The following is a 57,671-nucleotide window of genomic DNA, read 5'->3' as shown; positions in this document are numbered from 1 at the left end:
ATGGGTGGTCGTGCTGCAGAAGAAATTGTGTTTAACACCATAACTTCTGGGGCATCTAATGATATTGAGCAAGCAACAAAAATTGCCAGAGCTATGGTAACTAGATTTGGTATGAGTGAAAAATTTGGTATGATGGCTTTAGAAACTGTAAATAATCAATACTTAGGCGGAGATGCTTCCTTAATAGTGTCTGCTGAAACTGCATCTAAAATTGATGAAGAAGTTCTTCATATTATTAAAGCTTGCCATGAAAGAGCTACTAGCATATTGGAGGAAAATAAAGAAAAACTCCATGATTTAGCAAAATATCTTCTTGAAAAGGAGACTATTACGGGCGAAGAGTTTATGACTATATTAGCTTAATAAGTCAAAGAGAACTGTAGGAAAGCTTCTTAGGTTAGAATATAAAGTTATTAATATAGGGAACTAAAGTGAAGATTCAACTTATATAGTAAATCTATGCTAATTCCCGTTAAGGCTTTTGAGGATGAGTTTTACTCATGATTATTTATATATATTGAATAAAATAAGTTTGTATTATGAAGCCAGTAAAAAATAAACTCCTAGGGTATTAATAGAATATCCTAGGAGTTTTATGCTTTATATTAAAAAGTTCAAGAAACTTTTAGCGAGTCCAAGAAAAAGAAAGAATCCACACACATCTGTAGCTGTGGTTAAAAATATAGAAGAAGCTAATGCAGGATCTATACCTAGAACTTTTAAAACAAGAGGGATTAAAAAGCCAAAAAATCCTGCTATAACCAAATTTCCAATCATAGCAATGAAAATAATAAGAGCAAGGTATGGGTTGCCATATTTTAAATATAAGATAAATCCAGTTACTAACCCAGTAGCTGCTCCATTTATCATACCAAGAAAAACTTCTTTAAAGATGAGTCTCCAGTTGTTTTTTAAATCAACTTCACCTAGAGCAATGCTTCTAATAACTACGGATAAGGATTGAGTGCCAGCATTTCCTCCCATTCCTGCAACAATAGGCATAGCAGCAGCTAGTGCTACCACCTGAGCTATAACATCTTCAAATAAGCCTACTGTAAAAGAAGCTAAAAAGGCAGTAATCAAGTTTATAAATAACCAAGGAAGCCTTTTTCTTACGGAAGTTAAAAGAGAACTATCTACTCTTTCTTCTTTACTAACACCACTTAAATGTAGCATATCCTCTGTTTGTTCCTCAACAATAACATCAATGATATCATCTACTGTAATAATTCCTAAAAGGCTTTTTCTGTGATTTACAACAGGAATAGCCTTTAAATCATACTTTGAAACAAGCAAAGCAACGTGTTCTTGATCTAAATCAGGATATACATAAATAATATTTTCTCTCATTATATCTTGAAGTAGTTTATCTTCAGGGGAAATCAAAATATCTCTTAAATCAACAGTTCCAACTAATTCTTTTTTATCATTTATTATAAAGATTGTTTCAATTATTTCTGTTTTGGGACCTATATTTTTAATTTTACTTAAAGCTTCTGAGGTGGTTAAATCTCTTCGAAGTGCTATATATTCTGTTGTCATAATACCACCAGCACTATCTTCAGCATAACCTAGTAGTTCCTCTAGCTTTATAGTATCACTTTTTTTCATTAGCTTAAGTAGATCTTTTCTCATTTTTATTGGAACACCGCCAAGAATATCGGCTACATCGTCCTTTGACATAAATGAAAAAATATTTACTATTGCTTGAAAATCAATAAGTTTAATTAATCTTACTTGAAGTTCTATAGTTGATTGCTCTAAAAACTTAGCCATATCTTGACTAGTTACTAAAGAATTAAACCTTACTAAGTTCTCATCCTCTAATTCATCTAATAAAATAGCAACATCTATAGGATGAGCATCATAGAGAAATTTTGTAAGGAGCTCCTTATTATCCTCTGATAAAACATGGATTAAAGTTTCTACTTTATTCATTTTTAATCACCGCCTCTTAAATATACATTTAGATAACCTAAATATAAGAATTCTGTACTGTAATAAATTCTCTAGGCCCTTCACCTTCTGGCTTTGGGAAAAAGGAGAATTTAAGAGTTAAAATAAAAACCTCATTGCAATGTAAGTTTTTATTTTACGGCCAGTATAAGGTTAATCTCATAGTTAAGAACAAATGTGGACAGTAATATATGATTATAGAAACAATTTAGCTAATAGGCTTCCAGAGCAAAAAAGAACAGAGGCTGCCACTGGTTGAAAAGTAACATTTAACCATATAAAATTGTCCCGTTCTATCCAAACTACTACCGGCTGAGTCCATTCTTTTTCACCCCCAAAAATTCAAAATAAAAAACCTCCGTTAAACTTGAACATAACGAAGGTATTGGTTCCAATACTTTCTCGTTCAAGTTTTAGCTCTGCAAGGCAATGTAATTGCATTAGATTAAGCCTTCTTTGTTCGGCAAAACCTGCTAACCAGTTCAGAATGTTTCCATCCTTTTACGGCAGCAATCCGTATCCTTGTAGTAACCTCACCTACCGAGATTTATTTAATTACATATTGTATGATAAGCTTAACAATAGGATATGTCAATACTTAAAGTATGGTGTATATTATTTTGAAAATTAAATTACAATATTATTGCAGATGAACTTAACGATAAGGCTGTAGTAGAAGGGAATCAAATTATGATTTGTTCAATATAGTACATTTTCTTCTGGCAAACCCTTTTAGGCAATATACTTAATCTTTTCATAAATATTTAATTTAAGATAAGAAGTTATTGATAGAGAAGTAAAACTCCTAGGTTAATGAAATACCTAGGAGTTTTATTATTATACATTTAATCATGGAATTTAACTAAAAATCCTAGGAAATTTTCAAATGTAGAATAAATTCAGCAAAATAGGGGTGGTAATGAGTGTCAGTATTCATAGGAATGTAATATCAGTTGATAATAAGTATTAAGGGTTAAGTGTTGATACAACTAAGTTATGCGATATAATATATTTATATTTTGTTATTAATTGAGAACGTATTTTCCAAAGTTGCATATAAATATTATAGATAGTTTAAAACAATATTTTATTAATCAAAAAGAGAGGTACTGGTTATGTCATCTAATAATTTAGAAAGAGTTAAAAAGGTTTTGCTGATTATACTGCTTGCAAATGTTTTTGTTGCAATACTAAAAATACTTATTGGTAGTATGATAAAAAGCACAAGTCTTTCCGCAGACGGCTTTCATTCACTTTCAGATGGGTCTTCCAATATAGTTGGGCTTATTGGTATATGGTATGCAGCAAAACCTATTGATGAGGACCATCCCTACGGTCATAGGAAATTTGAAACTTTAGCAGGTCTTTTCATTGGTGGAATGCTTACCTTTGTTGGATTTAGCGTTTTAGTTAGCTCAATTCAAAGATTTTTTACTCCAAGGACTCCAGAAGTAACTTTGGAAAGTATATTAGCTTTAATTTTAACCTTAGGAGTAAACACCTTTGTAAGTGTATTTGAATATAGAGAAGGAAAGAAGCTAAACAGCTCAATATTGATATCAGATTCCTTGCACACAAGATCTGATATATATGTGTCTGTTGGAGTGCTTATAACTCTTTTAAGCATACGACTTGGATTACCAGCAGTAATTGACCCAATTGCATCTATAATAGTTGCTATATTTATATTTCATGCTGCTTATGAAATATTTAAAGAAAATAGTGCAGTTTTAGTGGATAGTGCCGTTGTAGACATAGAAACAATTAAAAAAATAGTGCTTAAATTTCCAGAGGTGAAGGATATTCACCGAATTAGAAGCAGAGGAAGAAACGATGAAATTTTCATAGACCTTCATATTAAGGTTGACTCAAATAATACCGTTGAACAGTCTCATAGCCTTATGCACAATATTGAGGATGAGATGAGAAAAGAAGTTTGTGAAAATGCTCAAGTTATTGTCCATTTAGAACCCTACTATTCACTAGAAAATCTCAAGGAAAGCTTGTAATTAATCTAGCAAAAAGTTGTATCAATAACTTTTACTACATGTGGACAATAGAGGATAAAAAATAATATAAGTACTAAAAATCAGGTGGAATGTGTATCTACCTGATTTTTAATTATGCAGAAAAATGAAGCTATATACTAGAAGTAATGATATTGAAACATTTGGAGTAGTGAATTATAAATTGTATGTAGAAAATTATAAGTGCCACGGTTTAAAAAGGTGAATTTGATTATTTCATTCTTTTAAATATATCAGCGTTCAATCCAAATTATATTTTCTGTTTTGGCACGTTAATTGCTATAATAATTAATATAGATTGAAAGAAATAGCGTTAATAAACACTTTGGAGAGGATGATGGACATGGATTATCAGGAAATAATGCTGCAAATTATTGTTAATGGAGGAAATGCCAGAAGTTATTCAATGGAGGCAATTCAGCTTGCTAAGGTTAACAAATTTGAAGAGGCAAGAGAAGTATTGGGAAAAGCTAATGAGGAGTTGGCTAAGGCACATATATCACAGACGAAGCTTATTCAAAATGAGGCTTCAGGAAATGTAGTAGAGGTGAGTTTAATCATGGTTCACGCACAGGACCATTTAATGAATGCTATAACTGTGAAGGACTTAGCTCAGGAATTTATTGATATGTATGAAAGAATTTCAAAACAGTAAAACACTAATAAAAAAGAAACTGAAACACTAGCTTTAAAAATAAAACACTAAAAATGAAACAAAACACTAGATAAAAAGTAAAACACTAAAATGAATTTTAAGACTATTCAGTGAAATTCGCAAGGGTGCTGAGTAATAAAATAAAAGATATTTTATTTTAGTGTTTTGGCATAGTAATTGCTATTAAATATTTATAGGTAAAGGTATTCAAGTTGGAATTTAATTTTGTGAAGGATTAATACAATTAGAATGAACCTCATAAGATTAGTGTTGTAATTTGTTATCTGCAAAACTTAAAGGAAGGAGGGATTAGATGAAAAGGATTACTTTAGTATGTGGAGCGGGGATGTCCACAAGTCTTTTAGTGGTGAAAATGAATGAAGCAGCTAAGAAACTTAGTATAGAAGCTAAGATAATAGCTGTAGCGGAAGCAGAATTAAAACACCATATTGAAGATACGGATGTACTACTGCTTGGGCCACAGGTTAGATTTCTGCTAGGCAAGTACAAAAGCGCTTATGAACCAAAGGGGATAAAAGTTGATGTGATAAACAGCATGGATTATGGATTAATGAATGGGGAGAAAGTTTTACAACATGCCTTAACTCTTTTAAAAGGGGAATGATTTAGCTTTAGGCTAAAGATTTTATAAATTATTATAGGGGGAATTATAATGAAAAGAATCATGGAATTTCTGGAAAAGTATTTTGTACCTTTTGCAGGTAAAGTTGGTTCTCAAAGACACCTAGTGGCTATACGTGATGGGTTTGTTGCTATTATGCCTTTAATCTTAGTGGGTTCATTAGCAGTACTTTTTAACAATTTTCCAATACCAGGGTGGGCAGACTTCATGAAGGGTATCTTCGGAGAAAAGTGGAATTCTCTTGGAGGAACTTTATGGAATGGAACTTTTGCAATTATGTCTTTATTAGTAGTATTTACTATAAGTTACAATCTTGCTAAGTCTTATGATAAAGATGGACTTACAGCAGGCGTTGTATCTTTTGGTTCCCTATTAATGCTTTATGCTGGTTCTGCTAAGGATTGGGCTATTCCTTATGGATACCTTGGAGCACAGGGACTATTCGTTGCACTATTTGTTTCTCTTGTGGCAACTGAGCTTTTTGTTAAGTTAATGGGAAATAAGAGGTTAGTAATAAAAATGCCAGATGGAGTTCCACCAGCAGTTGGAAGATCCTTTGCAGCATTACTTCCTTCTTTAATTGTTTTAGCTATTTTTGGTATATTTAAAATAGTTCTTGACTTAATTGGAATCCCAGATGTACATCAATTTATATTTAAGTTGATTCAAGAGCCCCTAATGGGACTTGCTAGCAGCTTACCAGTAGCATTATTAGTAGTTTTCTTAGTTCATTTATTGTGGTTCTTTGGACTTCATGGAACAAATATACTTTTACCAATTACAACTGCTTTATTCTTACCATTAATGGAAACTAACGTTAAGGCTTTCCAAGCAGGCCAGGCAGCACAAAATATAGTAACTTCCTCTTTCTTTGATACTTTTGTATATATGGGTGGTGCAGGGAGTTCAATTTGTCTTTTAATAGCTATTCTTATAGTAGGAAAGAGAGAAGACAATAAAGCAAAGGCAAAGCTTGGAATAGCTCCTGCAGCCTTTAATATTAACGAACCAGTACTATTTGGTATGCCTTTAGTATTAAACCCAATTTATGTTATTCCATTTATTTTCTTACCTGTAGTGCTAACAATTGTAAGTTATGGTGCAATGTATATAGGTCTTGTTCCCAAAACTATAGCTATAGTTCACTGGACAATGCCACCAATTATAAGTGGATTCTTAGCAACTGGTTCAGTTTGGGGTATAGCACTTCAATTAGTAAACATTTGCATAGGTATTTTATTCTATATGCCATTTGTAATGGTGGCTGAAAAGCATGCTAAAGAACTAGAGTTTAAAAACAACTCAAATTCTCTTAATGCATAGAGTAGATAATGTTTGTGAAAGCTGTAAATCCAGTATATAACTAAGGCTTCATAAATCATGATAAAACAAAAACTCTAACGGGAAACTGTTAGAGTTTTTTACCAAAACAATAAAAAGAAAAAATATACTTAGAATAGATTTGAAGCACATACTCAGCTTGACTTAAAAATCTTTATTTATTAGAGCTTTGGGAGAGTATATTATGCTATTAAATTTTTAAAAAGGTGAACTAGGAAAAACTTAAACAATACTATTTATAATAAGGCAGGTGATTTCAATGAGTTATATTATAGGCATAGATGGTGGAGGCACAAAAACAGAAGCTATAGCTTATACCTTAGAGGGTCAGCAGCTATGCAGAGCATTAACTGGGTTTAGCAATGTTCTTATGGATAAAAACGAAGCAATTAAAAATATAATTACTGCCATTGATGAATGTAACTTAAAGATTGCTAACTCTCTAGAAAACAATAATTGTTTGGCAATATATTTAGGGATAGCTGGAGGAGAAAGCGAAGAAGTTAATAGTTTTGTTACAAGGGCTTTAAGTGATAAATATGGAGTAAAAGTTAAGGTAGTTAATGATGCAGTAATAGCAATTGCTGCTTTATTAAAAGGAGAAGATGGAATTCTCACCATTTCAGGAACAGGCTCTATAAGTTATGGAGTAAGTCAAGGAAAAATAAAAACTGCAGGAGGATGGGGGCATCTTCTTGGAGATGAAGGCAGTGGCTATTTTATTGCTATAGAAGCCTTAAAACTTATGGCTTTAGATGAGGATATGGATAAAAAAGTAAGTAATCTTTCAAAGGAATTGTTAAGAGCAATGAGGGTGGATAATAGAAAGGACATAATAAATTTTGTCTATAATCAAACGAAAAGAGAAATCGCAGCCTTGGTGCCAGTGGTAGTTAGCTTGGCACAACAGGGAGATAGTGAGGCTATTGAGATACTTAAAAGAGGCGGTAGAGAATTAGCTAAAACCACTTTAATTGTGTATGAAAGCCTTGATTTCAAAGGGCATGTAGCCATTGGAATTAAAGGGAGCATTTTAACAAAGGTTTCTATGGTAAGAGAGGAATTTGAAAATACTCTAAAAGAAAGAATAGGTGAGTTTACAATAGTTAATGAAGAGGTATCCCCAACCTTAGGTTCATATTATATGGCATTGAAGGAGTTAGTGAATTTGACAGTATAAATATACTACATTGTTGCTGTAAAAGCCTTAAGGGACCAAGGTAGAGTAAGGGGTTATTTAAAAGTTAATGTAGGTTCCACATAGTATTGGAGGTAGTTGCATGAGAAAGTTAGGAGTTTCCATATACCCTGAAAAATGTAGCTTAGAAGAAAATTTAGCTTACTTAAAACAAGCACATAAGTATGGGTTCACGAGGGTGTTTACCTGTTTGTTATCAGTACAGGGAAATAAAGAAAAGATTCTTAAAGATTTTAAGGAAATCATTAAGGAAGCCAATAAACTAGGTATGGAGGTTATTGCCGATGTTAACCCAGAGGTTTTTTCTCATCTAGGGGTAAGCTACAAGGATTTAAGCTTTTTCAAGGATCTTCATGTGTTTGGTATTAGACTAGACTTAGGTTTTAGTGGTATCGAAGAGTCCATAATGACTTTTAACCCTTATGATTTAAAAATAGAAATAAATATGAGCAATGGCACAAGGTACTTAGAAAACATAATGAGTTATAAACCAAACACAGAAAATCTTTTAGGGTGTCATAACTTTTATCCTCACAGATACTCAGGTCTTAGCTATGAACACTTTATAAAGTGTAGCAAACAATTTAAAGAATTTAATATTAGAACTGCAGCCTTTGTTTCTTCAAATAATGGAGATTTTGGACCGTGGCCAGTAAATGAAGGGCTATGTACCCTAGAACAGCATAGAGATCTTCCTATAACTGTTCAAGCTAAACATTTATTTGCCACAAACTTAATTGATGATGTGATAATAGCTAACTGTTTCCCAACAGAAGAGGAACTAAGGTCTTTAGGTAATTTAAATCCCAACTTGTTGACCTTTGAAGTAGACCTTGTGGATAACATTCCAGAAATTGAGAGGAAAATAGTGCTAGAAGAGTTTCATTTTAATAGAGGAGATGTATCTGAGTATATGATAAGGTCAACTCAAAGCAGAGTTAAATATAAGGGGCATGAATTCATTCCTTTTAACTGTCCACCTATAAAAAAAGGAGACATACTTATTGATACTAACTTATACGGCCATTATGCTGGAGAGCTTCAAATAGCATTAAAGGATATGGAAAACTCAGGCAAAACTAATGTGGTAGGAAGTATAATAAAAGAGGAGTTATTTCTTTTAGATTTTGTAGATCCCTGGGAAAAGTTTAGCTTTGCTCAAAGAGACTAATATTTTCAGTTAATAATATAACCATAATTTTGTAGTAAAACACATAAGCTATATAGAGTAATATGGTAAAATTAGTATAAGGAAACTTATAAAAATAGGTTTGTAAATTGGGGGAAATAAAAGCTTTTACTGTGAAAATATATTGAGGTTATCATGAAAAGGCTTTAGGAAAGAAAGTAGTATGAGCATAAGGTAATCTCTTGATTTGGGTTACTATAAATATTTTCCCTCATGATATTAAAGTAAAGGCTAAAGGTGATTTTATGAAAGCAATAATAAATGGAAAAATTATAACTGAAAAAGAAGTTCTTAAAAATATGGCTATAATTTTTGATAAAGAAATAGTAGCCATAATTGATGAAGATGAATTGATTAATTACTCTAACAGTAACAGCTCTAAAGGCATTAGCTCTTTAGCGGAAGGTGAGAGTTATAACCATAGACCATGCCAATATGAGGAGCTAGAGATTATAGATGCAAAGGGACAATATGTTGGACCAGGATTTATTGATATTCATATTCATGGTTCAGGTGGTAAAGACACCATGGATGGGGATTTAGAGGCTCTTAAAGTTATTAGTAAGACTATAGCTAAGAATGGGGTTACAGGATTTTTACCAACTACTATGACTATGGATAAGGAGCATATTTATAATGCTTTTAAGGTCATAAGAATAGCCATGGAATCCAAGTTAGAAGGAGCGGCAGTGCTAGGTTGTCATATGGAAGGCCCTTTTATAAATAAAAAGTATAAGGGAGCGCAAAATCCAGAGCACATTATAGCACCAGATTTTCAGTTTATAAAAGATTATGTAGATATTATAAAAATCATCACCATTGCCCCAGAAAAGGATGAAAATCATAACTTTCTTAGTAAAATGAAAAATCATAAAGAAATTGTGCTTTCCATGGGACATAGTAATGCTACCTTCGAAGAAGCAATGGAAAGCATTAAAATGGGAATAAGTCACTCCACCCATGTTTTTAATGCTATGACACCACTAAATCATAGAGAACCTGGAGTTGTTGGAGCAGTTTTTAAAAGCAATATAACCTGTGAACTTATTGCAGATACCGTTCATGTGCACCCAGGGATTTATGAAGTTTTAAATAAAGTTAAAGGAACTGATAAATTGGTACTTATTACTGATTCTATGAGAGCAGGATGCATGAAAGAAGGAATATATGACCTTGGCGGTCAGGAAGTTTTAGTTAAAGAAGGCTCTGCTAGACTTAATGATGGTACTTTAGCAGGTAGCATTCTCACCTTGAATGAAGCAGTTAAAAATTTTTATAAACACAGTAACATTGAAATATATGAAGCAGTTAATATGGCGGCTTTAAATCCTGCTAGAGTTATTGGACTAGATAAGTATAAAGGCAGTTTAGAAGTAGGAAAACATAGCGATATTATAATTTTTGATGAGGGTTTTCAAGTAAATAAAACAATAGTTGGAGGACAGGTACTTCAATTTGAAGAAGCCTAATTATATGGAACCATAGTTAATTTAACTTATGAATGAGTCCTAACTTGGTTCATCTAAGGGGTTGTGAAGATAATTAAGTTGAAATTCCATCATGGAACCCTATGTGGAAAATGTATACATTCATTTTCTTTATTCCATTAGGCATTTGAAAATAAATAACAAGTCAAAGATGTGAAGGATATTTTTAGTTCATAAGCAGGCTTATGTTCACAAGCAAGCTTGTGCGGCAAGGAAACAGGTTCCGCAGATAGTAGCGCTATCTAAGGGTTCTGTTGACGCAGTATAACTAAAAATAGACAAACATACTGACTTATTTATTTTTTGAAAATGCCTTATATAGGGACTTTTAGTGAAATATCAATGAAGAAGACAGGTGGTATGAAAAATGAGAATTATAGTAGCTGAAGATTATAAGGAAATGAGTAAAACTGCTGCAGATATGATGGCAAGCCAAATAATATTAAAGCCAGATAGTGTCCTAGGCCTTGCTACAGGTGGAACCCCCATGGGTTTTTATAAGGAGCTTGTGAACTTATATAAACAAGGAAAATTTAGCTTCAAGGAAGTAAAAACCTTCAACTTAGATGAATACTATGGTTTAGATAAAAGAAACCTTCAAAGTTATCATTATTATATGATGGAAAATTTATTTAAACATATTGATATAGATTTAGAAAATGTGAATATTCCAGATGGAACAGCCAAAGACATTGATGAAGAATGCAGAGCCTATGAAGATAAAATTCGAAAAGCTGGAGGAATTCATATGCAGCTGCTTGGCATAGGAATAAATGGTCATATTGGTTTTAATGAGCCAGATGTGAAATTTGAAGCAATAACTCACCTAGTGAACCTTGATGAGGAAACTATAGAAGCAAACTCAAGGTTTTTTAGCTCCATAGAAGAAGTTCCAAGAAGTGCTATTAGCATGGGGATAAAAACTATAATGCATTCAAAAAAAATTCTTCTTCTTGCAGCAGGAAGTGAGAAAGCTCAGGTTATTGAAAGAATGATAAATGGACCAATAACTCCAGAGCTACCAGCCTCAATTTTACAGCTTCATCCTGATGTGACTTTAATCGTGGATAAGGAAGCAGGTGATAAATTTGATTAAGGGCATTGGGGCATCTGGTGGAATAGCCATTGGAAAAGCCTTTATAGTAAGTGAGCATGCGCTTAAAGTTGAGAAGAAAAGGATTGAAGATAAAGCTTTTGAAATAGAAAGATTTAGACGGTGCGTAAAAAAGGCTGAGGAAGAAATTAAAAATATAATAGAAGTTGCAAGTAAAACCCTTGGAGCTGAGGAGACAGAAATATTTGAAGCTCATCTTTTAATTCTTCAAGATCCAGAGTTTCTTGGAACAGTTGAGATGAAGATTAATTCTGAAGGAGTTAATTCAGAGTTTGCATTGGAAGAAACCATTACTATGTTTGTTTCCGTATTTGAAGATATGGGTATTGAATATATGATGGAGAGAGCAGGGGATGTTAAGGATGTGGGAGGAAGGCTAATGAACCTTCTTTTAGGAGTTAAAACCTTAGCTGTAGGAGACATAAAAGATCAAAGCATAATTGTAAAAAAGGATTTAACTCCTTCAGATACAGCACAACTAAATAAGGAAAAGGTTTTAGGTTTTGTTACAGGGATTGGAGGAAGAACCTCTCACTCTGCAATTATGGCTAGAACTCTAGGTATTCCAGCAGTAGTTGGTTTAGGAACTTATATGGAGGAAATTAAACAAGGCGATTTGATTATACTCAATGGGGATGATGGGGAGATAATAATTAATCCACAGGAAGAAACTTTACTAAAGTTTAAAAACTTTCAACAAAGTCAACAAGAAGAAAAAAACCAGCTTATGGCTTTAGTTAATGAACCAGCTATAACTTTAGATGGTAAAGGGATAGAACTAGCTGGGAATATTGGAAGCCCTGAAGATGCAAGGCTTGCTTTAATGCAGGGGGCACAAGGCATAGGGCTTTTTAGAACAGAATTTCTTTATATGGATAAAGATAAACTACCAAGTGAAGAGGAACAGTTTAATTCCTATAAAGAGGTTTTGGAAAATATGAGGGGTAAAGGAGTTATTATAAGAACCTTGGATATTGGTGGGGACAAGAAACTTAATTATCTTCCTTTAACAGAGGAGTTAAATCCTTTTCTTGGATGCAGGGCTTTAAGGTTATGCCTTAAGGAAAAGCATATATTTAAAACTCAGTTAAGGGCACTTTTAAGAGCTTCTGTTTATGGTAATCTAAAAATAATGTTTCCTATGGTTTCAGGTGTTGAAGAGATAGTAGAAGTTAAAAAGCTTCTACGTGAAGTTAAACAGGAACTTAGTCAACAAGGGATAGGTTACAGGGAAAGTATTGAAATAGGAATAATGATTGAAATTCCTTCAGCAGCAATAATTTCCGATTTATTGGCTAAAGAAGTAGACTTTTTTAGCATTGGAACTAATGATTTGATTCAGTATACCATAGCTGTAGATAGAATGAATGAAGATGTGTCCTACCTTTATAATCCACTTCATCCAGCAATTTTAAGGCTTGTAAAATTAGTAATTAATAATGCTCATAAGGAAGGCAAGTGGGTTGGAATCTGTGGAGAAATGGCTTCAGACTTAAGGGCTGTACAAATATTAATAGGTATGGGTATAGATGAACTTAGTATGAGTGCTGGGTCCATACCCAAAGTTAAAGACTTAATCAGAAATTCAAATTATGAACATTGCAAAATTATAGTAGAGAAGGTTTTAAACTTGTCTAGCCCAGAGGAAATTGAAGAGTGTCTAAAAAAGCAGAAATAGCTATGTAAGAGAAAATTTTAATTTTCATAGTTTAAGTAGAAAAAACAAAAATAACAATTAAGAGCAATTAAAAGATAAACTTACTTTGTTAAAGTTTTATATAATTTAGACATTTTCACAAAATAAATAACTCAGCATGGTTGTCTATTTTCAGTTGTTATTTTTAGAAACCATAATACAATAAGAACGGGGGTATATTATGTTTGAAAAACAAGCTATAGTTAAAAATAAAATTGGTCTTCATGCAAGACCAGCTGCAAAGGTTGTGGCTGAAGGGAATAAGTTTAAAAGCAACATGGTCATAAAAAAAGGTGAAAGAGAAGTTAATATGAAAAGCCTTTTAGGGGTTTTAAGCCTTGGAGCCATGTGTGGGGATGTGGTTATAGTTCAAGCTGAAGGGGAAGATGAAATAGAGGCAGTAGAAGCAGTAGTAAAATTAATTGAAATAGTCGAGTAATTCACATAAAAATAGCCTTCACAATAGAACTAATTGAAACACTTTTTGCTTATAGATAATAAGAAAAAGTAGCCTGGTTACTTTGATGGGAAGGCAACTCTCATAATACACAATCAATATAGAAAAGATACTTATCTGTATTTGTGGATTAATCTTAAATTTTAAGTTTTGAGGAACTAAAAGCAGGAAAAGAACTACAACTAAATGTAGTTCTTTTTTGTTGAAGCGACAAGAATCTTTTGTTAAAAAATTAATATAATGACAGTAGAGGAAGTGATAAGGGGATTGAGGAGCATGATTGAAAGTGAATTCAATTGTTTAACCGATGCATCACAAGAATTATGGAATAAAAGACATCATGGACTAACCAATGAAGAAATTAAAAAACTTTATGCTGAGGGAAATTATGAAACCTATTTTATAGAGTTTTATGGAGATATAGGAGCTGCATTTTCAAAGATAGATTTTGGCGGAGTTTACGTTACAGATAAGTTTTTTGCAATTTTAGTTGTTAAAAAGGGAATGCTTAATACTTTAATTGATATGGTTCCTGAAATAACAAATGTACAACCTAGTGCATTATATTGTCTTTCAGACCTTAGCATAGATGATGATATAAATAAAGAGTTTATGTTTTACAATCATAATATGCCGTTAAATGGAGAAGGGGTGATAGTTGGTATTATTGGTACTGGAATAGATTATTTAAATCCAAGGTTTACAGATACGCTAGGAGAGAGTCGAATTATTAATATATGGGATCAGACCATAGAGAAGGGCCCAATTCCTAAGTTTTTTCCTTATGGAACAGAGTATAGTAAAGAAGATATAACAAATGCAATAAAAGGTAAAGCTATAGGAGGGTCACCTTATGAAGTAGTAGCTCATAAAGATGAAAATGGACATGGAACGGCTATTGCTGGAATTATAGGGGGAAGGAATTTAGGGAATGATGACAAGTTTAAAAGTATAGCACCAAACTGTGAGTTTGCTATTGTAAAGCTTGCTAAAGCTCAAAAGACTACCTTTGAAGTTGCACATATGGAGGAGCCCAATGAAAATGTGTACGAGACAATTAGTGTTGCTTCAGCTATTAGATATCTTTCAGATTTACAAGAAAAGCTTAAAAAGCCTATGGTGGTATATTTGCCACTGGGAACTAATTTTGGTGGTCGTGATGGCATTACTTTGTTAGAACGGTATATTGATAATTTAACACAGAGGAGGACCTTTTCAATTGTTACAAACACAGGAAATCAAGGAAGTGGAAGGACTCATGCCAGTGGACTAGTAAGAGCTACTGGAGATATAGAGCACATTCCTATAAAGGTAGACCCGCTTCAGAAATCCTTAATTGTATCAATTTATACGAGAAGACCAGATATAATAAATATTGGCTTAACCAATCCACAGGGAAATTCAATAAAAAGAATTCCTAAGCCCACAGCAAAGGAAAAAAATAAGTTTTTAACCTTAGAGGAAAATAATATTAGCATTGAATATTTGGTAGGAGAAAGTTCAACAGGTTTTAATAGCATAAATATGCTTATTAAGAATATCACTGAAGGAATTTGGAATGTAGATCTTTATGGGGAAAGTATTGCTAGTGGTTTATATGATGCTTGGCTACCACAATCTAACTTACTAAAAGGAGATACCAGATTTCTAAGCCCAAACCCTAATACCACTTTGTTAACTCCTTGTTCTGCAATGAATGTAATATCCACTTCTTATTATAATCAATTTACTAATGAAGTTGTTGAGGATTCAGGAAGAGGATTTCCTCGTAATGGTAAGATTGAACCAGTACTCACCACTGAAGGAGTAAATCTTCTAACTGTTGGAATAAACAATTCGCTAGTATTAGGTACTGGGGAGGCAATGGCTGGAGCTATACTTGCTGGGGCAATAGCATTAATATATCAGTGGGGAATTGTAGAAGGAAACCTGCCCCACCTGTATGCGTCAAGATTAAAGACTATATTAATTTCGTCAACAATTAAAGATAATAAAAAAATATACCCCAATGAAGCATGTGGCTTCGGAAGATTGGATTTTAAGACCTTATTTGAAGTACTATCAAGAAGTAGTACAGAAAATAAGAACTGTAATTGCCAATGTAATGATAGAGATAAAGCTTTGCAATGTTTATATATAAACATACCCCAAGAAATTTATAAAAATATGAGAAAAGATGATTTAAAGTGATAGTTAGTATGAAAATGAGATAACCTTTTCTAATTTTAAGGAGTATAACAAAAGTCGTTTAGGTTTGAATATACCAAAACGACTTTTAGTGTGAATAGTTTAGTAAGTAAAATACATAGAGTTATGTGTAAATTAATTAGTAAGTGATTTACCAACTTTATAAGCTTTATTTAATATTTGAGGTTTACCTTTAATAGAGTCTTTTGTAAAAGCTCCCATTAATTTTATTCTTTTAATAGGTACTATGCCCATGGCCTTAAGGGATTTTTCAGTATACCTAAAGTACCAATTAAATATAAGAGGGATAGGTGCTGCCTGAGAGTAAATAAATATTGCTTTTTTTATACCAAACCTAGGTTTATGTTTTTTATTTGTAAGAGGATAAAATCTATCTAGCAAGTTTTTTAATAATCCTGAGATTTGATGGATATAAACAGGGGAAGATAGAATTAAATAGTTAGCAGTCTTAAGATCTTCATAAACTATTTGCATGTCATCTTTCAAAGGACAGCTATCATGTTCCCTGCAGTAAAGACAGCTTTGGCAAGGTCTTATATTCATATCATTTAAATAATAGATTTTGGTTTCTATATTATTTTCCTTTGCTCCTTTTATAACTTCCTGTACAATAGTATCGATATTTCCATTTTTTCTTGGACTTCCTACAAAGGCTACTAATTTGTTCATTATAAGTGACACAACCTTCCAAAATATAGTTAATTATGTTGACTTTAAAAGTAAATATAAATAGAATTATATTAGTTATGAAGGGAATATAGTTATATAAACATAACTATTATATCTATATAACTATTATACAAGTAATAGATTAAAAAACAATAACCTTTTTAAATTATAAGTGAAATTTTACTGGAATAATGAATTAGCAGTACTATAAAATAAAAACTGCACAATAATTAATACATAAGTGAAGTTAACATATGGCGTAAGTAATGGAGTTAAAATTAAATGATTTTGTAATCTTAGTTATAAAGAGATAAATGCATTAGAATATAAGAATTGCAGGTGTGAGAAATGGAACAAGAAAAGTATGAACAGCTAGTGGAAAATTTATTTTTAATTATGCCACTGTTAAAAAAGAAGTTAGTAAAGCAAGATTTGTATAGTGAGGAAATGGATTTAAGTCCATCACATATTCATATTCTCCTTGCCCTTGAGGAAATGGGAAGTTTGTCTATTTCTGAACTTGCTAAGACTGTAATGGTGTCAAAGACTAATATGACTCCGTTAATTCAAAAACTGATTGATAAAAACTATGTTGAAAGAACTTACGATAAAAAGGATAGAAGATATATCCATATTAGTTTAACAGAAGCTGGAAATGGTTTTTTAGAAAATCACAAAGCTTTAGTTATTAATGGGCTTAAAGGGAAAATCGCAAAATTTAATGAAGAAGAGTTAGAAAAGTTTTTAATCTCTCTTGAAGCTTTAAAGAAATTATTAAATAATATTGAGTAGGTATGTTTAAATAACTAAAGTTACCAATTAACATACATATGGAATCTATCTTGGTTCCCTTAAAGCGTTTTGAAGATGAATGAAATTCATCATGAATGAAATTCATCATGAATAATTTAGACTTTCGCTAAGGAAACTTATATAAGAAAGTATTTATATATATTTATTTTTGGAGACAATGATGATAAAGAGGTAAACAGGGTTTTAGCTAGTAAGGAGATAAAAATGAAAATTGTATGTTCTATGGGACCAAACTTTGAGGATTTTAGTTTAATTGATGATTTTGCAAATGAGGGAATGGATATCATGAGATTTAATTTCTCTCATGCAGATTATAATAGAATTAAAGCGCAATTAAGTTATGTAAGACAAAAATATAGTCATATTAAGAGTCTACAAGACTTACAGGGAAATAAAATAAGAGTTAGCAATCTTTTTAATAATGAAATTAGAGTATACCAAAATGATGAGGTGTATTTTTGTTCTGAGAGATTTTTTAAAAGCAATAAGGATAGCAAAGATTGCGTAATGATTCCCTTAGCTTTTAATGGGAAATTCAGAAGCTCTTATGGAACAAAAAAGGTGCTAATGAAAGATGCCACTGTAGAATTTGAAGTTGTAGGTACGGGAAAGGACAATAGAGAGTTTATTAAAACAATTGTTAAAAGGGGAGGAATAATTAGGGGTGAAAAAGGGGTTAACATACCTGGAATAGATAGAAGAAATATGACTTTAACAGATAAAGATAAAAAGGATATAAAATGGGGTCTTGAAAATGGAATTGATATAATTTGTCTTTCTTATGTGACTAAAGCAAGAGATATGATTGAACTAAGAAATTATACTGAAAGACTTGTTGAGAAAAATAAACAGTTTCATATGCCAAAGCTTTGGGCTAAGATTGAGTGTAATGATGGAGTTAAAAATTTTACTGAAATACTTGAAAAATCAGATGGTATTATGCTTGGACGAGGAGATCTTTTTGCTGAAGTTGAAACCATAGACATACCCCTAGTACAAGATAAGTTAATGAAAATAATGAGAAAGTCTGATAAGGACTTTATAATAGCAACTTATATTTTAGAATCCATGAAAAGAAATATGATACCAACCATAACGGAAGTTAACGACATTTATAATTTCATCAATGGAAAAGTTTCAGGGTTCATGCTTTCTGGTGAAGTTAGTATAGGACGTTATCCACTTTTAACCTTAAAAACCATGAAAAGCTTAATAGACAGATATGCTGAATAATTTGTAACCCTTACTAAAATTGAAAGCAAAAGAGCTATGTCGTAATATTTAATTATATTATTACGAAGTAGCTCTTTAATATTTAATTACTTATTAAGATATCCATACCCCATTTCTATCGAATCTATAGCCATTAACTGTGGTGTTAACTGCCATTGCTCCACTACTTAAGAAGTAATACCATTTCCCACCAGTAAGCAACCAACCAGTAGCCATAGCGCCACTAGGTTTTAGATAATATCGAGTACTACCAAGGGTTAGCCAACCAGTAGCCATAGCACCGCTATCCTTTAAATAATACCAAGTACCGCTAAGATTTACCCAACCAGTAGCCATAGCGCCACTAGGTTTTAGATAATACCAAGTACCTCCTAAGTTTAACCAGTTAGTAGCCATGGCACCACTAGATTTAAAGTAGTACCAAACATTACCTAGTTTTTGCCAACCGGTAACCATGGCTCCATATGAATCCATAAAGTACCAAATAGTTCCATCTAGAACCCAGCCTGTAGCCATTTTTCCATTACTATTTAAGTAATACCACCTGTTGCTGGTATATAACCAACCAACTCTCATAGTTCCATCTTCATTGTAATAATACCAGCTGCCATTTTCATAAGACCAACCAACTTTACCAACTACTGAAACAATACAAGAAGCAGTATAACTTCCATCCTTTGTAGTGACCATTATTGTAGAAGTACCTCTGCCAACTGCAACAATTCTTCCATAACTATCTACTGTTGCTACAGAATTGTTACTACTTTTCCATTCTACAGTTTTTTCACTTGCATCACTTGGATTAATTGTTGCAGTGAGAGAGGCTTGTTCACCTTGTTTTAGCTTTAATTCTGTCTTATTTAAACTTACGCCTTTTACTGGGTTTAACACAGTTATAAGTGAGGTAGCAATTAATCCTCCATCCTCTGTTATAGCAGAGACAGTGGCACTGCCTGGCCCAACTGAAGTTACAATTCCATTGGAATCAACTACTGCTACAGAAGGGTTACTAGTCTTCCAGTTAACATTTTTGTTGGTTGCAAAGGTTGGTATCACTATGGCGTGAATAATAGATTTTTCACCAGGCTTATTAAAGAATATCATTCCATTGTCAAGTACGATGTCTGTCACAGGTATAATATTTAAAAAAGTAACCGTTCTACTTGCTAAGGGAACCACATGACCGAGTGTATTGCTAACCTGTACACTAATTGTATGAGGTCCACTTGGGAAATAATTGGTTGCTAGCTCAAAATGAAATCCTGAGTTGTTATTATTATACTCTGGGTGTAAGGCAGCTATGTCAGGTCTCGGGTCCCCATAAACCCCTTCTCCCGAGACAGGAACTCCATCCACCAAGATTTGAACTTTTGTTATTTCTGCTTTATCTAGGTACCATCCACTTATATTTATTTTGCCACTTACTGATTCATTTTCCGCTGGAGTTTCTATAGCTCCGATGCTAGAAAAATTATTAACATCTACCTTGAGAGAATACTTGTTAGCTGCACTATAAGCTCCATAATAGGAATAAACTAATACATAATAATCCCCAGGACTTGTAACACTGAAATTTAAAATTTGACTTTCTTCTCTTGAGTCATTAGAAAACCGAAGTAGTTCCCCTGTGGGAGTGTAGAGTGACACGTTATAGTAGAAAGGTAAACTCTTAAGCTCCACACTCATAAAGCCTAGAGAGTCTGCATGAATCTTATAGTAGTCTGAGTCACCAGAAGCGGAAATCCAAGACTGGTATTCTTTTCCTAGGTCAATAGCATAAGCTTCGGAGAAATTATTATTTGGCTCATAATTGTCCTCAAATTCATTAGTAGTTGCCTTATCAACTCTAAGATGATACTTTTCAGTAGGGCTGAAATCTTTAACAGCGTCTACCATGATGTAATAGTCACCAGCTGCAGTAAAGTTATAGCTTACAAACTTTTGATATGTTAAAGCATCATCGGAATAGTATAAAATGCTCCCCTTTGAATCCAGTAAATATAAATTATACTTCTCATGTAAATTAGCAAGGAGTATATTCATAGTTACAGGAGAATCTATAGTTAACTTGTAAAAATCTGCATCAGATTCTGTTGAAATATAAGAATCATAGCCTTTACCAATTTCTAGAGGATAAGCTTCTAATAGACTATCATTTGATTCATAAACATCAGTTTCTGCTACTTGACCAACTCCTACTGAACTAAAAGCCTTATTTATTGCAGAAGCTTCAACTCCACCTATACCATATAAATCTTTAGCAGCCTGCATGAAAGCTTTCTTTGCATTTATAAAAGTTGTATTACCATATATATAATTTTCAAGTGCTCTATAATATATTTTTGCAGTTTTTTCCATGCCTATGGCTTCAGCAATTAAATATGCAGCCTTATTAGGAATACCTGAGTTAAGGTGAACTCCACCCCAATCACTTTCTTCAGTGTTTGGCAAATCCTTATAGTCCTTCATGTGGGAAGGTTGATTATATTGCGAAGGATTTGATAAGCTTCTTAAGGCATCTCCTTTAATACTAGGAGTGTAAACATCATCTCCAACTACCCAATCAGCGGGATTAAATGTCCATTTTCCACCGGAAGCTACATTATACTTAGAGTAAGTAGATATAAGCACACCAAACACATCAGCCATAGATTCGTTTAAAGCTCCTGACTGCATTTCATATCCAAGTCCTGAAGTTCTATCTATGACCCCATGAGTAATTTCATGACCCACAATATCTAAATCGCCACTAAGATAAGTGAATTTTTTACCATCACCATCTCCATAAACCATTTCGTAGCCTGTCCAAAATGCATTATTGTAGTTACTGCCATAGTGAGTAAAGGAATCAACTCTCATACCTGCATTATCTATACTATTTCTATTAAAGAGCTTTTTATAAAAGTCGATTACTTGTCCAGTATTATAGTGAGCACTAACTGAAGCTTTATCATACTCAGAATTAAAAGAACTAGTACTGCTAGAAACAATATAACCGCCATCAGTAGCTCCATTAGAAGAGTATGTGAGTATTCCTCCAGTTGATGGTCTTGTATAATCTCTCATTTGATATAAAGAGTTATCGTAATATAAATTAAGAGAACGTTTAAATCCTTGAACATCAATACCGGTACCAGCTACTTCATTAGCATTTCTAATGTGGTTTTCTGAATGTAGTGCTTTACCAGAGGTAACTTCAATATAAACATCCCAATTACCAAAGGAGGGCTTAGAGTAAGAAATGTTAACTTTAAATACTTCATAATTTTTATTGTTTTTGCTTAAAATTAATCTTTCAGCCTTAGGAGTTTGTCTTAAAGTCTCATAAGTATAGTGACTTTTAGCAATGGTAATAGCTTCATCTTCAGAAACTACTTTATTACCAAGGTAAGTGATTTCTTTGTTTTTATCTAGTTCACCAGTGACACTAGAGATAACACCATCTTTACTAAAGTAAACTTTAATAAACTTGTCTTTAAGTTTAATTCCTTTTATAGTTTGCTGAAAGGTTACAAATGTGCCACCTAACTCATCTTTTTTTGTTTCAACGATTTCTAAGTTTTCATCTATGTCTTCTATAGGGAGTAAGTCTTTATTTTCTTGTAAGTATTTAATAGCTGAATCTTTACTAGCCACTTGTCTTTTAGAAAGTTTTCCAGATAAAAAGACTTGTCCATCTTTTTCGTTAAGCTTATCTGCGTCTTCATTTGAATTTTCAATACTTTTCTCTTGTGATAAACTAGCTCTTTTCTGATCCATTCCCAAAGCAGGTATGGAAGAAGTAATTACTAATGTTAAACTTAGAAAAGCGGAAAGAAATTTTTTGTTCATCAATAACCCCATCCTTTATGGCCTCTTTTTAAATATAATTTTATAAGAAAATTATAAAAATATCACTAGGAAGTTTGTGGAATAAATAGTGGAAGAGTGAAAGTCCTTAGTAGTCTTAGTATAATATAGATTTATAATAAGATTAAGTAAATATTGAATTCTTTTCTTTAGGATTTATCAACTACTATTCGACATTCATATAAATAAATTTAATTTAACTACGATAATATTTATATCATATGAAAGGAAACTTGTTTCATTTCATAATTATAAATATATTAAGATATATAATTGTTGGACTAAGTTAGTCAATACAAGGTATTTAATTACTCTGTAAATTTAGACAACTTTAATGAGATATGGTATGATTAAGTATTATGATATAGCTAGTGGAGGCAATTGTGGAAAAAAAGGATTACATAGAAAAAACTGAAAAGGAAATTGATGTATCACTTAATGAAGCTTGGACATTAATTAGGACTGACTTGAAACAAGCGTTTAGCATTATAAAAAAAGCAGAAAAGTTGGCCATAAAAATTAATTATGACAAAGGCATTGCGTTTTGTATGATTTTACTTGCTAGATATAATGCAATCAAGAGTAGTAATTATGATGAAGCACTTCAATTGGCCAGTGAAGGAAATGAATTAGCTATTTCTATAGGTAGTGATGAAGTTCAAATTAAAGCTAGTTATGTTCTTGGATATTTGTATACTGATTTAGGAAATCTTGAATTAGGACTAAGGAATTATTTTAGAGGACTTGAGTTAATGAAGGAAAAGAATGAAGAAATAGATCCATTTTTTTTAAATAACATTGGAGTTGTCTATTATGATTCAGGTCAATTTGATGAGGCTCTAGAGTTCCTTCAAGAGGCTCTTAAGACTCTAAGAAAAATAGAAAAAGTAGAATATATTTTCGAAAGTTTAGTTCTAGCTAATATAGCAGAAATATATCTAATCAAGAAAAATACTGAAACAGCTCTAAAATTTATCAATGAATCCTTTATTGTTCTTAAAGAGAATGGTGCAGAATCACATTGTTTTGCTCAGAACTATAATGTTCTTGGATTAATATACAAGGAAATAGGTGATTTTCAAAAGGCGTTAGAAAACCTTCAGCTTTCTCTTTCTTTGTATAAGGAGAATAATCAAAAATACATGGAAGCAAATGGTTTTAAGGAGATAGGGAAACTTTATCTAAGTCGAAATAGAAAAGAAGAAGCCATAATTAATTTAAAGAATGGATTAAAAATAGCTGAGAGAATTAATGCTTTTGGCATGCTAAAAGATATCTATATGGTTTTAGCAGAAATTGCTGAAAAGGATAATGATTATAAAAATGCCTTCAATTACCTAAAAAGCTATAATGAATTAAATGAAAAGATAAAAACAAAGGAATTAGATGATAAGCTTGTTCAACATATGACCGAGTTCAAGGTTGAAAAAGCTCAAAAGGATGCAGAAATTCAAAGACTAAAAAATGAAGAACTTAGAAGAAAATCAGAGGAAACTGCATTAAAGGCGAGGGCTCTTGCAGAATCCTATGAAGATATAAAGATTATTGGAGAAATTGGACAAAAAATCACAGCTACACTAGATATTAAGAAAGTTCTTAATATGGTGTATAAAAATATAAATAAGCTTATGGATGCAGATATTTTTGGAATATGCTTATATAACGCAGAGCAAGGTTTAATTACTTTTAGAATTATGATTGAACAAGGAAAACGGTTACCTCTAATTAAAACTACAATTGATAACGAAAAAAGCTTTGCAGCAAAATGTATTAGGGAAAAACAAGCGGTTTGTCTAAATAACATTATTGCTGATTCTAATCAGCAGCTTAGATACGGACATGGGGTAACAAAGATGCTATCTAAGTCCATAATATACTATCCTTTAATTGTAGAAGATAAAGTTGTGGGAGCAATGACGGTACAAAGTTATAGGGAAAATGCCTACTCAGAAAGATCTATGGGCATGATTAAGGCCTTAGCTTCTTATATTGCTATAGCTTTAAATAACTCTCAAAAGTCTGAAGAGCTTAAAGCTAAATCAAATGAACTTGAGATTCTATCAAAAACCGATGTGCTTACAGGCGTGTTTAATCGTCGTTACTTAATGGATAGGATTGAAGAGGAAGCTTTAAACTATAAAAAAACCCAACAGGAATTTTCAGTTGTGATTTTAGATATTGATTACTTTAAAAAGGTTAATGATATTTATGGTCACGATTGCGGAGATTATATTCTTGTAAAGCTTACTAAACTATTAAAAACTAGTATGAGAAGACAAGATATACTGGCAAGATGGGGGGGAGAAGAGTTTTTGATGCTTCTACCAAATACTAAAGGTGATGCCGCTACTTCACTTTGTGAAGGTATAAGAAAAAAGATTGAAGGAACTAACTTTGTTTATAGAAAGAATAAAATTAAACTTACTGTTACTTTTGGAGTTGAAGAGTACAATGAGAGTCTAGGAGTAGATTCTACCATTAATAATGCAGATAAAAATCTTTATAAAGGAAAAAATCAAGGAAGAAACTGTGTTGTAAGTCATTAGGAATATTATAAATCAAAAACCGACTATATGAAAATCATAAATATGAAGTTATTTAGATATGGATGTAAGCCCAAGTTATATCTATTAAGAGGTTGTTGCGTAATGCTTAAAAGACCTAAATAACAGTAAAGCCGTGGATAATAAGGTCCTAATTCCTTATTATCCATGGCTTTGTTAATATTAAAATAATTGATCATTTCAAATTCCAATTAATGCACTAAAGGCAGAAATAATCATTATTATTGGAAAGGTTACACCTACGCCGGTAAGAGCTTCAGAGCCTATGTTTGGAATATGTCCTATATAGATTCTATCTACAATATTATAGAGCATATTAACTAGCTGAGCTGCAATTGCAGGCACTGCCAAGCTAAATAATAGCTTGCCTACTCTTTCCTGCCCAAGCCTATCCACTGAAGTATTCATTAAAATCCCTTCTTTTCTTTTATTATATTTTAACCCTAAGTAAAGGTAATTAAATTTAAAACACAACTAAGACATTGTTACATCTTTATTATATAAAAGTTTGTAGACATAAGTAGAGTGGATTATCACTCGTTAAAGCCTATACTAAGTATATCAAGGTAAAAATATCCTGTCAAAATCAGGTGTTTAAAAATTCGCAATATAAAGGTCTAGAGGTTCACAAATTTACTAAAACTTATATGTTATATTGAACTTTCATAGGGTATAGTAAAAATTATTTCATACTTGTGAAGTGGGAACTTATTTCCTATAATAGGATAATAAGTAATAATAAATCAGGAGGTATAGTTATGAATTCTATATTAAAAAGAAGAAGCATAAGGAAATACAAGGATATAAAAGTAAGTGATGAGTTTGTAGAGGATTTATTAAGAGCGGCCATGGCAGCACCTTCAGCAGGAAATGAGCAACCCTGGGAGTTTGTTGTATTAAGAGATAAAGAAGTTATGAAAAGAATCACTGAAATACATCCTTATTCCAAGATGCTATTAAACTCTGATGTAGCCATAGTAATTTGTGGTGATGAGGAGAAGGAAGTGTTCAAGGGATATTGGGTACAAGATTGTTCGGCTGCCACTGAAAACATACTACTAGCTGCTCAGGATATGGGACTTGGAGCTGTGTGGCTAGGGGTTTATCCAATAGCTGATAGGGTAGAAAAAATAAAAGAACTATTAGGATTGCCAGATAATGTTATTCCTCTATCAATAGTGCCAGTGGGGTATCCTGATGAGGAAAAAACACCTGCTGATAGATTTGATAAAACAAGAATACATCTTAATAGATGGTAAGGGCAAATTTGTAACAACCAAAATGCTTATGTGGGATCTTCATAATAAATAATTTAATATTCATTAAAAATAAACTTGCAACATGAATTATATTTATTCATTTTGTAAGTTTATTATTTTAGTATGACTTAAGTAATGTTAGTAAATTTGTCTAAAGATGAATAAAATTCAGTAAATATAAATATTTTTGAAAATTTCTTTAGTTATATGCAACTAGATGTTATAATTAAAATGAGTGTATATAAGGTTATAATTGTTTAATAAGCTTTTGCAAAAACAATTATGCAACAAGCTTTCTTATTAAAATTTTAATTTAATTATCTTACATGAAGACCAAAGGGACCAAGGTATGTTTCATGTATAAGTTAACTTTTAACTTAGATTCAATGGAAGACAAGAAATACCTAATAAAGATAATTAGAAATATACTCAATATGTATGTTATTAAGCTATATACTAGAAATAAGTAGATAAAAAAATCATTAAGAGATAGATACACAACTATAGGTGATATTTAAGTAATATATGGCTTACATTAGAAGGATGGCGATGATATGAAATTGACAAAGGTTTTTAAGGCCTACTCAGGGCTTCCTAGGGGAATTTACATTTTATTTTTTGTAAGAGTCATAAATAGTATGGGAAGTTTTGTTTTTCCTCTTTTAACTTTATTTTTAACGGACAAGCTTGGACTTAGTGCGAAAGAAGCAGGTTTATTTGTGTCACTTTCATCACTATCTTATATTCCAGGGGGATTATTAGGCGGGAAACTCTCTGATATTATTGGAAGAAAAAAGGTTATGATAATTTTTCAAAGTCTCGCAGCTTTATTATTTTTACCCTGTGCTTTTTTAGGAAAATCAATGATTATTCCCTGGCTTTTAATTTTAGCTGGAGTGTCAACGGGAGCAGTTCAACCTGCTAATAGTGCTATGGTTGCAGATTTAACGGATTCTAGTAACAGAAAAGCTGCTTTTTCACTTTTGTATTTAGGTATAAACATTGGTTTTTCTATTGGACCAATTTTAGCAGGATTTTTATATAAAAATTATTTCGCATTAACCTTTATAGGTAATGCTGTTGCAATTTTAATAAATATTATTTTAGTATCTATATTTGTGGATGAAACTAAACCTTCAACAGGGGATTTAGAAGAAGTGTCAGAAGAAGAGAGGGCTGAAGAAGGAAGTGTTATTTCTGTACTTTTGAAAAAACCAACTGTAGTAATTTTTGCATTATTATCCTCTGTATATTCCTTTGCTTATTCCCAAGGTAACTTTGGAACACCTCTACAGTTTACAGAGATTTTCGGTGATAGAGCCCCAGAACTTATGGGAGGAATATATTTCACTAATGGTATTATAGTTGTTACAATGACCACATTAATAGTACATTTAACTAGGAGAAATAAACCCTTATTTAATATTGCAATTTCAGGAGTGTTCTTTGCAGTTGGATTTGGAATGAACTTTTTCATTAAGGCTTATCCATTATACATAATGGCAACAATAGTTTGGACTGTGGGAGAAATATTAAATGCCACAAATTCGGGAGTGTACATAGCAGACCATGCTCCAAGCTCACATAGAGGAAGGTTTAATTCAGTACTGAACATAATAACCAATGGAGGTTCAGCTATAGGGCCAGTGATAATGGGGGGATATATAGAAAATCTTGGGGTAAGATATGTATGGCCATTAGTATTTTCGGTGACTATGCTATCTGCAATTTTAATTTATATTTTACATCTAAGAGAAGTTAAAAAGCATAATATTGTTCAATCAATGAATAAGTAATTTAGTTAGTAGGTGAATCATGAAGAGTTGCCTACTTTTATTTATGTTTCTATAATAATATTATAAGGCTATAGTAATATGAAAAATATGATAAATTTAAAAAGTATATAGGAAGTGAAAAAATTGAAAATAATTATTGCAACAGACTCTTTTAAGGGAAGCCTGTCTTCAATGGAAGCTGCTAACTCTATTGAAAGAGGAATTAAGAAAGTAAATGAAGATATTGAAGTAGTGAAAGTACCCATGGCAGATGGTGGAGAAGGAACAGTAGAAGCTTTAATTCATTGCACTGAAGGAAGCTTAGAATATATAAAAGTTAAAGACCCTCTTTATAGAGAAGTAAATAGCTATTATGGGATTTTAGGGGATGGCGCCACAGCTATTATAGAAATGGCTGCAGCTTCAGGTCTCCCTTTATTGAAGGAAGAAGAAAGAAACCCATTACTCACTACTACTTATGGAACAGGTCAGCTCATACTCCATGCTTTAGATAAAGGATGTAGAAATTTTATCATTGGCATTGGTGGCAGTGCTACTAATGATGGTGGGGCGGGAATGCTCACAGCACTAGGAGCAAAATTACTTGATAAGTCAGGAAGTGAAATAAGGCTTGGGGGAGCAGCTTTAAGTGACCTTCATAAAATTAATTTAGAAAGCTTCGATAAAAGAATATATGAAAGTAATTTTATAATTGCCTGTGATGTTGATAATCCACTTTGTGGTGAAAGAGGTGCATCAGCGGTGTTTGCCCCTCAAAAGGGAGCTGATAAAGCTATGGTGCAAACTCTTGATAATAACTTGTACCATTATGCACAAGTGGTTAAAGAAACTATAAACAAAGATGTAGTAGATATTCCTGGAGCAGGAGCAGCAGGGGGCCTTGGAGCAGCTTTTTTTGGATTTTTTAACGGCAAGATGGAAAGAGGCATTGATGTTATTATTAAGCTTTCAAACCTTGAAGAGAAAATTATAAAGGCTGATTTAGTAATAACTGGTGAAGGTGCTATGGATTTTCAAACTGGATTTGGAAAAACTCCCTTTGGCATTGCTAAGCTTTGTGAAAAACACTCTGTACCTGTAATAGGTATTTGCGGCTCTTTAGGGGAAGGCTATGAATCTTTATACTCCTGTGGATTTTCTAGCATTTTTTCAATTATTGATAAGCCAATGACTCTTTGTGAGGCTATAGAAAATACAGAAACTTTACTAGAAGGTACTGCAGAGAGAATTATGAGGCTAATAAATACTTTCAATAGTTAGGTATTTATTCACCTTAACTATAAAAGCTAAATAAGTGTAATCCTAATTTTTTTAATCCTAAATAACTAAAAACAACCTGAATTTAGAAATATTTTTATATAATCTAAATTCAGGTTTATTACTATGTTTATTATTGTCAAAAGCCCCTAGTAGCAAGCCTCTTGATAATGCCAGAGATAGGAAGTCTAAAAGCAAACTTCCTATCTTAATTTAAATTTAGTATAGGACTCAATAATATAAAAGTAGTGTACTGAAAACCTATAGAATCCAAACATACTTCAATTGAAGTCTTAAGGTTAGAAGTTTAACTTATCTCCAAAAGCTTAATAGAACTAGCATATGGATGTTCTATATTTATTCTAAGAAATAAGAGTATCTCCTATGGTTTTTAAATCTTCAGAAAGGGTAATTAAAGTAGAATTTAATTGAATAATTCGTTCCATAGAACCGGCCTGGCTTTCTGAGGAAGCTGCTGCCTGTTCTGTGCTGGCAGCATTCTCTTGAGCTAGTGCCGAAAGGCTTTGAAGGATATTAACAATGTGGTTTTTCTTTTCCTTCATTTGTTGACCAGCACTATTCAAGTCCTCTACCTCATCACGAAGTTTTTCTATATAGGTAGCTAGATTATTGAATACCTTTTGAGTATCTTCAATAGATTTAGTTTGAGATTCGATTATATTGGAGGTTTTCTCCATGCTTATAAAAGCAGAGCTCATATTGACTTGAAGAGACTTTATTACTTCATTAATAATTTTGCTTGAAGCTGTGGATTGTTCAGCAAGTTTCCTAATTTCTTCAGCAACAACAGAAAATCCTCTTCCAGATTCTCCAGCTCTTGCAGCTTCAATAGCAGCATTTAGTGCAAGTAAATTTGTTTGTTCAGCAATAGAAGAAATTACATTTATAGCAGCACTTATTTCCTCTGCACTTTTATTAGTTCCTTCTATGACAGAATGTAGGGAAGTTACAGCAAGGTTACTTTCTTTTGTATTTACCATTAATGTAGATAAAATATCCATTCCACTATCCTTTAGTGTCTCAGTATCTTTAGTTGTGGCTATCAAACCTTCAGAAGAGTAAACAACTTTATCGATATTTTTTGATAATTCTTCTGAAACCTCAGAACCCCTTTGCGTATCTTCTGCTTGAGACATAGCACCTTTAGAGATTTCTTCAACAACTAGTGAGGCATCCCTTAATGAGGTTGAAGCTTCCTTAGATAAGGTTTCTAGATTTTCAGCAGAAGTCATTAATTTTTCAGCAGTCTTAACAAGGGTATCAATTACCTTTTTCTTTTCTTCCTGGTCATGGTTTAAAGTTTCAATATATTTATTATTTTCTTTTGCGGTCTTTCCAATGATTGAGGTGTTAAGGTATTGGATTATTGAATTGAATAAAATTACAATTACTACTGCAGAAGCCGTCTTAGGGTCAAACTTTCCAGAAAATACATTGATGGCATTAACAGCAATAACAACAGATAAACATAAAGAAATTAAAAGTTTATCTCCGTAGATACCAAATAGCATTAAAATCGGAAAAGCAAAAATAAACATAATTGGAGTCTGAGTAGTAAGGGTAGTTGCAAAGTGAGTAATCATAAAACTTGCACCTACTATGTATTTGATTTTTTTGTCAGCTGGATTTTTGCGATACATAAAAGAGCAATAGATAACTGTAAGTATTGTTACAAAAATAAGTGATTTTACAATAATACTTACACCATCTGTTTTCATGGCCATAGCACTTAGAAGAACTCCCATAAGTGCACAAACTATAAGCAAATTTTTATTTGCAGATTTTACTGAATTGTTATTCATAATATTCCCCCTTGAATATAAAGTTTTTTGAGATTTTATAATATAATTTAATAAGGTTGGTTCCTTATTTTAGCATTTTATCCCCAATGACATTATCGGATACAATCACTTGTACTTGATAATTTTATGAAATGATAATGCTTTAAATATGAAATCATAGCTTGATTTATAAAACTATATATAAATTTAAGTTTAATTTTTATTAAAATTAATACTTTGTAGATTAAATAAGAAGAATAAAAAAACACAAGAGGTCCAATAAAAGATCTCTTGCGTTAAGAATAGTGCTATAGGCAATGGATTTTATGTGAGGGAGACTAGGCAGAAAGTATCTGCTCATAACTCACAACTTGGTTTTTCCTTTCCTTAGCTTTATATAATGCTTGATCAGCATGTTCTACAAAATCGTTAACAGCCATTTTTTTAGTAGTTGTATAAACTCCCATACTTACTGTTATGTTTAGTGAAGTATTATTAATTTTAAATTCATGTTTTTCAATACTTTCTCTAATTCTTTCAGCAATTAATGTGGCCTTTGAAACATCTGTGCCAGGTAATAAAATTGTAAACTCCTCACCACCCCAACGGGCTAAAATATCATATTCTCTAACATTAGCTTTAAAAATCTCTGCCATATTCTTTAATACCTTATCACCATTAACGTGACCAAAAGTATCGTTTATATATTTAAAATTATCTATATCTATCATTATAAGGGTTAAAGGTTCAGGAGCATTTGATATCCTTTCCATTATATAATCAAGTTTAAAGTAGAAAAACATTCTATTCTTAAGTCCAGTTAAAGAATCTTTATGAAAATCTATATAAAGACTTCTAATCAATTTGCCAAACTTCAACCCAAGAATTAAAAAAGTAATCATAAGAATTAGCCAAACAAGTGTAGCGATATTACTTGGAAGATAAAAGTTTATAAAATATCCAGCTATAGCAAAGGACATTCCAAAAGCTGCAAAAATTATGGGTGCATACTGAATATACTTATTTTTCATATCAAATACCTCTCTAATAAAAGTAAAGTTTATAGTTTGAGATTGTAGAATGCTAATGAATTTAGCCCTTTGAGTCTTTAATTTTTACAACAGTATTTAAATTCATACTACTTATTTCGACATATTATTCAAATTCTTAATAGGCCTTTTCTGTATTGGAGACTAGAACTTTATGGTAATAAGAGAAAATAATTACCTTGAAAAGTAATAACTATGAAGATAGGTCCATTGAAAAGATAATTTAATGTAATAATATTGAATCTATGTTACAATTTAACTAAATATACATAATAAGATCTAAGAGGGTGAAACTTTTGAACATTGAAAGAATGATTGAAAATCTTGCGAGAAATATAGCAAAAACTGTACTTAATAAGAAGGAAAAGAGCAGTGAAAAAATAAATTTAAATCAACTTGGATCAACGGATATACTACAAATTATGTTAAATCGCCTTGTTCATGAGGGAAATTACAACAAGGCAGAGGACATACTTTTCGAAGAACTACATAAAAAAGGTTCAGAGGATATTTATAAAATTGCAATTGAGTTTTATAATTCTTTGCTAGAAAAAAGTGATAAGGAATTGCAAGAAGGAAATTTCACAAGGGCAGAGATATATCAAGGATTAGAGGATGTAAAAACTATATTTGAAAAATAAAGCTTATGTTTTAAGTATTTAAACGGAGGTAAGTGATATGGAACTTATAAAATGTACTATGGATAATTTGTCAGTACTGGCAAAGTTAAATAGGGAATTATATGAGGATGAAAAGAATGATAATATTCCAGAAGTTGAAATTTTGCAAGAAAGATTAAAATGTGCTATAGAACAAGGATCAGTAGCATTTTTATTTCTAGAGCATAAAGAGGTAGCGGGTTATGCTCTAGTACGAACTCAAACTTCTCCTTACTATTTATCTCATTTTTTTATTTGTAAAAATGTAAGGAGAAAACATCTTGGTACAATTGCATTTAATCAACTCATGAAGGAACTAAAAACTGATTCTATAGATTTAGATGTTTTCTGTTGGAATCAAAGAGGACAAGCATTCTGGAAGAGTCTTGGATTTAAAGAACGATGTATAATTATGAGAAAATCTAACTAGAAGGTTAGTATACAAGTAATTGTGTGCACTTTAAATATAAGATTCAGTTTATAAAATTTAAATATCTATATTGTTATTGAAAAAAAGGGGTTATATTATGAATTTTAAATTTGTTCCAATGAATTTGGAATATGCAAATGAAATCATTGATAATTGGAAGTATGGTGGTGAATACCATATATACGATTATGTCAATGAGAAGGAACTTTTACTTGATGAGAAAAACTGGGGATTGGGAAAATTTGCAGCATTAGATGAAGAAAATCATCTTGTAGGAGAATTTACTATTGAATTCTTTCAAGAAGATGGTGAAGAGCTAGAAGATGAGGGTTACGTTAGTCATGAAGTAGTTAAAAGTAATACGCAAAATAGTTACGAAATGTGGGTAGGTTGGGGTTTAAAGCCACAATTATGTGGAAAGGGAATTGGAGTAAATTTTGTTTTACAATGCATTGATTTTGCTGTAAGAGAATATAACTACAAAGGACAATATGTTAGGTGTGGAGTTGCAGCTTTTAATAAAAGAGCTATTAAAGTTTATGAAAAGTGTAATTTTGAAATATTTTATGCCTGTGAAGGTGAAATAGCAGGTGAAAAGTTAAAGGTTTTTAGAATGAGAAAGAAACTTAGTTAAAATTAATTTAAGAATTAGTTTAAGCACCATAATGTTCAGCAATGGATTTTATGGTGTTTTGTATTGTAATGTAAATGAAATATTACCCTAAATCCTCGGTGGAAGTCATCAGTAAAAAAATACAATGGCAATAAAAAAAGCAATAAATATTGTAAAAATTAAAGAGTTACATAGAATAAAATGTAAATTATGATATAATTTAACTACATGTTGTGTGGAAGAGGTGAAATATATGGACCTAACTAAATTTGATTTTAATGGATTTCCAAACCTAGAGAGTAAAAGGTTTATTTTAAGGGAAGTGAAAGAAAAAGACTATTTATCAATATATGAAATATATTCAGATAATGATACTGTGAAATATCAGCAGATGGGAACTATGCAAACAATGGAGCAAGCTCAGAAATCTGTACAAGCATTTTTAAGGGGATTTGAAAATAAGAAGTTTATCAGATGGTGCATTGCTACAAAAGAGCAGGATAATGTTGTAGGACTAATTACATTACATAGCTTTAATGAATGGAATTCTCAAGGCGAAATAGGGTTTATGCTTAATAAAGCATATTGGAGACAGAATATTATGGGAGAAGTAGGAGAAGAAGTTCTTAAATTTGCCTTTCAAGTTATGGGCTTAAATAGAATTGAAGCATCAGTACATCCAGAGAATATTGCTTCAATAAAATTATGTGAGAAGTTAGGCTTTAAAGAAGAGGGAGTGAAAAAGGAAGCTGCTTATAATAAGAAAACTAATGAATATGAGGACAGAGTAATGCTTGGGATAACTAAAAATAGTAGTAAATACAAGGGCTTTCAAAAATGAGTTTTAAATACTGTAATACTATATTAAGAACAGTAAATACAGGGATTCTGTACATTAATGGACGTGAGATAAGAGTATTTGAAAATTAAAGTCTATAAACTAAATGAGGGTGTATAAATGAAAAGAAATAATATAAGGGTATTTGCTTATTATATACTATTCAACTTATTAACTTTATTAGTAATAATACCAATTGATTACAGACAAGCTAGTTTGCCAAAGGCCATAGGAGTTTTTATATTTACAATTGTTCTATACATGGTATTGGGTAAGTTTCTTACTAAACAACATAGCCATAGTAGGAACTTGCTATCTATTTCATCAATTTTCTTCTTCAACTTACTTATATGGGTTTCTGGATTATTTCCAGATAAAAGAGGCTTACCTGAATTACTTATCCCTTTCGCTAACAACGGATTTTTTTGCTTTTTTCATCAATATCTCATGCCAAAAATTATAAATGATGTTGGTTATTATTGGAAAATAAGTGCAGTAATAGTAACATTTCTCCCAACCTTTGTTCTGTGGTTAGCTTTAGAGAAATTTGGACGTAATGAAAGCCAAACAATAGATAAAACTGAGAAAAAGGAAAATAATCACATAGGTATTAAGCGTTTTTTAGTTAAAAAGACAACAAGAGCCATAGGATTTTTTATTATTGTAGTTTTTTTATTATCTATAATGCTAAATCCTCAACAAGGTTCTTTTAATCATTGGTTTATGGAAAATGCAAGGTGGACATTGTCAGATAAAGTATTAGTTAATGATATTGAAGATGCAGTTATGAGTGATATGCATGGAAAAGCAAAAGTTATTAAGAGAAGTAATCGCATAGTTTACTCTGTATTTACAATTCCGGATGGAAGTGGAAAAGCATATAAGTACTTAGGAATCATGGGGAGGTTTGTAAGAATAGATTAATATTAGTTTCAGTTGAAATAAATAATAATAGATTAAGTGATATATTTATATTTGCAAGTAATTTAAAGTACAAAGAGAGTTAATGATTATGGGTCAGGGGGGATATAATATGGTGAATTTGTTAAGTCCAAAGATTGAAAATCTATATAATAAACTTAGCAGTGGTACTTTTGTCTTAGAGAAGTTTTGGAATGAAATTCAAAAGGAAGGAACACCCTTAATTGAAGAAGTTCAAGGGGAAGAAAAAGTGATACTTACTTTTCTTTATAGAGGAAATGAAGAAGTAAATAATGTTCTTATATATGGAGGAGTTCCGGGTTATCGTTATTCAGAAAACATCATGGAGAGACTGCCAAACACAGATATTTTGGTTAAGTCCTATATAGTTAGAAATGATGTTAAGTTTAAATATAATTTTTCGTTAAATTATGAGTTTGACAATGATTATAAAAAAATAAAGAAAAACTCTATTATGGATTCATTAAATCCAAATAGAGTAGTCAATGTGAAAGATGAGGAAGATCCAGAAAGTGTTGAAACTGTATACTCTTTAGTAAAACTTTCTAAGGTTAAACCAGAAGTTTGGACAATCTCTAATAAACAGGTAAAAAAAGGAAATATGAAGCTGAGTAGATTTGAAAGCAAGATTCTAGGTAACACTCGAAGGATATGGGTTTATACTCCAAGTGAATATGATGAAAAAGCTTCTCCTTATAACGTTCTAGTACTCACGGATGGCTTTGATTACTTAAATTATTTATCAACAGATGTGGTACTTGATAATTTAATTCATGAGAAAAAGATTCCACCTACAGTATGTATATTAGTTGATAGTAATAAAAATAGATATGAAGAATTAACCTGTAATGAGTCCTTTATGAAGTTTATTACTGAGGAAGTAATGCCCTGGGGCTACGAAAACTACAACATAACCAAAGAATCAGAGAGAACAATTATTGGAGGACTTAGTCTTGGTGGTTTAACAGCAAGCTATATAGCTCTTAAAAGATGGGACATTTTTGGAAAAGTTCTATCTCAATCGGGATCTTATTGGTATGAAGAACAATGGTTAACAAAAGAATTTGAAAAAGAGAAGAAGCTTCCTATAAGGTTTTATTTAAATGCAGGATTACTTGAAGACGCTCCCTATGATGATGAACCTGTGATGATGGAAGTAATAAATAATATGAGAGATGTTTTATTATCTAAGGGTTATGATGTGAAATATGAGAATTTTCAATCAGGACACGATTATTTATGCTGGGGAGAAACCTTAGCAACAGGACTTATAAACTTAAATGAGGATTAATCACATTTTCAAGGATAATTCTTAAATACTTTTTAGGTAAGAAATAAACCGTTGATTTTTTCAGAAAAGGGTTAGAAAATATCCTTATTCGGAATCAAAGTTAAGACTTAAATCATACATTGCTCCTACTTTGGTTCCATTAAGGCTTTTAGAATATTAATAAACTAAATTTTTGTTAAGAAAGCTTATAGACATGACTTTATTTAAGTTAAATATCAAATGAAAGCAATGCCGAAAATGAATTTGTTTAGTGGTTAGTAAGGGAAGGTAAACATTAAATAACTTTATTGAGGAGGAAAATATGGATAAAAAAGTGAAGCTTATTATAACAGATTTAGATCAAACCTTACTAAAAGGAGATAAAAGTGTATCTCAGTATACTTTAGAAACAATTAAAAAATGCAAAGAACAAGAAATTAACATTGCAATTGCAACAGCACGTTCAGAAAGAGCGGCTAAAAAATATATAGATTTAATTAAACCTGATATTATTATTTCTAATGGAGGGGCACTGGCAAAGCATAACGGGAAAGTAATCTATAGGTCCATGCTATCGCCTTTAACTTCAGATGGACTAATAAAGGAAAGTGTCTTGCATACTGATATTGGAGAAGTAACTGTCGAAACAGAAATAGGTTATTACTCCAATAGCCATGACTTATTAAAAAATGGTGTGGACTATGATCATGCTATATATAATAGTTTTGAAATATCACTAAATTGTCCAAGCTATAAAATTACAGTTGAGGCTTTCAATAATGAAGCAGTCCTTGAATTAGCGACTAAGTATTCAGAGTGTAGTTTTCTTGCTTATAGTGGAGAAAAATGGTGCAGATTTGCTCACAAAAATGCAACTAAAGATTATGCCATAATTAAACTGGCAGAACATCTAAATATTGATTTAAGCCAGATTGCAGCTTTTGGTGATGATTATAACGATATAGATATGCTGAAAACTTGTGGCTATGGAGTAGCAGTTTCAAATGCAATTGAAGAAGTACGACAGGTCGCTACCCATATTACTTATAGTAATGAGGAAGATGGAGTAGCAAGGTTTATACAGGAGAACTTTTTACTTTAGTTATGGATAATATTAGTCTTTGCCTGAAGTAAAAGTTGACAAGCTAAATAATAAGTAGCGTAAGTTAAAAGTAAGATTTAAAAAATATTCTATGGATTAAAAGGAGAGAAAAAATGATTAAAACAATAAAAGAAATTCAGACTAATAGACTAATTTTAAGAGAAGTTAATGAAAATGATGTAGAAGGAATTTACAAAGTATTTAGTGACCCAGAGGTTGCAAAATATGACTGGTTTAGCCCTATAGAATCTAAAAATGATGCTGAGGAATTTATAAAAAGATATAAAGAAGAATTTGAAGCTGGAGAAGAGATAACTTGGGGAATAGAGTTAAAAGATACAAAGGAGCTAATAGGCATATGTTGTTTAGGGGATTTTGATAATGATGCTCGCAGGGCTGAAATTGGGTATGATTTAGCTCAAGATGAATGGAATAAAGGATATGCCACAGAAGCTATTGGTGAAGTAGTTAAATTCGGATTAAGTGAAATGAATTTAAATCGAATTGAAGCTTTTATTACACCAGGAAATGATGCCTCAGTAAAGGTCCTAGAGAAATTAAATTTTACAAAAGAAGGTGTTGTAAGAGAAAGAGATTTAATTAAAGGCAAGCTTGAAGATGGAATTATAATGGCTATACTTCAAAAGGATGTAATGTAGGGAGACCTAAATTATGGAGAAAACTATGATACATAAAAGTTTCGAGAAGCTTAGTAAAGTATATTACCAATTAGAAGAGGAAGAAAAATATGAAGAGGCATTACTAATATTGCAACAGGGATTAGAAAGTCTACCAACGGAAGAAATAGAAAAAAATCTTTATACAATTATGTTTGATAAGTGTTGGTTTGCTTATACCAGTAAAAAATATGATATAACTATTGAAACACTTAAATATATGATTGAGAAAAAGTTCCTATGTCCGCTATATTGGTTTGAAGCTTTAAAGGATTATGAGGAATATAAAGAGTTAAAGAAAAACAATGATTTATTACTAATTGAAGCACAAAAACAAGCTAAATTTCAGTATGAGGTCCATACTCCAGAAGGCTATACGGAAGAAAAGAAGTATCCGCTATTCTTTAATTTACACGGGGATGGAGACAATTCAGAATATCATAAGAAGCATTGGAAACCAAATTATCTTCTAGATAAAGGCTATATTGTAGTTTATCTTCAATCATCTCAAGTATTAAGACATAATAGTTATGGCTGGATTAAGAACAATGCAATACTAGAAAATGATTCAAAGGATAATGAAATAAACATAAAGAAAACCTATGACAAATTATATGAAGAGATTAAAACTTGTTATGACTCAGTGTCCAAGCATTACTCTGTTGATGAAAATCAAGTTATGATTGGTGGCTTTTCAGGTGGAGCTATAGCAGCTGTAGACATTACACTAGCTAATGTAATTCCTATAAATGGAGTTGTAGCTTTATGTTGCTCACTAAAAACAAATAGGTTCACTGAGGAAAATATCAAATCTTCCCTAAAAAGAGGAGTTAAATGGGTATTTCTAGAGGGAGAAAAAGACCTTCCAGTTGAAAATTTAGAAGATATGATGAATACATTTAACAAGTTGAAAGTTCCCTTTGAGTATTATATTAATAGTGGAGTAGGTCATTGGTATCCAAAGGATTTAGATTTAAAGCTGAATAGGGCTTTAAGTTTTATTAAGGAGTAAGAGTATGAATAAAAAGGTGAAGCTAATTATAACAGATTTAGATCAAACCTTGCTAAAAGGGGATAAGAGTGTATCTGAGTTTACTTTAGAAACCCTCAAAAAGTGTAAAGAGAAAGGAATTAGTATTGCAATTGCAACTGCACGTTCAGATAGGGCAGCTAAAAGGTATATTGATTTAATTAAACCTGACATTGTTATAACAAACGGAGGTGCACTGGCAAGGCATAATGATGAGGTAATCTACAAATCTATGCTGTCTCCCTCAACCTCAGATGAACTGATAAAAGAATGTGTACAACATGCGGACTTTGAATATGTATCTGTGGTAACAGAAACGGGGAATTATTCTAATAGTAGAGACCTATTAGAAAGTGGTGGAAGCTATGCTAATGTTACCTATAACAACTTTGAAAAACCATTAAATAATCCAACCCTTAAAATTACAGTAGAAGCCTATAATAAGAAATCTGCTCTAGAGTTAGCAGCTAAGTACTCAGAGTGTAGCTTTCTTACTTATACTGGTGAAAATTTATGTAGGTTTGCGCATAAAGATGCAACTAAAGACTATGCCATAATTAAGCTGGCAGAACATCTAAATATCGATTTAAGTCAGATTGCAGCTTTTGGTGACGATCACAACGACATAGGAATGATAAAAACTTGTGGCTATGGAGTAGCCGTTTCAAATGCCATTGAGGAAGTGCGACAGGTAGCTACCCATATTACATATAGTAACGAAGAAGATGGAGTAGCAAGGTTTATTCAGGAGAACTTTTTACTTTAGATAGTGTATTTGGAAATTATAAAGTTTCATAAATTATCATGAAGATAATGAAAACATTTAAAAAGCTAGAACTCCCTTTTGCAAACTATTAGCAAGGGGATAGGGGGCAATAGCTAGTGTATTTAGAGTTGAAAGTGGACAAGATTTTAAATTTTATTAAGGGGTATAAAAATGTTTAAATTAATAGATGTGGGAGAGAAAAAATTAGAATGTTTAATCACTGGCAGTGGGAGAAAGACTGTTGTTATTATGCCAGGAATGGGAGGAAGCATTTATCACTGGTTAGATATTATAGAAGAAATATCACATCATACAAAAATTATTGCAATTCACAGATCAGGAGTTGGAAATAGCCAAATTGGCGATGAAGGAAGTAGTACGCTCATAGCCTCCAAAGATTTATATAACTTACTACTCACACTGGGAATCAAAGAAAAGGTTATATTAGTAGGTCATTCTTATGGTGGTTTGTGTGTTCAGCATTTTGCAAGGCTGTATCCAGATTATGTAGAAAGTATATTGCTAGTAGAATCTGCATCAATGGATAGAGGGAATCAGTATGATGAGTTGGATACTCCCATATCCAATGATACTACCTCAGATGAAGTGTATATTGATTTATGGGGAAAGTACTCTAAGTATACTCGAGAACAATTGTTGAAAGAGATAAAACCTGAACTATCTTCAAGTCAGCTTAGTCTTCCTATAGAGATTCAAAAGGAACTTTTGGAATTTTATGTAAGACCTGAAATATATAAAGCGCAACTTTCGGAAATACTTGATTTAAAATATAATGTAGCAAATATAAAGATGGCAGGAGCTTTTCCAAAATGTCCTTTAATAGTATTAGTTGAAGATCCGGAATACTCTGTCAGCGAAATGGTAGCTGAAGGAATACCAAAAGTAGAAGCAGTAAAAATTGAGAAACTTTCACAAAAGTTGTCTCATGGGTTAAAGGAATTATCAGATAGATGTGACTTTAGAATAGTTAAAGACAGTAATCACTGTATAAATGAAACTAGACCAGATCAGGTAATTAAAGCTATAAAAGAGTTAGTGTATATTTAGTTCACAAGAATTTAGGAGGATTTTATGAGATATTTAAATAAAAAGAATTTAAGTACCCTAATGTGGGATTTAGGGTTTCTAACAGTGGGATTTTTATGCCTATATTTTTATAGTAGGTATAATATCAATTCTTATTATAAAAGCCCATTAACTTATCCATTACTTATGACTGGTGCTATAGCCGTTACAATTGGGATAGTATATTTATTTCCTATTAGGGGTGATGAAAGAAGAACTATATATGTGAACAAAAGGGCTCTGATTTTATTTGGTATTTTAGAACTTATTTTTCTGATTTGCGTTGTCATAATGACTAACATATTTAAAATTAACAATTACACTAGAAGTGAAGTTAATGTTTTACATTTTTCCATTGCAGCATTAGTGTTGACCTTATCAATTTTCATTTGCTACTTCTTTAAAATAAGAATTAGTGATTATAATTGGAACTTAACACTTAAATCCATTATATTCGTTATTATTTTATATGTAACCTTTAAAATAGTAACTAACATTGTAGGAATTACAAATAAAACTATTCATTTTGAAAATATGGCTAATGGAAAGTTTGTTATAGGTTTTATTATAAATACAATTGTTAATTCATGTTACCCAGGTTTTTATGAGGAAATTCTTTATAGAGGGTTTTTAATATCTGGGCTAAAGGGGTTAGGATTAACTGATGAAAAGTGTAATGTTATACAAGCTATAATATTTGGGATAAGTCATGTAGTGAGCCCTATAATAAGCTCTGGCACAGTAACTTGGATGTTTTTACTAGCTACAGCTGCACAGGCTATGATAGGATATATGTTTGGAAAATTGTATTTTAAGACTAAATCATTATCTCCGTGTATACTCCTACATGGTTTCTTTGATGTAGCCATGTCATTATAAAATTATAATCTAGAGCTCAAGGCTATAAGTTAGTGAAGAACATAAGTTAAAAAGTATAGTTAGCTACTAAAAAATAACACTAGTACAAATTGTGCTAAGGAAGTTTTTTTAGTGGCTTTTTTATTATAGGAAATTTAACTTATCTTAATTTATAAAGGCTTAAATAAACTCTTGTGGCTAGTAGATTCTAAAATATAAGTGAAGAATTATAAGTAATTGTAGTTTTTTTAGTTGCGTGAAGACATGCAATTTTTATTTTCCTACTTATTTTCAAAATGTGATTTCAATCATATTTTATATTTATAAAAAATTATAAAATAAAGTCATAGGAAAACAGAAATACTAAAAAGCAAGAAACTATATAGAATTAAAATAAAAAGTGAAAAAAACTATGATAAAAAATAAAGATGAAAAAATTACAGTGAAAAATAGGAGGAATAATAATGGAAAGAATAATTAATATAAATCAAAAATTAGGTGAAGTAGTTTCAATTTTCCCTGGTTCCAGTGAAATATTCAATGAGTTAAAAATTGATTACTGCTGTGGAGGTCATGACACTTTAGGAGCAGCACTAAAAGAAAAAGGTTTAAATTCAGATGTAATTGTGGAAAAGTTAAATGAGGAATATGACAAGTTTATAAAATCTAATGCTGAGTATAGAGATTGGAGAAAAGAAAAGCCAACTATATTAATGAGACATATTGAGCAAACCCATCATGATTTCACTAAGAAAGAGTTAAGAGAAATTGATGCTCTATTATTTAAGGTTTTAAAGGTTCACTTTAGCCACCATGCTGAAGAATTATTAAAAGTTCATAGATTATTCGGTGCTCTTAAAACTGAACTTGAAGAACACTTAGTAAAAGAGGAAGAAAATTTATTCCCACTTATTAGAGCATATGAAAATACTAAGGATGAAAAATATAAGGAAGCAATTGAAAAATTCATAAAAGAAACTGAAGATGAGCACGATGCTGCAGGGGATATCCTTAAGGAAATGGAAGAAATCACAAGAGACTTCAAAGCCCCAGAAGGAGCATGTACTACTTTTAAGCTTGTATATGATAAGCTTCATAACTTAGAAAAGGATTTGTTCATTCACATTTATTTAGAAAATAGTGTGTTATTTAATATGATATAGGATTTTTTAATTAAGTTTACTCCCTTCTTATAATAAACATTTACCTCCATCCCTTAAAGTATAAGGCTGCTGACATTAAGTTGTCGGCAGCTTTTGCTTATAATAAGAATAATTTGGACATACTATTAAATATATTTAAATATAAAAGTATAAGAAAGGTGTGTAAATTATGGATAAGCCTTTGAGAAGATTATTTAAAAAGTGTAGTATTATGGCTTTCATTAAAGCTAAGTCAAGTAAGGATAATACTGTACCATATAGAAAAAGTTTTACTAAAACACCTAAAGATAATATTAATAAAGAAACAAATTTTATTGCTTCTAGGAAATATAAATCTCTTGCAATTGCTACAAGTATTTTAGTAATTTTAGCACTTCTAACAGCCTGCAACAAAAAAGAGAACCCTCACGATATCTTTGAAACCTATAAAGAAAATTGGCAAAAGCAAGATTTTAAAGCAATGTATAATATGGTTTCAAATAATACAAAGACTTCTATTTCAGAAGAGGATTTTGTGAAAAGATATTCTAATATTTATGATGGCATAGAAGCTAAAGATATTAGCATTACTGTAGGTAGTACTGAGGATTTAAAACAAACAAAAGAAGATAATGTTAAGATTCCTTTTTCAATTAATATGAATACCTTAGCAGGAAATATAGAGGTGCCAGGCTATGAAGTAACCATGACAAAGGAAAAACAGGATAAGAAAAGTACCTGGAAAATTCTTTGGAATGAAAGGCTCATATTTCCCTATATGGAGCCAGGAGATAGAGTAAGAGCAGAAGTTTTTACTCCAACTAGAGGTGAAATTTATGACAGGTCTGGAAAGGGCCTTGCTATAAATGCAAAGATTAATTCTGTTGGAATTCATCCAAGATTTTTTGAAGAAGATAAAGAAAATAAAATAATTCAAATGTCTAAGGTTTTAGATATTAAACCTGAAGTTATACAGGATAAACTTAAAAGAAATAGCAATCCAGACTTCTTTGTACCCATTGTAAAAATGTCTTTAAGTGAAAAAGAAAGGAAGGATTATGTTCTTCAAATTAAAGGAGTAAGAGTTAATGAAGAAATGGGTAGAGTTTACCCAGGAGGAGAAGCAACGGGAGCCTTAATAGGGTACGTTGGCCCTATTACTGCAGAGGAATTAGAAAAAGTGAAAAATCAAGGGTATGGGGGAAATAGTTTTATTGGAAAAAAAGGATTAGAACAGGTTTATGAGAAAAGACTTAAAGGTGAAAGTGGAGGACGAATTTATATAGAAAGAGGAAGTGAAGACAAGAAAGAAGTCATTGAGGTTGCTAAAAAAGAACCTAAGGATGGAGAAAATATTAAAGTATCCATAGATTCAGAACTACAAAAAAAGATATATGAGGAAATGAATAAAGAACCAGGAGCAGCAGTGGCAGCACACCCTAAAACTGGAGAAGTTCTTGCTATGGTAAGTTCACCTTCCTATGATCCTAACTTGTTTTCTACTTATATTTCAGAAGGACAAAGAGCAGCTTGGGAAGCAACCCCCGTGGATGAATTTGATAATAAGTTCAATAATAGCTACTCTCCAGGTTCCACCTTTAAATTAATAACTGCAGCAGTAGGACTTAATAAGGGTGCTATAAAACCAGAAGAAGCTGTGGGTATTGAAGGAAATCAATGGCAACCAAGCAAATCTTGGGGAAGTTATAACATCACTAGGGTTAAAGATCCAGGAAAGCCAGTGACCTTAAGAGATGCCTTTAAATATTCTGATAATATATATTTTGCTATGGCTTCCTTAAAAATAGGGAAAGAAGAGTTTGTTAAAGGAGCTATGTCCTTTGGAATTGGCGAAGAAATTCCTTTTGATTATCCTACGGAAAATACCCAAGTTGCTAATGGTAATAAAATTGCAAAAGATGTTCTTCTAGCAGATTCAGGTTATGGTCAAGGGGAAGTGCTTGTAACTCCACTTCATTTGGCACTGGCGTATTCTTCTTTAGTTAATGAGGGGAATGTTATAGCACCAGCTCTAGATATCACAAATGGATATACTGCTAAGGTTTGGAAGTCAAAGTCAATTGGTGGTGAAAATATAGCTCCACTAATTGAGGGATTGAAGGCAGTAGTTGAAGATCCAGAAGGTACGGCTCATGAGGGGAAGATTAATGGTGTCACCATTGGAGGGAAAACTGGTACAGCAGAGCTAAAAAAGGATGCTCAGGATACAGAAGGAAAGGAAAATGGATGGTTTGTGGCATTAAATTTAGATGATCCTAAAATAGTTGTATCTATGGTCATTGAGGATGTAAAAGCAAAAGGTGGAAGTCATTTTGTAGTTCCCAAAGTTAAAAATGTAATTGAATATTACTTGAAACGTGGGTAGATTATATAGGGTAGAATACTTGAAGCTATGTTTAAACTTAAAAAGTGACATGTTATAGACTATGAAGGTTAAAGAACAATATAAACAACCAATATTAACCCTATGCTTTAACAAAGGTTTTAGCATAGGGTTTTTAGTTATCAATAATAATTATTAAATAAATTAATTTTACCTATTGACGAAGTAAAAGAGAAGGAGTAATATAATATTATAGAAAGTAAATTGTATACAATTCAATTTAATAAAATAAAGTTTAAGCAAATTGAGTTGTGTATATCGGTTTATGAATAATTAGATTTTTAAATGAATAAGATAAAATGCTGAGAATTTTAAGGAGGATTAACAATGAAAATTTATGATTTTAAAGTAAACAACATCTATGGTGAAGAGGTATCTCTAGAGGAATATAAAGGAAAAGTATTACTTATTGTAAATACTGCAAGCAAATGTGGTTTTACTCCACAATACGGTGATTTACAAAAATTATATGATCAGTACAAGGATAAGGGAGTAGAAATACTAGGATTCCCATGTAATCAATTTGCTGAGCAAGAGCCAGGAAATAATAGTGAAGTTCAAAGTTTCTGTCAGCTTAATTATGGAGTAAGCTTTCCGCTATTTGATAAAGTAAATGTAAGAGGAAAAGATGCCCATCCAATGTTTAAATATTTAAGTGAAAGTGTAGCTTTTAAAGGTTTCGACTTAACTCATCCATCAGGAAAAATTCTTAATAGCTTCCTACAAGAAAGTTTCCCAGAGTTCTTAATAGGAAACTCTATAAAGTGGAACTTTACAAAGTTTTTAATTGATAGAGAAGGCAATATCGTGGAAAGATTTGAGCCAACAACAGAGCCAATGGATATAAAACCACATATTGAAGCATTGTTATAATCATGAACTATGAACTATTAAAGCTAGACAATCAACTATGCTTTGCCTTATATGCCTGCTCAAGGGAAGTTACAAAGCGTTATAAGCCCTTCCTAGATGAGTTGGGATTAACTTATACTCAGTATATAACCTTACTGGTTTTGTGGGAAAAGGATGATGTTACAGTTAAAGAACTTGGAGCAAGACTTCACCTTGATTCTGGAACTCTTACCCCACTACTAAAAAAACTAGAGGCAATGGGTTTAGTTGAAAGAACTAGAGATAAACAAGATGAGCGAAACGTTTATGTAAGACTTACAGAAGCTGGAGTTAAGATGAAGGATAAGGCAGTGGAAATACCTACAAAGTTATTTTGTTCAACAGGGCTTTCTGCTGAAGAAGCAATCCTTTTAAAAGATAAACTAAAAGATATGTTAAATACATTGGAAAATATTGAATCTTAAAATAGGAATAATTATATAGAAATGTTTATTAAGAAAGGCGGTAATTTTATGAATAAGGTTGAAATATATAGCAGTGACACTTGTGGATATTGCCAAGAGGCTAAATCATTCTTTAGGGAGAATAATGTGGAGTATATTGAGCACAATATTTCAAAAGATATGGAAGCAAGAAAGGAGCTAATGAAAAAAGGTTATATGTCAGTACCAGTAATAGTTATTAATGAAGAAGAAATCGTTGGTTTCAACAAAGAAAAAATTGCTTCTGCACTAAACTTATAATTTCAAAAAAGGAAGAATAGATAATAGCTGGCAGGGTATTTTATTAAATAGTGATATTTAATATTAGAGATAGCAACGAATAGAACTCATAGGGATATAAAGAAAACTTTTATAGTTCACTTTATTAATCTCTATGAGTTTTTTATTTTAATATTTAAAAAAGATACTTTAATATTTAGAAAAGATACTTTAATATTTAGCATAACTTATTTTATTAGCTTTCCAAAATTTTAAGGAAACCACCCTAGGATTAAAAGGAGAATTTATCACTATATTTTTGTTTTTTATAAAACAAGTTAATGAAGAGAATTAGTATAAAATTTCTTGGAATCCATGAGTTATTTCTATACAAGTTGTTTGAGGAAGCTTAAACTTTTCAGCAAAATTTTTAGTAGCTGAAAAATCATCACCAAAATGCATTGGAATAAGAAGCTTAGGATGAAGCTCCTTTATAAAATATTCTCCACCAATATAGTAAAATTCTTCAAGCCTTGAATCTACAGGGAAGAAAGCTATATCAATGTTGTTTTGTTGTGCCTTTATTGTTTTCATATTTTCTTTAAAGGCTTTCTCAGCTAAATTTCTCTCCTCTAGAGAATCCTCTTTCCAATGCCACCAATTAAGATCACCAGCATGGAAAATTGTTAAGCCATCTATTTTTACAAGAAAAGAAATACCAATATCCGTTGATCCATAAGCTTTTACGTAGACACCTTTAATAAATTTTTCTTCTCCTTCAGAAATAATAGTGTAATTTGGCTTCATATCTTTTATCTCAATATCACAGCTTAAAATATATTCAGTATTATTGCTATACTGCTGCCACTTTAAAATTTCAGAGTTAAAATGATCTCCATGACTGTGAGAAGAAAAAATGAGAACCTTCTTTTTAGACTTAAGATTTTCAGGGGTTAAAACATCCTCACTAGCTAAAGCTTCATTTGAATTAGGATGTTTATAATAGTCAAAGATTAAAAAGGCATTGTCAGTTTCAAGGGTAAAGCCACTATGGTATATATAATGGATTTTAGCTTTAATATCACTCATTTTAGTACCTCCAAACTTTACATATATTTATATAATAAAATCATAACATATTGATAACTTGCATTTCTATAGATAGTAATTTGATGAGGAGTTAAAAAGTCTTTTTAAGTATTCATGAATTTTAATATTTAGTATTTAGTGTGTTAATAACATACTTATTAATTTAATATGAATATTTTTATAATAATTTCATTTAGAGAAATTTTTATGTTGAAACTGCAATATAAAAATTTACTATTAATTCCCTAATAGTGTATACTATACATAGAAATTTATTTAGAAGGGCGGAAATGAAATGAAATTTACCTTTAATCATTTTAACTTTAACGTTTTAGACCTTGAAAGAAGTATGAAGTTCTATGAAGAAGCATTAGGCTTTGTAGAAGCAAAAAGATATAATGCTCCAGATGATAGCTTCACTCTTGTTTACATGGGAGATAAAACTACTGGTTTCACTCTAGAGTTAACTTGGCTTAAAGATAGAAAAGAGCCATACAATTTAGGAGAAGCAGAATTCCATTTAGCTGTTGTTACAGAGGACTTTGATGCAGCTTACGAAAAACATAAAGAAATGGGCTGTATTTGTTTTGAAAATAAAGCAATGGGAATCTACTTTATCATGGACCCAGATGGCTACTGGATTGAAATACTTCCAGACAAACATGAGCTATAGTAGTTACAGATAATTAATAATTATCTAGTACAAAGATTTCTTATACGAGCTAAGAGTTGAGGTATCTAACTAGTAAAAAAACATCAGGATACTAGGAAATATCTAAAGCTTAAAAATCATGTCAACAAGATATACTAGAATTATGAAAATAGATTTTTACTTTTTGGTCAATTATTATATAAAGTAAGGGTATATGAAAAATTTAAAAGTTTTTCATATACCCTATTTTGTTTTGTAAATTGAAGTTTCCTTTATAGCTTTTTTGAATGTGACATAATAGTAGCATATCTATCTTCATTGTAATTCCATTGAGTATAGCTAGTAATAAAGCCTATAATAGGACCAATAATAACTCCAATAGTAGCGTTTTTTATAAAGGTTAACCAAGAATAATACTGAAAATTAAAGTTATAATCCACCATAGGGAATATTAAGGTCATAAATAATAAAACATATAAACTCTCCAGTAATACTCCAAATATAAGGATATATTTTACTTTTCCATATTTTCTATACCTATTCCATTTTGCTAAGAATTTTTCAGATTTATTCATTTAAATTTCCACATCCTTTTGTATTAGGTAGTGATAAAATGCATTATATTGTAATTGTAATATATTGGAACTATACAAAGCAAGGGACTTTAAAATAAATAGGTATAATTACTACGGATAAGCAAAATATAACATAAGAGTAAGAAGTTTGTTAAGTTACAATTACTTATTCAGTACTTATTGTAGGAGATGATTAAGTGAATGAGGGGTTAGTAGTATTAGTAAGAGGAGTTATAGGTTTTTTTACTTTACTAATTTTCGCACGAATTCTTGGAAAACAGCAAATTAGTCAGCTAGATTTTTTCGATTACATATTAGGAATAACTATTGGTTCAATTGCTGCTACGTTGACTACAGATTTATCAAGTAGGGCATGGCCACATTGGGTTGGATTGTTTACTTGGGCGGCCCTAGGATATCTTATGGAGATAGTCACAAATAAGTGGGTTTTTATGGGGAAATATATTGATGGAGAACCAACTATTGTTATCATGAATGGCAAGATTATGGAAGATGCTTTAAGAAAAATGAAATTTAGAGCAGCAGACTTATTACAAATGCTGAGGAACAAAGATATTTTTGATTTAAATCAAGTTGAATATGCAATTATTGAGCCTAATGGGCAGCTATCTGTACTTAAAAAATCAGAATACGAGCCTATTACTCTTAAAGATATGAAAAAAAAGGTTCAGCAAGCAGCTATAAGCACAGAGTTAATATATAATGGAGTAATTTTTCATCAAAATTTAAAGGAATTAGGAAAGGATGAAAGATGGCTAATGAAAGAGCTTAAAAAATATAATATAAAAAGACCTTCAGAAGTTTTTCTTGCTACCCTTGATGATAATGGAACTTTTTATGTTGATAAGTATAAGGATGACTTAAAGAAAATTAAAGATATTGGAGATTATAAAGGGCCATATTAAGGAGGAGTTTATGAGAAAGTTTTTAGTTACATGTATACCAATTGTCACTATAGTATTTTTTATAGTAGTTATGTTAAGTGGAAATTACTTAAAGAAAACAAAGGTGGATAATAGCAGTTTTGTAGAACTTGTACAACTTGTAGAACAAGATGTAAATAATGATAAATGGGAAGAAGCTAAATTCCACGCAGAAGAACTCCAGGAAGTTTGGGAGAAGCTAATAAATAGAACTCAATTCAGCTCAGAAAGAGATGAAATAAATGAATTAAATGTGAGTTTAGCAAGGTTACAGGGAGCAATAGTAGCTAATAATAAGGCATTAGCAATGGACGGCCTTTATGAAGCCTATGAGCATTGGGATCAATTGGGAAATTAGGTAGGTGACATAATAGTGTTTAGAAATATGGAGATGAGATATAAGATTATGTTAACTTGGGTTTTATGCTTTCTTGTATTGTGGATAGCATTTGAAAAAGCATTACCTAAAAATGAATTTGCCTTATGTTTAAACAATATTGAGAAAAGCATTAATAATAAAAATTGGACTGAAGCTAAGAAAAGTACTGAGGACCTTAAGAAAATCTATGAAAACAATAAAATAATCATAAGAACAAATAATGCTACGGAAGCCATGGCTACTTTTCAAAATACCTTAGGGCAACTATATATATCCGTTGAGTATGAACAAGAGGCTGCTTTAGAGTATATTGGTGCATTAAAGGAATCTCTAGACTGGGTTTTAGAAGGATTTTCTGCACCATAGATTATAGCTTAAAACTAAGACCAAGGGGGACTTCAATGGATAATCTTATAATATATTCCTTAAGAGTAACTATAGTCTTCTTTTTTACCTTTTTATGTGCAAGATCTTTAACAAAAAAAGCAATAGCACAAATGACAGCCTATGAAATTGCAGGAATAATGATTTTAGCAAATGTTGCAGCTGAGCCATTAGTTGATAAAGTTGTCATTAAGTCGGTGTATGGTGGAGGATTACTGATTCTACTGATGTTTTTAGTTAATAAGTTAGCATTAGTTAATAAATTCAATCATGTTTTTGAGCATACTCCTACTTTAATTATAAGTAGGGGCAAAATAATTATGAAAAATTTAAAATTCATGGGATTAAGCTTAAATCAGTTAGAAGGGTTACTACGGCAGCAAGGATATGACAAGACAAGTGACGTACATACTGCAATTATAGAACCACAAGGAAACCTATCTGTATTTCCATGGGCAGAAAATAATAATGTTAAGCTTAAGGATATAAATATTAAACCTACTGAACAAGGGATAACTTTACCCTTAATCATGGATGGCAATATTTTATATAGTAATATTAAGCATATAAATAAAAATAAACAATGGCTAGAGGAAGAATTACGAAAGCAAGGAATAGATGACTATAAAAATGAAGTAGCCTTAGCAGAAATTGATCCTAGTTGGAAGGTTACTATTATGAGAAAATAGCACTGAAAGTGCTATTTTTTTTATATAGAAAACTTTTATTTTGTTAGTTTAAATAAATACAAAAATATTGTTGCCACGAGAAAGCTTCTAATTAAGTAAAGGGGTCAAGTGATCTTAGGGTGTTTAAAATAAACTAGAAGTAGGTATATTGGTTTTGGATAAATAAAAGATGATAGTTATTCAATTAAATGTAACTTATGGTATAATTAAGTAACTATCTCTAATGTAATGGTATACAGCTAGATATTTATAATAAGAATATATGAGGTCATAGTTATGAGGAGAAGGAAAGTGAAAATATTTATTTTATTGGTTCTTTTGATTATATTTTTATATAGTGAAAATAATTTTATTTCCATAAGTAAAATTAATATTAAATTGGAAAAAGTTCCTAAAAGTCTTCAAGGATATAAAATTGTACATCTATCAGATTTTCATAATAAAAGTTTTTTAAACTATGGTAATAGGGTAGCAGAGAAAGTTAAAGCTCTAAATCCAGATATAATTGTGTTCACTGGAGATTTAATAGATAGTAGAAGATACAAAGAAGAAGTAAGTTTGGATTTCATGAAAGAGCTAGTTAAAATTGCACCAGTATATTATGTTAATGGAAATCATGAGATAAGATCAGGAAAGTTTTCGACCTTAGAACAAGGACTAAAAGAAATTGGGGTAAACACACTTAGAAATAGAAGTGAGAGTATTTCTAAAAATGGAGAAGAAGTTTATATCATGGGCATAGATGATCCACTTTATAAACCTCTAGAAGAAACTCTTGAAGGGGCCATAAAAAATTTACAACACAGTAGTTTTAAAATTCTATTAGCTCATAGACCTGAATATATATCAGAATATAGTAGTTATAATGTAGACCTGATATTTTCAGGACACGCTCATGGAGGGCAGGTAAGACTTCCTTTCATAGGAGGGCTTGCAGCACCAGGGCAAGGAGTTTTCCCTAAGTACACTAATGGGAAGTATGAAATAGATAACACTACAATGGTAGTAAGCAGAGGACTTGGAAACAGTGTATTTCCACAAAGACTGTTTAATAGACCACAAATTATAGAAGTAACCCTATTATCTAAATAGTGTGAGGCTTACCGAGGAGATTTATATAGTATGAATGAAGAGATTCAATATAAGTTTTACAAAAGAAAAAATTTCAAGAACTTTGTATTATTTTTTTGTTTATTAATAACATGGTCAACTGCTGTTTATGAGAACATAGTAAGAAAAGAATATATAGGTGTATTATTATTTGGGGGATTGGTTATTTGTGTTATAGGAATGATGTCTATTAGGGTTATTAGTAATATAAGAAGACTTAAGGAGCCAGGGTTAATTATTAATGAAGAAGAAATTAAAGTGAAATTAGGTGCAACCTTAAAGTATAGAACTATTAAAATTAGAGATATAACAAGTATATTAGTAGTGGATTATGATAACATAATTCAGATTTATAAAGAGAAAAAAGTAATTCCAATTTCATTATATGAGTATAAAAAAGATGACTTAGAGGCTATGAAAGAAATATTTAAGGGATTAGGAATACAAATTACTAATAGAAGCTTTCAATAGTAAATACTAATATTCAGATAGCTATAAGCCAAAGTATTAATAGAGGATATACAACTTAAGGGGAAATATGGAACTTATACGTGTATACGTATAAAAAATAACTTAGTGTAAGAATAGTAATAATTTTAAAATGGGGGTTAAAAATGAGTAAGAAAAAAGAAATAGTTAAAAATGGAATAAGCTTTGGTACATGCTTAGCAATGGTAATATCTTTTACCACATGGAAATCAATATTTTGGGCTATTGTCCATGGAATTTTTGGCTGGTTATATGTGATTTACTATATTATCAGATACTAATGTGAGCAGGAGGAATGTACTTAGAACAATAAGTTCAGAAGGTATAATTGTAAACTCATGGAAGTAGTTAGGGTAATTAAGTAATAGTATAAATTATAAGTTACTTATACATTGGTTCACTTAGGACTTTATGAGAGTGAATAAAACAGGATATTACCCTAAAATATATGGGCAAAGATTTGAAAAACTAACATAAAAGTAAAAGGAAGAGTACTGTTGTTACATCAGTAGTACTCTTCCTATTTTTATAATGCTATATAAGTTTTACATAAGAACTTATTTCATTAAGCCTCAAAGGATTTCTTTGATTTTTTAATATAAATTACTGCAATTATTGCATAAATAAAGAATATTAATTCTGCCCACCAAACATTTTTGAAAAATCCTGTTTGATAAAGTGCTGCAGGAACATCCATAAGTGCATGAAGGATTATTGCAAGAAGCAAATATAAATTCTTTCTATATCGAACTCCATAGAGTACAACCATAGTAAGACCAATTTGCATTGTAAAAGCAAAAACCCTTTCAATCCCTATAGCTAAAAACATTGAAGAAGGGCCAGTTAAAATTGTTTTTAACTGAGTTAGAGATTCAGCAGGTACAGCAGCCCCAATAGTTTGGTCAAAGGTTCCAGCGTTTATAAGGTTAGACATAACTAAATAATTAATTACGGATAAAACTCCTATAAGAATAGCTTCAATTCCACCCTGACCAATTCCAAAAGCAACTCCATCCTTCCATTGATGCTTATTTTTAAGTACAGTTTTAAAGGCAATAAATCTTCCACACTCTTCAAAAATACCGGCAGCTAAGGCTCCATAAATAGCAAAAGCTAAAGGATTAGTGAAAATTTTATTGTTGATAACAACAAAGTGAAGGATTTTCTCAAGAATCTGAGAAAACAAGATAAATGTTCCAGCCCCAATAAGTACTGGTTTGATAGTTATTTTTTCTTTTTTGTAAAAGTAGATAAATGTTCCAATTACAACAGCTAAAGTTACAACTAATGAAATTATCATGTTAGCTATAGACATATTACTAACCATAAAAAGTCCCCCTTGTTTATTTAATATTATATATATGTGACATTATAAGATTTATATACAAAAGCTAGAGTTAATAACCAACAAATATTTAGTATGATGCTATAATTTCAGTACATAAGGGTTCCTTGAACTAGTACCATAGACATAAATATTGTTTCAAATTAAAAACTTTCAAATTAAAATCAATGTAATAATTTAACGATTTGCAAGGAAAAAAGTTCACTAATGTTTTTAAAAAGAGAAGATTTTTCAAATATTAGTTACTAATAAGTATAATCCTTAGTATTCCCTAAGTTTTCTACACTAAATCAGTTATGAATTCTAGTTAAGTGATTGTTTATTCTGTAAGAATGCATTCATTTTCATGAATATTTTACTTTTCAAGGTGCTTCTCTATATTATAAATTATGTTATATAATAGTATAATGGAATTAATAAACTACTTATGATAAATGAAAGAAGGGAATAAAATGAAGGAAGATTCATTAATGAAGGACAATTCATTATTAAATAAAAAACCTATTTTCTGGTTTGCTTTTCGTGGCAATGATTTATTAGTAAAAATAGAAAATGATAAAGCGTTAATTCCTCAAGTTGAAGAATTGAAGGAATTAAATTTAGTTCCTGTAAGAGTGCAAGATTTAGGGGAAAGATACAACAACCACTATTATTCAGCAGAACTGTTAAATGATGCTGTAGCCCCAGAAGGTATGGAGTTTAGGGGTTTAAGACAGCTATTTACCCTAGTAGATGAAGAGTTTTTTATGTTTATAGGACGTGCAATTCAAATTATGGCTTGGGATAAAACACACCAGTTTTGTGGACAGTGTGGAGGGGAAACTCATAAGCTTCCAAATGAATTTGGTAAAGCCTGCCCTAAGTGTGGACTTATAAATTACCCTAGATTATCGCCAGCAGTAATAATGGCTGTAACTAAGGGAGATAAGCTTCTTCTGGCTAGAAATGCAAAATCAAACTTCCCATTTTACAGTGTTCTTGCAGGCTTTGTAGAACCAGGTGAAACCCTAGAACAATGTGTTGAAAGAGAAGTTATGGAGGAAGTTGGTATAAAGATTAAAAATATAAAATATTTTGCAAGTCAACCTTGGCCTTTTCCAAACTCTTTAATGGTAGGATTTACAGCAGAATATGATAGTGGGGATATAAATGTTGATAAAAACGAAATTGCTGAGGCGGATTGGTTTGGTATTGAGAATATGCCACAGGTGCCAAGCTCTATAAGCATTGCAAGAAAACTAATCGATTGGTATATAGATTGTGAAAGTAGTAATAAGTAGTTCAATATAAGCTATAAAACAGAATCATGGAGGGGTAAAATTGTTTAAAGAAAGAGCAATTGAAAAAATGAAAGAAGTTTTTAAAGAAAACACCTGGTGGATGGATCATACCTTTAGTGTACTTAAGTATGCAGAAGAAATCATGGAAGGTGAAAAAATTCCACAGGAGGAAAGAGAACAAATTTCCTTAATTGCTATACTTCATGATATTGGAGCAATTGATGCAATTAAAATTCACGGTTCCGATGCTGCACCTTATCAAGAAAAAGAGGGGGCTAGGGTTTCAAGAGAAATCTTAGAGAAAATTGGCTATCCAAAAGAGAAAATAGATAGAATCTCTTATGTAGTTGGAAGTCACCACACCTTTTCCAAAATAGATGGTGTTGATTTTCAAATACAATGGGAAGCAGATCTTTTAGTTAACTTAGAAACAAGACCAGTAAGAAGTGATAGGGAAAAGTTAAAGGCTGCAATTGAAGATAATTTTAAAACTACTACAGGAATAACACTTGCCTGTGAACGTTATTTAAAGTAAAAATTTAAAGATATAGTAGTATGAGTTATTGACAACTCAGTTACTCTTAACGTGAAGAATTATACTTAGAGGTATGTAGCTGAGTTTTAAGCTTGTTATCTATATAATTAAATTTGAAAGGATGAGTAGAATATGATTTATGTATGTGAAAGATGTTCAAATGTAAATATAGAGGAACTAAAGAAAGTTATACCAGCTAGTGAGTTAAAGCTAACTTGTATAGCAGAGTGCTGGAAATATAAAGATAAGGCATATGGATTTTTCGGTGATGACTTTGTAGTAAAGGATACAGAGGCTGAGTTTATTGAAGCTGCAAGAGCCTATTTAGGAAAATAATTTAAATCCAGGTTCAAAAGTATAATATATAAATTTTTGGGAAAGTTCTTTGGATATAATAGCCTCCCATTTAATAAGTCAGAGTTGTTAAAGCAACAGACTTATAAATCTTATCTTTAAAAGGTTTTATTAAGTATATATATAGATTTACCACTCCGAAATTTAAAGTATTAACAAGCTTAATCTTCCCAATAATAACTCTAAGACTTATCAAAGGAGTTATTATTATGGG

At 31.3% G+C, this 57,671-nt stretch carries 54 protein-coding genes, 1 pseudogene and 1 riboswitch (1 of these 56 running past the window's edge); of the genes and pseudogenes, 46 read left to right on the top strand and 9 right to left on the bottom strand.

The window, feature by feature from the left end; translation table 11 throughout:
• On the top strand, positions 1–363 hold the final stretch of the coding sequence (gene ftsH, locus J2Z44_RS15420) for an ATP-dependent zinc metalloprotease FtsH (RefSeq protein ID WP_209649786.1). The gene continues 1,455 nt to the left of window position 1, outside the view; 363 of the gene's 1,818 nt are visible here — the last part of the coding sequence; its start codon lies beyond the left edge, outside the window; it ends in the stop codon at positions 361–363.
• A 237-nt stretch (positions 364–600) separates the two neighbouring features.
• On the opposite strand, the gene mgtE is transcribed toward ftsH, so the two are convergent.
• Positions 601–1,938, bottom strand: a complete 1,338-nt coding sequence (gene mgtE, locus J2Z44_RS15415) for a magnesium transporter (protein ID WP_021281885.1) — start codon at positions 1,936–1,938, stop codon at positions 601–603.
• 408 nt (positions 1,939–2,346) lie between these two features.
• Positions 2,347–2,508: riboswitch (M-box (ykoK) riboswitch) on the bottom strand.
• A 563-nt stretch (positions 2,509–3,071) separates the two neighbouring features.
• On the opposite strand from mgtE, the gene J2Z44_RS15410 reads away from it, so the two are divergent.
• The 11 genes from J2Z44_RS15410 (at position 3,072) to J2Z44_RS15360 (ending at position 15,953) form a co-directional block, all read left to right on the top strand.
• On the top strand, positions 3,072–3,965 hold the full coding sequence (locus J2Z44_RS15410) for a cation diffusion facilitator family transporter (RefSeq protein ID WP_209649784.1): 894 nt from the start codon (positions 3,072–3,074) through the stop codon (positions 3,963–3,965).
• A 361-nt stretch (positions 3,966–4,326) separates the two neighbouring features.
• Entirely contained in the window at positions 4,327–4,638 is a 312-nt protein-coding gene (locus J2Z44_RS15405; protein ID WP_031270962.1) for a PTS lactose/cellobiose transporter subunit IIA, read from the top strand.
• 313 nt (positions 4,639–4,951) lie between these two features.
• Positions 4,952–5,263, top strand: a complete 312-nt coding sequence (locus tag J2Z44_RS15400) for a PTS sugar transporter subunit IIB (protein WP_209649782.1) — start codon at positions 4,952–4,954, stop codon at positions 5,261–5,263.
• 48 nt (positions 5,264–5,311) lie between these two features.
• Entirely contained in the window at positions 5,312–6,604 is a 1,293-nt protein-coding gene (locus J2Z44_RS15395; RefSeq protein WP_021281891.1) for a PTS sugar transporter subunit IIC, read from the top strand.
• Between the two features lie 277 nt (positions 6,605–6,881).
• Positions 6,882–7,802 carry an N-acetylglucosamine kinase gene (locus J2Z44_RS15390; protein WP_209649780.1) on the top strand — a complete coding sequence of 307 codons (921 nt, stop codon included), beginning with the start codon at positions 6,882–6,884 and terminating at the stop codon, positions 7,800–7,802.
• Positions 7,803–7,902: 100 nt separating this feature from the next.
• Positions 7,903–8,991: a DUF871 domain-containing protein gene (locus J2Z44_RS15385; RefSeq protein WP_021281894.1), complete on the top strand. Its 1,089-nt coding sequence runs from the start codon at positions 7,903–7,905 to the stop codon at positions 8,989–8,991.
• Between the two features lie 263 nt (positions 8,992–9,254).
• Positions 9,255–10,478, top strand: coding sequence for an N-acetylglucosamine-6-phosphate deacetylase (gene nagA, locus J2Z44_RS15380; RefSeq protein ID WP_209649778.1), 1,224 nt, complete (start codon positions 9,255–9,257; stop codon positions 10,476–10,478).
• 385 nt (positions 10,479–10,863) lie between these two features.
• Positions 10,864–11,592, top strand: coding sequence for a glucosamine-6-phosphate deaminase (gene nagB / locus J2Z44_RS15375; protein ID WP_021283551.1), 729 nt, complete (start codon positions 10,864–10,866; stop codon positions 11,590–11,592).
• Positions 11,585–13,288 carry a phosphoenolpyruvate--protein phosphotransferase gene (gene ptsP, locus J2Z44_RS15370; protein ID WP_209649777.1) on the top strand — a complete coding sequence of 568 codons (1,704 nt, stop codon included), beginning with the start codon at positions 11,585–11,587 and terminating at the stop codon, positions 13,286–13,288. Before nagB ends, ptsP begins: the two co-directional genes overlap by 8 nt.
• A gap of 199 nt (positions 13,289–13,487) precedes the next feature.
• A complete protein-coding gene (locus J2Z44_RS15365; RefSeq protein ID WP_021283548.1) occupies positions 13,488–13,745 on the top strand; it encodes an HPr family phosphocarrier protein in 258 nt (85 codons plus the stop codon).
• Positions 13,746–14,039: 294 nt separating this feature from the next.
• Entirely contained in the window at positions 14,040–15,953 is a 1,914-nt protein-coding gene (locus tag J2Z44_RS15360) for a S8 family peptidase (RefSeq protein ID WP_021283547.1), read from the top strand.
• Between the two features lie 132 nt (positions 15,954–16,085).
• Here the strand turns inward: J2Z44_RS15360 and J2Z44_RS15355 are convergent, their stop codons facing one another.
• The gene (locus J2Z44_RS15355; RefSeq protein ID WP_021283546.1) at positions 16,086–16,640 is read right to left on the bottom strand and encodes a flavodoxin family protein; all 555 of its coding nucleotides are present in this window, start codon (positions 16,638–16,640) and stop codon (positions 16,086–16,088) included.
• Between the two features lie 348 nt (positions 16,641–16,988).
• Between J2Z44_RS15355 and J2Z44_RS15350 the strand changes: the two genes are divergently transcribed.
• Positions 16,989–17,432 carry a MarR family winged helix-turn-helix transcriptional regulator gene (locus tag J2Z44_RS15350; RefSeq protein ID WP_021283545.1) on the top strand — a complete coding sequence of 148 codons (444 nt, stop codon included), beginning with the start codon at positions 16,989–16,991 and terminating at the stop codon, positions 17,430–17,432.
• 225 nt (positions 17,433–17,657) lie between these two features.
• A complete protein-coding gene (locus J2Z44_RS15345; protein WP_209649775.1) occupies positions 17,658–18,686 on the top strand; it encodes a pyruvate kinase in 1,029 nt (342 codons plus the stop codon).
• A 93-nt stretch (positions 18,687–18,779) separates the two neighbouring features.
• Here J2Z44_RS15345 and J2Z44_RS15340 read toward each other — a convergent pair whose 3' ends face one another.
• On the bottom strand, positions 18,780–22,517 hold the full coding sequence (locus J2Z44_RS15340) for a M4 family metallopeptidase (protein ID WP_161624466.1): 3,738 nt from the start codon (positions 22,515–22,517) through the stop codon (positions 18,780–18,782).
• Between the two features lie 401 nt (positions 22,518–22,918).
• Between J2Z44_RS15340 and J2Z44_RS15335 the strand changes: the two genes are divergently transcribed.
• Positions 22,919–25,081 carry a sensor domain-containing diguanylate cyclase gene (locus J2Z44_RS15335; protein ID WP_209649773.1) on the top strand — a complete coding sequence of 721 codons (2,163 nt, stop codon included), beginning with the start codon at positions 22,919–22,921 and terminating at the stop codon, positions 25,079–25,081.
• Between the two features lie 201 nt (positions 25,082–25,282).
• On the opposite strand, the pseudogene J2Z44_RS15330 reads toward J2Z44_RS15335, so the two are convergent.
• A pseudogene (locus J2Z44_RS15330) lies at positions 25,283–25,507 on the bottom strand (MATE family efflux transporter); the annotation flags it as partial.
• A gap of 350 nt (positions 25,508–25,857) precedes the next feature.
• On the opposite strand from J2Z44_RS15330, the gene J2Z44_RS15325 reads away from it, so the two are divergent.
• The 3 genes from J2Z44_RS15325 to J2Z44_RS15315 all read left to right on the top strand — a co-directional run bounded on the left by J2Z44_RS15325 (position 25,858) and on the right by J2Z44_RS15315 (position 29,414).
• Entirely contained in the window at positions 25,858–26,358 is a 501-nt protein-coding gene (locus J2Z44_RS15325; protein ID WP_021283538.1) for a nitroreductase family protein, read from the top strand.
• Between the two features lie 554 nt (positions 26,359–26,912).
• Entirely contained in the window at positions 26,913–28,154 is a 1,242-nt protein-coding gene (locus tag J2Z44_RS15320) for an MDR family MFS transporter (RefSeq protein WP_021283537.1), read from the top strand.
• A gap of 123 nt (positions 28,155–28,277) precedes the next feature.
• Entirely contained in the window at positions 28,278–29,414 is a 1,137-nt protein-coding gene (locus J2Z44_RS15315) for a glycerate kinase (RefSeq protein WP_021283536.1), read from the top strand.
• 359 nt (positions 29,415–29,773) lie between these two features.
• Here J2Z44_RS15315 and J2Z44_RS15310 read toward each other — a convergent pair whose 3' ends face one another.
• Positions 29,774–31,234: a methyl-accepting chemotaxis protein gene (locus J2Z44_RS15310; protein ID WP_209649771.1), complete on the bottom strand. Its 1,461-nt coding sequence runs from the start codon at positions 31,232–31,234 to the stop codon at positions 29,774–29,776.
• Positions 31,235–31,551: 317 nt separating this feature from the next.
• Entirely contained in the window at positions 31,552–32,244 is a 693-nt protein-coding gene (locus J2Z44_RS15305) for a GGDEF domain-containing protein (RefSeq protein ID WP_021283533.1), read from the bottom strand.
• A gap of 314 nt (positions 32,245–32,558) precedes the next feature.
• Here J2Z44_RS15305 and J2Z44_RS15300 point away from each other — a divergent pair, with 314 nt between their 5' ends.
• The 17 genes from J2Z44_RS15300 to J2Z44_RS15220 all read left to right on the top strand — a co-directional run bounded on the left by J2Z44_RS15300 (position 32,559) and on the right by J2Z44_RS15220 (position 47,674).
• Positions 32,559–32,903 (top strand): DUF6483 family protein, encoded by a 345-nt coding sequence (locus J2Z44_RS15300; RefSeq protein WP_021283532.1) that lies wholly within the window; start codon positions 32,559–32,561, stop codon positions 32,901–32,903.
• A gap of 37 nt (positions 32,904–32,940) precedes the next feature.
• Positions 32,941–33,351 carry a GNAT family N-acetyltransferase gene (locus J2Z44_RS15295; RefSeq protein ID WP_021283531.1) on the top strand — a complete coding sequence of 137 codons (411 nt, stop codon included), beginning with the start codon at positions 32,941–32,943 and terminating at the stop codon, positions 33,349–33,351.
• A gap of 97 nt (positions 33,352–33,448) precedes the next feature.
• Complete coding sequence (locus J2Z44_RS15290; RefSeq protein WP_021283530.1) at positions 33,449–33,985, top strand: GNAT family N-acetyltransferase; 537 nt, start codon at positions 33,449–33,451, stop codon at positions 33,983–33,985.
• A gap of 232 nt (positions 33,986–34,217) precedes the next feature.
• Entirely contained in the window at positions 34,218–34,805 is a 588-nt protein-coding gene (locus J2Z44_RS15285) for a GNAT family N-acetyltransferase (protein ID WP_021283529.1), read from the top strand.
• Positions 34,806–34,922: 117 nt separating this feature from the next.
• Positions 34,923–35,726 carry a hypothetical protein gene (locus tag J2Z44_RS15280; RefSeq protein ID WP_021283528.1) on the top strand — a complete coding sequence of 268 codons (804 nt, stop codon included), beginning with the start codon at positions 34,923–34,925 and terminating at the stop codon, positions 35,724–35,726.
• 109 nt (positions 35,727–35,835) lie between these two features.
• Complete coding sequence (locus J2Z44_RS15275; protein ID WP_021283527.1) at positions 35,836–37,035, top strand: alpha/beta hydrolase; 1,200 nt, start codon at positions 35,836–35,838, stop codon at positions 37,033–37,035.
• A 301-nt stretch (positions 37,036–37,336) separates the two neighbouring features.
• Positions 37,337–38,116 carry a Cof-type HAD-IIB family hydrolase gene (locus J2Z44_RS15270; RefSeq protein ID WP_021283526.1) on the top strand — a complete coding sequence of 260 codons (780 nt, stop codon included), beginning with the start codon at positions 37,337–37,339 and terminating at the stop codon, positions 38,114–38,116.
• Positions 38,117–38,229: 113 nt separating this feature from the next.
• Positions 38,230–38,775, top strand: a complete 546-nt coding sequence (locus J2Z44_RS15265) for a GNAT family N-acetyltransferase (protein WP_021283525.1) — start codon at positions 38,230–38,232, stop codon at positions 38,773–38,775.
• 13 nt (positions 38,776–38,788) lie between these two features.
• Complete coding sequence (locus J2Z44_RS15260; protein WP_021283524.1) at positions 38,789–39,805, top strand: alpha/beta hydrolase; 1,017 nt, start codon at positions 38,789–38,791, stop codon at positions 39,803–39,805.
• Between the two features lie 4 nt (positions 39,806–39,809).
• Positions 39,810–40,589: a Cof-type HAD-IIB family hydrolase gene (locus J2Z44_RS15255; protein WP_021283523.1), complete on the top strand. Its 780-nt coding sequence runs from the start codon at positions 39,810–39,812 to the stop codon at positions 40,587–40,589.
• Between the two features lie 171 nt (positions 40,590–40,760).
• Entirely contained in the window at positions 40,761–41,657 is an 897-nt protein-coding gene (locus tag J2Z44_RS15250; protein ID WP_021283522.1) for an alpha/beta fold hydrolase, read from the top strand.
• Positions 41,658–41,681: 24 nt separating this feature from the next.
• Complete coding sequence (locus J2Z44_RS15245; RefSeq protein ID WP_021283521.1) at positions 41,682–42,554, top strand: CPBP family intramembrane glutamic endopeptidase; 873 nt, start codon at positions 41,682–41,684, stop codon at positions 42,552–42,554.
• A gap of 443 nt (positions 42,555–42,997) precedes the next feature.
• Positions 42,998–43,696, top strand: a complete 699-nt coding sequence (gene ric, locus J2Z44_RS15240) for an iron-sulfur cluster repair di-iron protein (RefSeq protein WP_021283520.1) — start codon at positions 42,998–43,000, stop codon at positions 43,694–43,696.
• Between the two features lie 169 nt (positions 43,697–43,865).
• Positions 43,866–46,061 (top strand): penicillin-binding transpeptidase domain-containing protein, encoded by a 2,196-nt coding sequence (locus J2Z44_RS15235; protein WP_021283519.1) that lies wholly within the window; start codon positions 43,866–43,868, stop codon positions 46,059–46,061.
• A gap of 345 nt (positions 46,062–46,406) precedes the next feature.
• Entirely contained in the window at positions 46,407–46,952 is a 546-nt protein-coding gene (locus J2Z44_RS15230) for a glutathione peroxidase (protein WP_021283518.1), read from the top strand.
• A gap of 2 nt (positions 46,953–46,954) precedes the next feature.
• Positions 46,955–47,395, top strand: a complete 441-nt coding sequence (locus J2Z44_RS15225; protein ID WP_021283517.1) for a MarR family winged helix-turn-helix transcriptional regulator — start codon at positions 46,955–46,957, stop codon at positions 47,393–47,395.
• A 48-nt stretch (positions 47,396–47,443) separates the two neighbouring features.
• Positions 47,444–47,674, top strand: a complete 231-nt coding sequence (locus J2Z44_RS15220; protein WP_021283516.1) for a glutaredoxin family protein — start codon at positions 47,444–47,446, stop codon at positions 47,672–47,674.
• 309 nt (positions 47,675–47,983) lie between these two features.
• Here J2Z44_RS15220 and J2Z44_RS15215 read toward each other — a convergent pair whose 3' ends face one another.
• Positions 47,984–48,721, bottom strand: a complete 738-nt coding sequence (locus tag J2Z44_RS15215; RefSeq protein ID WP_021283515.1) for an MBL fold metallo-hydrolase — start codon at positions 48,719–48,721, stop codon at positions 47,984–47,986.
• A 295-nt stretch (positions 48,722–49,016) separates the two neighbouring features.
• Between J2Z44_RS15215 and J2Z44_RS15210 the strand changes: the two genes are divergently transcribed.
• Entirely contained in the window at positions 49,017–49,394 is a 378-nt protein-coding gene (locus J2Z44_RS15210; protein WP_021283514.1) for a VOC family protein, read from the top strand.
• 251 nt (positions 49,395–49,645) lie between these two features.
• On the opposite strand, the gene J2Z44_RS15205 is transcribed toward J2Z44_RS15210, so the two are convergent.
• On the bottom strand, positions 49,646–49,948 hold the full coding sequence (locus J2Z44_RS15205; protein ID WP_021283513.1) for a hypothetical protein: 303 nt from the start codon (positions 49,946–49,948) through the stop codon (positions 49,646–49,648).
• 197 nt (positions 49,949–50,145) lie between these two features.
• On the opposite strand from J2Z44_RS15205, the gene J2Z44_RS15200 reads away from it, so the two are divergent.
• The 7 genes from J2Z44_RS15200 to J2Z44_RS15170 all read left to right on the top strand — a co-directional run bounded on the left by J2Z44_RS15200 (position 50,146) and on the right by J2Z44_RS15170 (position 54,224).
• Entirely contained in the window at positions 50,146–50,874 is a 729-nt protein-coding gene (locus J2Z44_RS15200; protein ID WP_021283512.1) for a DUF421 domain-containing protein, read from the top strand.
• 10 nt (positions 50,875–50,884) lie between these two features.
• Complete coding sequence (locus J2Z44_RS15195) at positions 50,885–51,250, top strand: DUF4363 family protein (RefSeq protein WP_021283511.1); 366 nt, start codon at positions 50,885–50,887, stop codon at positions 51,248–51,250.
• A 15-nt stretch (positions 51,251–51,265) separates the two neighbouring features.
• Positions 51,266–51,637 (top strand): hypothetical protein, encoded by a 372-nt coding sequence (locus tag J2Z44_RS15190; RefSeq protein WP_021283510.1) that lies wholly within the window; start codon positions 51,266–51,268, stop codon positions 51,635–51,637.
• Positions 51,638–51,672: 35 nt separating this feature from the next.
• On the top strand, positions 51,673–52,344 hold the full coding sequence (locus J2Z44_RS15185) for a DUF421 domain-containing protein (RefSeq protein ID WP_021283509.1): 672 nt from the start codon (positions 51,673–51,675) through the stop codon (positions 52,342–52,344).
• A 291-nt stretch (positions 52,345–52,635) separates the two neighbouring features.
• The gene (locus tag J2Z44_RS15180) at positions 52,636–53,436 is read left to right on the top strand and encodes a metallophosphoesterase (RefSeq protein ID WP_242833417.1); all 801 of its coding nucleotides are present in this window, start codon (positions 52,636–52,638) and stop codon (positions 53,434–53,436) included.
• A gap of 30 nt (positions 53,437–53,466) precedes the next feature.
• Positions 53,467–53,925: a hypothetical protein gene (locus J2Z44_RS15175; protein WP_021283507.1), complete on the top strand. Its 459-nt coding sequence runs from the start codon at positions 53,467–53,469 to the stop codon at positions 53,923–53,925.
• A gap of 143 nt (positions 53,926–54,068) precedes the next feature.
• On the top strand, positions 54,069–54,224 hold the full coding sequence (locus tag J2Z44_RS15170; protein ID WP_021283506.1) for a hypothetical protein: 156 nt from the start codon (positions 54,069–54,071) through the stop codon (positions 54,222–54,224).
• 284 nt (positions 54,225–54,508) lie between these two features.
• On the opposite strand, the gene J2Z44_RS15165 is transcribed toward J2Z44_RS15170, so the two are convergent.
• Complete coding sequence (locus J2Z44_RS15165) at positions 54,509–55,270, bottom strand: YhfC family intramembrane metalloprotease (protein ID WP_021283505.1); 762 nt, start codon at positions 55,268–55,270, stop codon at positions 54,509–54,511.
• A gap of 470 nt (positions 55,271–55,740) precedes the next feature.
• Here J2Z44_RS15165 and nudC point away from each other — a divergent pair, with 470 nt between their 5' ends.
• From nudC to J2Z44_RS15150, 3 genes are all read left to right on the top strand, one after another.
• Complete coding sequence (nudC, locus tag J2Z44_RS15160; protein WP_021283504.1) at positions 55,741–56,568, top strand: NAD(+) diphosphatase; 828 nt, start codon at positions 55,741–55,743, stop codon at positions 56,566–56,568.
• A gap of 40 nt (positions 56,569–56,608) precedes the next feature.
• Positions 56,609–57,103, top strand: coding sequence for an HD domain-containing protein (locus J2Z44_RS15155; protein ID WP_021283503.1), 495 nt, complete (start codon positions 56,609–56,611; stop codon positions 57,101–57,103).
• Between the two features lie 132 nt (positions 57,104–57,235).
• Positions 57,236–57,439: a hypothetical protein gene (locus J2Z44_RS15150; protein WP_021283502.1), complete on the top strand. Its 204-nt coding sequence runs from the start codon at positions 57,236–57,238 to the stop codon at positions 57,437–57,439.
• Positions 57,440–57,671 lie beyond the last annotated feature (232 nt).

This window comes from Clostridium punense (assembly GCF_017874425.1).
GTDB classification, from domain to species: domain Bacteria; phylum Bacillota; class Clostridia; order Clostridiales; family Clostridiaceae; genus Clostridium_J; species Clostridium_J punense.
This window is presented reverse-complemented; position numbering and strand designations above follow the sequence as displayed.

Coding starts and splice junctions, on each gene's coding strand:
- mgtE (WP_021281885.1), bottom strand. CDS start 1,938: ATGAATAAAGTAGAAACTTTAATCCATGTTTTATCAGAGGATAATAAG.
- J2Z44_RS15410 (WP_209649784.1), top strand. CDS start 3,072: ATGTCATCTAATAATTTAGAAAGAGTTAAAAAGGTTTTGCTGATTATA.
- J2Z44_RS15405 (WP_031270962.1), top strand. CDS start 4,327: ATGGATTATCAGGAAATAATGCTGCAAATTATTGTTAATGGAGGAAAT.
- J2Z44_RS15400 (WP_209649782.1), top strand. CDS start 4,952: ATGAAAAGGATTACTTTAGTATGTGGAGCGGGGATGTCCACAAGTCTT.
- J2Z44_RS15395 (WP_021281891.1), top strand. CDS start 5,312: ATGAAAAGAATCATGGAATTTCTGGAAAAGTATTTTGTACCTTTTGCA.
- J2Z44_RS15390 (WP_209649780.1), top strand. CDS start 6,882: ATGAGTTATATTATAGGCATAGATGGTGGAGGCACAAAAACAGAAGCT.
- J2Z44_RS15385 (WP_021281894.1), top strand. CDS start 7,903: ATGAGAAAGTTAGGAGTTTCCATATACCCTGAAAAATGTAGCTTAGAA.
- nagA (WP_209649778.1), top strand. CDS start 9,255: ATGAAAGCAATAATAAATGGAAAAATTATAACTGAAAAAGAAGTTCTT.
- nagB (WP_021283551.1), top strand. CDS start 10,864: ATGAGAATTATAGTAGCTGAAGATTATAAGGAAATGAGTAAAACTGCT.
- J2Z44_RS15365 (WP_021283548.1), top strand. CDS start 13,488: ATGTTTGAAAAACAAGCTATAGTTAAAAATAAAATTGGTCTTCATGCA.
- J2Z44_RS15360 (WP_021283547.1), top strand. CDS start 14,040: ATGATTGAAAGTGAATTCAATTGTTTAACCGATGCATCACAAGAATTA.
- J2Z44_RS15355 (WP_021283546.1), bottom strand. CDS start 16,640: ATGAACAAATTAGTAGCCTTTGTAGGAAGTCCAAGAAAAAATGGAAAT.
- J2Z44_RS15350 (WP_021283545.1), top strand. CDS start 16,989: ATGGAACAAGAAAAGTATGAACAGCTAGTGGAAAATTTATTTTTAATT.
- J2Z44_RS15345 (WP_209649775.1), top strand. CDS start 17,658: ATGAAAATTGTATGTTCTATGGGACCAAACTTTGAGGATTTTAGTTTA.
- J2Z44_RS15340 (WP_161624466.1), bottom strand. CDS start 22,517: ATGAACAAAAAATTTCTTTCCGCTTTTCTAAGTTTAACATTAGTAATT.
- J2Z44_RS15325 (WP_021283538.1), top strand. CDS start 25,858: ATGAATTCTATATTAAAAAGAAGAAGCATAAGGAAATACAAGGATATA.
- J2Z44_RS15320 (WP_021283537.1), top strand. CDS start 26,913: ATGAAATTGACAAAGGTTTTTAAGGCCTACTCAGGGCTTCCTAGGGGA.
- J2Z44_RS15310 (WP_209649771.1), bottom strand. CDS start 31,234: ATGAATAACAATTCAGTAAAATCTGCAAATAAAAATTTGCTTATAGTT.
- J2Z44_RS15305 (WP_021283533.1), bottom strand. CDS start 32,244: ATGAAAAATAAGTATATTCAGTATGCACCCATAATTTTTGCAGCTTTT.
- J2Z44_RS15295 (WP_021283531.1), top strand. CDS start 32,941: ATGGAACTTATAAAATGTACTATGGATAATTTGTCAGTACTGGCAAAG.
- J2Z44_RS15290 (WP_021283530.1), top strand. CDS start 33,449: ATGAATTTTAAATTTGTTCCAATGAATTTGGAATATGCAAATGAAATC.
- J2Z44_RS15285 (WP_021283529.1), top strand. CDS start 34,218: ATGGACCTAACTAAATTTGATTTTAATGGATTTCCAAACCTAGAGAGT.
- J2Z44_RS15280 (WP_021283528.1), top strand. CDS start 34,923: ATGAAAAGAAATAATATAAGGGTATTTGCTTATTATATACTATTCAAC.
- J2Z44_RS15275 (WP_021283527.1), top strand. CDS start 35,836: ATGGTGAATTTGTTAAGTCCAAAGATTGAAAATCTATATAATAAACTT.
- J2Z44_RS15270 (WP_021283526.1), top strand. CDS start 37,337: ATGGATAAAAAAGTGAAGCTTATTATAACAGATTTAGATCAAACCTTA.
- J2Z44_RS15265 (WP_021283525.1), top strand. CDS start 38,230: ATGATTAAAACAATAAAAGAAATTCAGACTAATAGACTAATTTTAAGA.
- J2Z44_RS15260 (WP_021283524.1), top strand. CDS start 38,789: ATGGAGAAAACTATGATACATAAAAGTTTCGAGAAGCTTAGTAAAGTA.
- J2Z44_RS15255 (WP_021283523.1), top strand. CDS start 39,810: ATGAATAAAAAGGTGAAGCTAATTATAACAGATTTAGATCAAACCTTG.
- J2Z44_RS15250 (WP_021283522.1), top strand. CDS start 40,761: ATGTTTAAATTAATAGATGTGGGAGAGAAAAAATTAGAATGTTTAATC.
- J2Z44_RS15245 (WP_021283521.1), top strand. CDS start 41,682: ATGAGATATTTAAATAAAAAGAATTTAAGTACCCTAATGTGGGATTTA.
- ric (WP_021283520.1), top strand. CDS start 42,998: ATGGAAAGAATAATTAATATAAATCAAAAATTAGGTGAAGTAGTTTCA.
- J2Z44_RS15235 (WP_021283519.1), top strand. CDS start 43,866: ATGGATAAGCCTTTGAGAAGATTATTTAAAAAGTGTAGTATTATGGCT.
- J2Z44_RS15230 (WP_021283518.1), top strand. CDS start 46,407: ATGAAAATTTATGATTTTAAAGTAAACAACATCTATGGTGAAGAGGTA.
- J2Z44_RS15225 (WP_021283517.1), top strand. CDS start 46,955: ATGAACTATGAACTATTAAAGCTAGACAATCAACTATGCTTTGCCTTA.
- J2Z44_RS15220 (WP_021283516.1), top strand. CDS start 47,444: ATGAATAAGGTTGAAATATATAGCAGTGACACTTGTGGATATTGCCAA.
- J2Z44_RS15215 (WP_021283515.1), bottom strand. CDS start 48,721: ATGAGTGATATTAAAGCTAAAATCCATTATATATACCATAGTGGCTTT.
- J2Z44_RS15210 (WP_021283514.1), top strand. CDS start 49,017: ATGAAATTTACCTTTAATCATTTTAACTTTAACGTTTTAGACCTTGAA.
- J2Z44_RS15205 (WP_021283513.1), bottom strand. CDS start 49,948: ATGAATAAATCTGAAAAATTCTTAGCAAAATGGAATAGGTATAGAAAA.
- J2Z44_RS15195 (WP_021283511.1), top strand. CDS start 50,885: ATGAGAAAGTTTTTAGTTACATGTATACCAATTGTCACTATAGTATTT.
- J2Z44_RS15185 (WP_021283509.1), top strand. CDS start 51,673: ATGGATAATCTTATAATATATTCCTTAAGAGTAACTATAGTCTTCTTT.
- J2Z44_RS15175 (WP_021283507.1), top strand. CDS start 53,467: ATGAATGAAGAGATTCAATATAAGTTTTACAAAAGAAAAAATTTCAAG.
- J2Z44_RS15170 (WP_021283506.1), top strand. CDS start 54,069: ATGAGTAAGAAAAAAGAAATAGTTAAAAATGGAATAAGCTTTGGTACA.
- J2Z44_RS15165 (WP_021283505.1), bottom strand. CDS start 55,270: ATGGTTAGTAATATGTCTATAGCTAACATGATAATTTCATTAGTTGTA.
- nudC (WP_021283504.1), top strand. CDS start 55,741: ATGAAGGAAGATTCATTAATGAAGGACAATTCATTATTAAATAAAAAA.
- J2Z44_RS15150 (WP_021283502.1), top strand. CDS start 57,236: ATGATTTATGTATGTGAAAGATGTTCAAATGTAAATATAGAGGAACTA.